The following is a 42064-nucleotide window of genomic DNA, read 5'->3' as shown; positions in this document are numbered from 1 at the left end:
CGCCGCGCGATGGCCGACAAAGGCGCGCAGTGGCACTTCATCTCGACGCTCGACGATCTCGCGTGGCTGCTGAATCTGCGCGGCGCCGACGTCAGCTACAACCCGGTGTTCGTCGCGCATGCGCTGATCGGCACGGATCGCGTGTCGCTGTTCATCGCCGACGGCAAGGTTTCGCCGGCGCTCGCCGAGGTGCTCGCGCGCGACGGCATCGGCGTCGAGCCCTATGCGAATGCCGCGGCCGCGCTCGCCGTGCTGCCGGCCGGCAGCACGCTGCTGATCGACCCGCGCCGCATCACGTACGGCTCGCTGCAGGCGGTGCCGTCGTCGGTGACGGTGGTCGAGGCGGTCAACCCGTCCACGTTCCTGAAGTCGTGCAAGACCGCCGCCGATGCCGCCCACGTACGCGCGACGATGGAACAGGACGGCGCCGCGCTCGCCGAATTTTTCGCGTGGTTCGAAAGCGCATTGGGCCGCGAGCGCATCACCGAGCTGACCATCGACGAACGCCTGACGGCCGCCCGCGCGCGCCGTCCCGGTTTCGTGTCGCTGAGCTTTTCGACGATCGCCGGTTTCAACGCGAACGGCGCGATGCCGCACTATCGCGCGACCGAGGCGTCGCACGCGGTGATCGAGGGCGACGGCCTGCTGCTGATCGACTCGGGTGGCCAGTACCTGAGCGGCACGACCGACATCACGCGCGTGGTGCCGATCGGCACGCCGAGCGAGGCACAGCGGCGCGATTTCACGATCGTGCTCAAAGGCATGATCGCGTTGTCGCGCGCACAATTCCCGCGCGGCATCCGCTCGCCGATGCTCGACGCGATCGCGCGCGCGCCGATCTGGGAAGCGGGTGCGGACTACGGCCACGGCACCGGCCACGGCGTCGGCTATTTCCTGAACGTGCACGAAGGTCCGCAGGTGATCTCGCACTACGCGCCCGCCGAGCCGTGGACCGCGATGGAAGAGGGCATGATTACGTCGAACGAGCCGGGTCTCTACCGGTCGGGCAAGTGGGGCGTGCGGATCGAAAATCTTGTGCTGAACGTGGCCGCCGAAAAAACCGAATTCGGCGATTTCCTCAAGTTCGAAACGCTGACGCTGTGCCCGATCGACACGCGCTGCATCGAACTCGCGCTGCTGCGCGACGACGAGCGCGCGTGGCTCAACGCGTATCACGAGACGGTGCGCGCGCGCCTGTCGCCGCATGTGACGGGCGACGCGAAAGCGTGGCTCGAACTGCGCACGCAGCCGATCTGAACGTAGCGAGACCCGAGCAAGACTCAAGCAAGACCCGAGCGAGGAGCCTGCATGGCGATCAAGGCAGTGGTGTTCGATTTTGGCGGTGTGCTGATCGACTGGAGTCCCGAGTATCTGTACCGCGAACTGATTCCCGACGAAGCCGAGCGCCGCTGGTTTCTCACGCACGTCTGCTCGATGGACTGGGTGATTCGCCAGGACGGCGGCCAGCCGATCGCCGAGGCGACGGCTGAACTGATCGCCAGGTTTCCCGGTCACGCGCCGCTGATCCGCGCGTTCTACGAGCGCTGGCACGAGATGGTGGCGGGCGTGCTCGCAGACGGCGTCGCGCTGATGGAAACGCTCGAAGCCGCCAACGTGCCGCTCTTCGGCCTCACCAACTGGTCGGCCGAGACTTTTCCGTACGCATGGGAGCACTACCCGGTGCTGCGGCGGTTTCGCGACATCGTCGTGTCGGGGCGGGTGAAGCTCGTGAAGCCCGACCCGGCAATCTTCGCGGAAATGCGCCGGCGCATCGACGCGCAACTGCCCGGCATCGAACCCGCCGAACTGGTCTTTATCGACGACAACCTCAAGAACGCCCAAGCCGCGAGCGCGCTCGGCTGGCACGGCGTGCATCACACGAGCGCCGCGCAAACCGGCGCGAAGCTGCGCGGGCTGGGGCTGCCGGTCTGAGCCGGACGTGCGGGCCTACTGCCCCAACAGGTTCTTCAACGCATTCCCGAGCCCCTTCACGGTCTCGCCCGCGCCCTTCGCGACACCCTCGACGCTCACGCCGAGGGCCTGCGCGAACCCGGCGCCGATGCGCGCGAGCAGGCCTTCGCGCACCGAGAACTTCGGATCGCGCAAATCGCCATCGAGCACGAAATGCAGCGAGACGTCGCCGTTGTGCGACTTCAGCGCGGCGACGGCGGCGCGCGTCGGAATCGACATGAAGGTGTCGAGCGGATTGTCGCTTTCCGCGAGTTGCAGATTGCGCACCGTCACGCTGCCGGGCGCATGCAGGCGATAGTCGCGCACCGTCGATTCCACCGTCAGGTCGATCGTGCCGCCCGTCACCTGGGCACGCGCGCCGGCCTTCTTCAGCAGATACGGATCGAGCAGCGCGATATCGACGCCTTGCAGCCTGCTCGTGGTCTGCGAATCGCGGCTTGCGATCCTGATCCAGCCGTCGAACGTGACCGTGCCCGTATGCACCGGACCTTTGAGCGAGCCCCGCACGCTCACGCTGGTCGGCTCGTTGAGCGACGGCAGATGCAGATTGTCGACGCTCGCATGGGCGTTGCTGACCGTCACCCTGAACGGTGGCGGCCCGACGGTCATGTCGTAGAAATGGAAGTTGCCCTGCTCGAAGCGGATGTGATCGACCTGCTTCTCGCGCGGAGTCGACGGCCCGGCGCCGTTGCCGGGTGGATTGCCACGGTTCAGCGATTCGCGCAGATTCGGCAGTAGCCTGAGCGAGCCGTCCTTCGTGCGCAGCACGGCGAGGTCGAAGCCGCGCACGACCACTTCGCGGATATGCATGCGCCGCGCGAGCAGATCGCGCAGATCGGGCGTGATGGTGATGTCGTCGGCGCGCAGCGGCTCGCCGGCGGGCCAGCCGGGCGGTGCCTTCAGCAGAACGTGGGAGAGGTGAACCGAGGTGAGGCCGACGTCGATGCGTTCGACGCTGCCGAGCGGGCCGAGCGCCGCGTTGATGCGAGTTCTGACTTCCTGTTGCGCGAACAGCAGCACGCCGATTGCGACGAGCATCAATGCCAGCAGCGTGCCGCCCACGATGACGATCCAGCGCTTGCCCTTCGACATCGCCATGCTTGTCTCCTCGTCACCGCGCGGCGCGGTATGGCTGTGAACGGTCCATGCGCACGCTGGGCGCATGGACCGGGGCGCGGGCAACTGGCGTGGTGCCGGCGTGGTGCTGGCGTCATGCGGCATGAGCCCCGCATGAACCGGCGTGATGCCGGTATGACGCCGACTTGGCGAACGATCGCCGTCACCGCACCTGTGCCAGCAATGCCCGTTCCGCGCCGGCAACCCTATCCGGCGTTCGCCGGACGGGCCATGCCACGCCACGTCACCTCACGTCACGTCACTCACCCGCCGTCCGCTCAGCGCGAGATCGGCTTGTAACGCAGACGCTTCGGCCGCGCGGCTTCTTCGCCGAGGCGCGCGCGCTTGTCCGCTTCGTACTCCTGGTAGTTGCCGTCGAAGAAGGTGATTTGCGAATCGCCTTCGAACGCGAGGATGTGCGTCGCGATGCGGTCGAGGAACCAGCGGTCGTGCGAGATCACGAGCACCGAGCCCGCGAATTCGAGCAGCGCGTCTTCGAGCGCGCGCAGCGTTTCGACGTCGAGGTCGTTCGACGGTTCGTCGAGCAGCAGCACGTTGCCGCCCGCGATCAGCGTCTTCGCCAGATGCAGACGGCCGCGCTCGCCGCCCGACAGATTGCCGACGACCTTCTGCTGGTCGCCGCCCTTGAAGTTGAAGCGGCCGATATACGCGCGCGACGGCGTTTCGTAGCGGCCGACCGTCAGCACGTCGGCGCCGCCCGAGATTTCCTCGAACACGGTCTTCGAGCCGTCGAGCGCGTCGCGGCTCTGGTCTACGTAGGCGAGCTTGACGGTCGGGCCCTGGACGATCTCGCCCGAATCCGGCTGCTCACGGCCCGTCAGCATGCGGAACAGCGTCGACTTGCCGGCGCCGTTCGGCCCGATGATGCCGACGATCGCGCCGGCCGGAATCTTGAAGCTGACGTTATCGAGCAGCAGTCGGTCGCCATACGACTTGCTGACGTTCTTGAACTCGATCACTTCATTGCCGAGACGGTCGCCGACCGGAATGAAGATTTCCTGCGTCTCGTTGCGCTTCTGGTATTCCTGGCTGTTCAGTTCCTCGAAGCGGGCAATACGCGCCTTCGACTTCGCCTGACGGCCCTTCGGGTTCTGGCGCACCCATTCGAGTTCCTTCTTGATCGCCTTCTGACGCGCCGATTCCGACGCTTCTTCCTGCTTCAGGCGCGCTTCCTTCTGATCGAGCCAACTGCTGTAGTTGCCCTTCCACGGAATGCCGTGGCCGCGGTCGAGTTCGAGAATCCACTCGGCGGCATTGTCGAGGAAGTAGCGGTCGTGGGTGACGGCGACCACGGTGCCCGGGAAACGCGTGAGGAACTGCTCGAGCCATTCGACCGATTCCGCGTCGAGGTGGTTGGTCGGCTCGTCGAGCAGCAGCATGTCCGGCTTTTCGAGCAGCAGCTTGCACAGCGCGACGCGGCGCTTTTCGCCGCCCGACAGATGTTCGATCTTCGCGTCCCACGCGGGCAGGCGCAGCGCGTCGGCGGCGATTTCGATCTGCTGCTCGGCGCTGCCGTCGCTCGTCGCGAGAATCGCCTCGTACTTCGCCTGCTCGGCGGCGAGCGCGTCGAAGTCGGCATCCGGCTCGGCGTAGGCCGCGTAGATTTCGTCGAGCTTCTTCTGCGCGTTGAAGACGTCGCCGAGACCTTCCTCGACCGCTTCACGCACGGTCTTCTGCGGATCGAGCTGCGGCTCCTGCGGCAGGTAGCCGATGTTCAGGTTCGGCATCGGCGTGGCTTCGCCCTCGATCTCGGTGTCGACGCCGGCCATGATGCGGATCAGCGTCGACTTGCCCGAGCCGTTCAGGCCGAGCAGGCCGATCTTCGCGCCGGGAAAGAACGACAGCGAGATGTCCTTGAGGATCTGGCGCTTGGGCGGCACGATCTTGCCGACCCGGTTCATGGTGAAAACGTATTGGGCCATTTGCTTGCAGTAGACGTTGACGACGCCGGCCGCGCGAGGGGCGGGCAGTCGAGGGTGGATGGGTAATCGGTGTGAGGGCCGGGCGGAACACCCGGCGCCGGCCGGCGCGGCGCCGGACTCGGACGACGCTGCCGCGCGCGGCGTGTGGTTCAGGTGGCATTGTACTTCGCGGCGGGGCTGGCAAGGCAGCGGGAATTCCAGTGGCAGACCGGTTCGCGCGGCGGGCCGGGCAGCGTCTTGTACACCCTCTCGCGCGCCGTTCCGCCGATTCTCAGAGCCATTGCGCGACGCCGCCGTGCCGCGAGCAGGTGCCTCTGCGATGCTGGCTGAAACTGTAGCTGCCGTCGCGGCAACGCGCGGTCGCGCCTTCGGGCGCCCTGCCCGATAGCGAACGGGCCGGCGCATGCACGGTGTTGCCGTCGCGATTCGTATAGGTGTGGTGGTTGCTGAGGTTCGATTCGTCGGGATTCGTGCCCGGCGCGACGTAGGCGAATGCCTGCGCTGCGCTCAACAGCAGCGCAGCGGCAATCACCGCATACGGGCGGAGGGCCCGGAGGGCGAGGCTTTTCATGATTCCCCGAAGCGTGGTGATGCGTTGTTGTTCGTTCTTTGTTCCGGCGGCGGCGCGAGCCGCTGGACGCCGTCATGGCATCCCGACATCGCTCAGTTCGCGCGCCGTCCGGTCTGCGGATCGAAGAAGTGCAGATGCTGCGCGGGCAGCACGACCTGCAGCGTCTCGCCCGCTGCCGGACGATGCGCATGCGGCAGCCGCGCAGTCACGTCGTGCTTGCCCCAACGGCCGTGCGCGAGATTGTCCGCGCCGAGCAGTTCGCAGGATTCGACCGTGAGCGGCGCGGTCGGCGCGTCGGCCGTGCCTGGGCTCATGTGCTCGGGGCGAATGCCGAGCGTCCATTCGCGGCCCGCCGCGACTTCGCGGCCGATCGACGGCACGCCCGCGAGCGGCAGCTTCGGACCGTTGCCGGCGACCTCGAAGGTCGCGCCGTCGTCGGAGACGCGGCCGTCGAGCAGGTTCATCCCCGGCGAGCCGATGAAGCTCGCGACGAACACCGTGGCCGGCCGCTCGTAGACCTCGGTCGGCGCGCCGATCTGCTCGGCGTGGCCCTTGTTCATCACGATCACGCGCTGCGCCAGCGTCATCGCTTCGATCTGATCGTGCGTCACGTACAGGCTCGTGGTCTTGAGCCGCGCATGCAGACGCTGGATTTCGAGGCGCATCTGCACACGCAGACGCGCGTCGAGATTCGACAGCGGCTCGTCGAACAGAAACACGGCCGGCTCGCGCACGATCGCGCGGCCCATCGCGACGCGCTGCCGCTGCCCGCCCGACAGCTCGCGCGGCTTGCGCTGCAGCAGCGCGCCGAGTTCGAGAATCTGCGCGGCGGCTTCCACGCGCTTCGCGATCTGCGCACGATCGACGCCGGCGATCTTCAGCGCGTAGCCCATGTTTTCGGCCACGCTCATATGCGGATACAGCGCGTAGTTCTGGAACACCATCGCGATGTTGCGGTCCTTCGGCTCCAGTTCGTTGACGACCTTGCCGGCGATCGAAATGCGGCCGTCGGAGATGCGCTCGAGCCCCGCGACCATGCGCAGCAACGTCGATTTGCCGCAGCCGGACGGGCCGACCATCACGACGAATTCGCCGTCGGCCACGTCGACGTCGATGCCGTGCAACACGAACTGTTTGCCGTCGTAGGTTTTCTTCACGCCTTGCAGAGTCAGTGCAGCCATGCTGTTCCAGCCTTTGAGTTGCTTGCCGCGCGTTGCCTTTCTGCGCCGTTCGACGGGCGGCGCGCGGGGGTTTTTCTATGCGGCGCATAACGACGCCTCGCGGCGCGGCCCGCCGTGCCGCGCCGTGTCGATCACTTCTCCGAATCGACGAGGCCGCGCACGAACCAGCGCTGCATCGTCAGCACGACGACGAGCGGCGGCAGCATCGCGAGCAGCGTGGCCGTCATCACCAGATGCCATTCGGTCGCGGTATCGCCCGAGGCGATCATGCCCTTGATGCCGATCACGGCGGTCATCAGCGACTGCTGGCTCGTGATCAGGATCGGCCACAGATACTGGTTCCAGCCGTAGATGAAGGTGATCACGAAGAGCGCGGCCATCGTGGTGCGCGACAGCGGCAGCACGACGTCCCAGAAGAAGCGCAGCGCACCCGCGCCGTCGATGCGCGCGGCTTCCATCAGCTCGTCCGGCAACGTCTTGAAGAACTGGCGGAACAGGAACGTCGCGGTCGCCGAGGCGATCAGCGGCAGCGTCAAGCCGGTGTACGTATTGCTCAGATGCATCGACGAGACGACCTGCACGGTCGGGAAAATGCGCACTTCGACCGGCAGCATCAGCGTGACGAAAATCAGCCAGAACGCGGCAGTGCGAAACGGAAAGCGGAAATAGACGATCGCGTACGCGGAGATCATCGACACGGCGATCTTGCCGATCGCGATCACGAGCGCCATCACGAGGCTGTTAAGCAGCATGCGGTTGAACGGCGCGGCCGCGTTGCCGGTGCCCTGCGTCCAGATCGTGACGATGTTCTCGAACAGATGCGTGCCCGGCACGAGCGATAGCGGCACCGTGAACACTTCGTGCTCGCTCATGGTCGCCGCGCAGAACGCGACGTAGACCGGAAACACCACCAGCACGACGCCGACGATCAGCACCGCGTGGCAGAACAGGTCGAAACCGCGGCGGTTCTCGATCATGAGTATTGAACCCTGCGTTCGATGAAGCGGAATTGCACGACGGTCAGCGCCACGACGATGACCATCAGCACGACCGACTGCGCGCCCGAGCTGCCGATGTCGAGCCCCTGGAAGCCTTCGGCGAAGATCTTGTAGATCAGCGTGCGAGTCGCCTGGCCGGGGCCGCCGCCGGTCGCCGCGTCGATCACGGGGAAAGTGTCGAAGAACGCGTAGGTGATGTTGATGACGAGCAGAAAGAACGTGGTCGGCGACAGCAGCGGCAACGCGATGCCGAAGAAGCGCCGCACGGGACCGGCGCCGTCGATCGCGGCCGCTTCGATCAGCGAGCGCGGAATCGCCTGCAGGCCCGCGTAGAAGAACAGGAAGTTATAACTGACCTGCTGCCACACCGAGGCGAGCACGACGAGGAACATCGCCTGGCCGGGATTGAGCGCGTGATTCCACACGACGCCGTATTTCGCGAGCGCATAGGTGACGAGGCCGATGCTCGGGTTGAACAGGAACGACCACAGCACCGCGGCGATCGCGGGCGCGACCGCGTACGGCCAGATCAGCAGCGTCTGATAGGCCTTTTTGCCGCGCGTCACGCGATCGGCGCAGACCGCGAGCAGCAGCGAGATCACGAGGCCCGACACGGTGACGAGCGTGCAGAACACGATCGTCGTGTTGAACGAGGCCAGATACAGCGGATCGGCGAAAAGCTGTTTGAAGTTCGCGAGGCCGACGAACTCGCTCGACGTGCCGAACGCGTCCTGGCTTTGCGTCGATTGCCAGAGCGCAACGCCTGCGGGCCACAGGAAGAACACCAGCGTGATGAGCAGCTGCGGCGCGACGAGCAGGTAGGGCAGCGCGCTGGTGCCGAAGTAAGAGCGCTTTTCCATCGGGATTCCCAAGGGGGCTGCAATGGCGGCGGGTTGCGGCGCAGCGGCATCGCAACCCGCCCGCGGGCGATGCCCGGTCTAGTTGCCGGCCTTTTCGAAGCGGCGCAGCAGATCGTCGCCGCGCGCGACGGACGAGTCGAGCGCCTGTTGCGGCGTCTTCTTGCCTGCCCACACCTGTTCGAGTTCCTCGTCGATCACGGTGCGGATCTGCGGCATGTTGCCCAGACGCAGGCCCTTCGTGAACGGCAGCGGCGGCTTGTTCATCATCTGGCGGATCGCGGTGTCGCTGCCGGGGTTCTTCTCGTAGAAGCCCTGCTGGCGCGTCAGATCGTAGGCGGCGGTGGTGATCGGCAGATAGCCGGTGTCCTGATGCCACTTCGCGGCGACTTGCGGCGTGGCCAGGTACGCGAGGAACTTCGCGACGCCCTTGTAGACGGCCGGGTCCTTGCCCGACAGCACCCACAGGCTCGCCCCGCCGATGATCGCGTTCTGCGGCGCGCCCTTCACGCTCTCGTCGTACGGCATCATGCCGGTGCCGAAGTTGAACTTCGCGTATTTCTTGATCGTGGCGAGCGAGCCCGACGAGTTCGTAATGATGCCGCAGTCGCCGCTATAGAACTTCGACACGGGTTCGTCCTTGCGGCCGACATAGGTGAACGAGCCGTCCTTCGCCATGTTCTGCAGGAACTGGATGTGCGCGACCTGCAGCGGCTTGTTGAATTCGAGCTGCGCGTCCATGCCGTCGAAGCCGTTGTTCTTCGACGCGAACGGCGCCGCATGCCACGCGCTGTAGTTCTCGAGCTGAATCCAGCTTTGCCAGCCCGACGAATAGCCGCACGACATGCCCGAGGCCTTCAGCTTCTGCGCGTCGGCGTGCAGTTCGGTCCAGGTCTTCGGCGGCTGGTTCGGATCGAGCCCGGCCTTCTTGAACGCATCCTTGTTGTAGTAGAGCACTGGCGTCGAGCTGTTGAACGGCATCGAGATCAGCTCGCCGGTTTTCGAGTCGCTGTAATAGCTCGCGATGGTCGGCACGAAGGCTTTCTGGTCGAGCGGCACGCCGGCGTCCTTGAAGACCTGCGTGACCGGGACGATGGCTTTCTTCGCCTGCATCATCGTCGCGGTGCCGACTTCGTAGACCTGCAGGATGGCCGGCGCGTTGCCGCTGCGATAGGCGGCGATGCCGGCGGCGAGGGTCTGGTCGTAGGAGCCCTTGAAGACGGGCACGATCTTGTAGTCGCTCTGCGATTTGTTGAAGTCGTTCGCGATGTCGTTCAGACGTTCGCCCAGCGCGGCTTCCATGGCATGCCAGAACTGGATTTCGGTCGCGGCGTGGGCCGCCTGGCTGAGGCCGACGCTTAACACGGCGGCGACGGAAAGTGAACGGAGCAACGGCTTGCAATTCATCGATTTGTCTCCTGTGTCGATCGGGGGCAGCGCTTTGACGCTGACTTCGATTCCATGACGGTATGCGGACGGGCGCGGACGCGAATCGCGCGATTCTATTTGGCTTCGATGACATTCCGGCGTCGGCGGCCAGGCGGCGTGGAAGCGCTTCTGGCGGAGGCCGGAAGCCGCAATGTAACACCGGCTGTCAGGAAACGGAAACAGGCGGGGCGAGGTGGTGGGCGGGGGATGGGGGATGCGGCGAAAGGCGGCGGCAATGAAAAAGCCCGCTTGGGGCGGGCTTTGGAGCAGGCTTTTCGGAAAGCTCATGCCGCGATGGAAAAGCGCGCGTGCTTTGCGCGCTCGCATTCTAGCTATTGCCAGGAAGCAGTTTTAGCAGGTGTGCGACAGGCTCTGCCAGTTGCAACATGCCGGTGGCGATTGTCACGGAGTTCGCCACATTGGCCAACGCGCTCGCGACTTTCTGCCCCAGTGCGGTGTCTTGCAGGACTCGACCGTAGGCCTCATCAAATGCAACGTTGCCGATGGCGGTGTTCGTTGCGTCAAGCACAGGAAATATACCCGTGATGAAATATTCGTCCAGGCACTCAATCAAGCGGCCCAGGTAACGGACGATAGTGAGCTTGACGTCGTCCGGTAGTTCATTGGACGAGACAATTTCCTTGCGGAGCTCCACCAGCTTGTCTCGCTGATCGCTAAGGCTGCTGATGTCAACTGCCTGAAGCTTCTCCCGCTCCTCCAGCAACGATGCGGTGAATCCGAGAGACACTATCGAATGGTCGTGTACGTGCGAAATGAAGCTGGCCCACTGCCCGTTCAGATTCTGCTGGGTGATGCCCGTCTTCAGTTGCAGGTGAAGCGTCTGGATGGATTGCAGATGCTTCGAAAACGAATCGTTGACGATATCAACGACCTCTCGCGAGAGGTAGAGTAGTTTCGCGATGCGAGCAAGCAGTTCGCCTTCATCCTCGGTCCTGAGAATTCTTCGCCACACTGACCGGCAATTTTCCCCGGCCGCGGTTTCTTTGCACTGTTTCAGAATCTCGTGCAGCCTATGCGCCGGGTTGTCTGCAATATTCTTGGTCATGGAAAGCGAGGATCGAACGAACGATTTCTTAGCGGCTGGTGATCTCGCCCTCGCTTTATATGTGATGCCCTGCGACTGTTAGGGGCGACTGTTCCGAGATTCGACACGGACCTGATTGCAGTCGCAGGTGCTTATGCTGCGCGTGAAGTGGCTTAGACGTTGAACAAAAAGTTCATCACGTCCCCATCATGCACGACGTACTCCTTGCCTTCCGCGCGCATCTTGCCGGCTTCCTTCGCGCCTTGCTCGCCCTTGTAGGCGATGTAGTCGTCGAAGCCGATCGTCTGCGCGCGGATGAAGCCGCGTTCGAAGTCAGTGTGGATCGCGCCGGCCGCCTTCGGCGCCGTATCGCCGATATGGATTGTCCACGCGCGCACTTCCTTCACGCCGGCCGTGAAGTAGGTTTGCAGGCCGAGCAGCTTGAAGCCCGCGCGGATCACGCGGTTCAGGCCCGGCTCTTCCATGCCCATGTCGGCGAGGAACACTTCCATGTCGGCTTCGTCGAGGTCGGCGATTTCCGCTTCGACCGCCGCGCACACGGCCACGACCGGCGCGCCTTCGGCCGCGGCGAACTTCGTGACCGCGTCGAGGTGCGGATTGTTCTCGAAGCCGTTTTCCTTCACGTTGGCAACGTACATGGTCGGCTTCGCGGTGATCAGGCAGAACGGCTTGAGCGTGGCCTGTTCCTCGTCGGTCAGGGCGAGCGCGCGGACCGGCTTGGCCTGGTCGAGCTGCACGCGGACCTTCTCGAGCACCGCGGCGAGCTTGACCGCTTCCTTGTCGTTGCCCGACTTGGCCGCCTTCGAGTAGCGCGCGAGCGCCTTTTCGACGGTGCCGAGGTCGGCGAGCGCGAGTTCGGTGTTGATGACTTCGATGTCCGACAGCGGATCGACCTTGTTCGCGACGTGAATCACGTTGTCGTCCTCGAAGCAGCGCACCACGTGCGTGATCGCGTCGGTTTCGCGGATGTTCGCGAGGAACTGGTTGCCGAGCCCTTCGCCCTTGCTCGCACCGGCCACGAGACCGGCGATGTCGACGAATTCGACCACGGCCGGCAGAATGCGCTCGGGCTTGACGATTTCGGCGAGCGCCTTCAGGCGCGCGTCCGGCACTTCGACCACGCCGACGTTCGGCTCGATCGTGCAGAACGGATAGTTTTCGGCGGCGATGCCTGCCTTGGTCAGCGCGTTGAACAGGGTGGACTTGCCGACGTTAGGCAAGCCGACGATGCCGCATTTGAGGCTCATGGAAATCCTTCAGTGAATCAGTAGGTTGCGTGAGGCGCTCGACGCTGTGCGCGGATTCGGCAAGCCTTCGCGCGGGGCGTGGCGCGGCAGGCTCAGCGGAGCGGACAAGTCACCGAATCGGGGCGTTGGCTCGACGATTGGGTGCGAGTTTTCACGGAAAGCGCAATTGTAACCCGTCCGGATGGGCTTTCCGCTGTGATGCATTTCGTCATATCCACTGTAAAATCGTTAAATCAGGGCCGTCAGAGCCCACTTTTCGGGGGAAGAACGTGCGAATCATCGGATGGGTCGGAACCGGCGTCGTCGTGGCGCTGATCGTGGGCGGGGTCGCGACATGGGTCTCGCCGAATTTCGACGAAGCCCAGGCCACCACGGACCGGCAGACGATCGAATGCCTGACGGGCCGCCTGAGTCAGGAAGATCGGGCAAGCATCGCGCAGTTCGCCGACAGGAATGACTTCGATTCGCTCTGGCACGTGTACGACCGCGTGTTCCCCGACTGCGCGGTGCGCGGCGATCAACGCGATCGCAAGGCCCAGCTCGAAGCGGCCGCGTGGCGCATCCTGTCGTCCGATCCGGATTTCATGCGCATCCGCGAGGCCAACGCGGCGCTTGCGGCGAGCGCGCCGCACTAGGGCCGAGCGGGTCCGATGGGGGCGGAAGGCCCGCAACCCCGCGGCTATAATGCGCGCATGAACGCACACCACCAGACCTTTGATGCCGCCGTGATCGGCGGCGGGCTCGTCGGCAAGACCGCGGCGCTCGCGCTCACGCAAGGCGGGCTGCGCGTCGCGCTGCTCGCGCAGCCTTGCGCGGCGCCACCTGCCGGCGCGGCCTTCGACTCGCGGGTCTACGCGTTGTCGTCGAGTTCGCAGGCCCTGCTCGAACGGCTGCGGGTCTGGCAGGCGCTCGACCCGGCGCGGCTCGGGCCCGTCTACGACATGCGCGTGTACGGCGACGCGCACGCCGAGCTGCACTTCTCCGCGTTCCAGGCTTCGGTGCCGCAACTGGCGTGGATCGTCGAGTCGTCGGTGATCGAGCGCGCGCTCGATGCCGCGCTGCGCTTCCAGCCCAATCTCACGTGGATCGACACGCGCGCGCAGGCGCTCGATTTCAGCGCTGACAGCGCGAGCGTCGGCCTCGCCAACGGCAGCGTGCTCGAAGCGGACCTCGTGGTCGGCGCGGACGGCGCGCATTCGTGGGTGCGCGCGCAGATCGGCTCGAAGATGGTGCGGCGCGACTACAAGCAGACCGGCGTGGTCGCCAATTTCAAGGCCGCGAAGCCGCACGGCGAAACCGCCTACCAATGGTTCCGTGACGGCGAGATCATCGCGCTGCTGCCGATGCCGGACGGCCATGTGTCGCTGGTCTGGTCGGCGCGCACCGGGCACGCGGAGCAGCTGCTTGCGCTCGATCCCGAGCGGCTCGCCGCCGAAGTGGAGCAGGTGAGCGGCGGCCAGTTCGGCGCGCTCGACTGCGTGACGCCCGCGCAAGGCTTCCCGCTCGCGCTGCAAACCGTGGACCGGCTCGTCGCGCCGCGCGTCGCGCTGGTCGGCGATGCCGCGCATCTGATCCACCCGCTCGCGGGGCAGGGCATGAACCTCGGCCTGCGCGACGTCGCGGCGCTCGCGAGCACGGTTGCCGGCAAGGAGGCGTTTCGCGACCTCGGCGACATGGTGCTGCTGCGCCGCTACGAACGTTCGCGCCGCGAAGACATCCGCGCGCTGATGATCGCCACCGACGGTCTGCAAAAACTCTTCTCGATACCGGGCCCGCTCGCGCGGGTCGTGCGCAATACGGGCATGGCGTTCGTCGGTGCCCAGCCGTTCGTCAAGCGCTGGCTCGTGTCGGCCGCGCTCGGATGAGGCACGGCGCGCGGGGCCGCCGCCGTGCGGAGAACCGATGGCCGATGGCCGATAAGCGGCGGTCGGGGCGGGTATCATGAGCGGATCGCCGCCTTGCGGTCTGACCCAATGTGCGCCTGAAAAGCGCAGCCGGAACGTGAAAAAATGCGCTCGATGCGCGACTGAACTCAGGACTCCAGCATGAAAACGACCTTCCGCATGGCCGCCGCCGCACTCGCGATCGCCGCCGCCACGCTCGGCTGCTCGGCCCAGGCCGACCAGACCACCGACAGGCTCAAGGCGACGCTGCAAACGCGCCTGAACGACGTGACGATCAAGAGCATCACGAAGTCGCCGATCGCCGGGCTGTACGAAGTCAACCTCGGCACGCAGATCATCTATAGCGACGCCAACGGCGACTACCTGATGCTCGGCGACATGGTCGACGCGAAGACCCGCAAGAATCTGACCGAAGCGCGGCTGTCGGAAACCAACCGCATCGACTTCGCGAGCCTGCCGTTCGCGAATGCCGTGAAGGTCGTGCGCGGCAACGGCTCGCGCAAGATGGCCGTGTTCTCCGATCCGAACTGCCCGTACTGCAAGCAGCTCGAAACCTCGCTGAAGTCGATCGATAACGTTACGGTCTACACGTTCCTGTACCCGGTGCTGTCGCCGGACTCGGCCGTCAAGTCGAAGTCGATCTGGTGCTCGGCCGATCGCGCGAAGGCCTGGGAGTCGTGGATGCAGAACCATCAGGCGCCGACCGCCGCCGGCACCTGCGACACCGCCGCGATCGACAAGAACCTCGCGCTCGGTCATGCCATGAACGTGGACGGCACGCCCACGGTGTTCCTCGCCGACGGTCGCCGCCTGCCCGGCGCCGTGCCGGCCGACCGGCTCGACCGGGAACTCTCCGCGGTGCACTGAGCCCCGCACAATCATCGGAAAGAAGGCGCGGGAAGCGCCTTCTTTCGCATCAAGGGGCGCCATCTCGGGTTATCCCAGGCCGCCCCGTTTTCGACTCCCCCATTCCAATTTGCCCACCGCTGCCGATGAAGCCGATCCGCTACACCATCGTTCCGAGTCACCCCGCCGCCCATCTGTTCGAAGTTACCGTGACCGTTGCCGACCCCGATCCGGCCGGGCAGCGTTTCATGCTGCCGGTATGGATTCCGGGCAGCTACATGGTGCGCGAGTTCGCGCGCAACATCGTCACGCTGCGCGCGGTGAACGAGGCGGGCCGCAAGGTGCGCATCGACAAGATCGACAAGCACACGTGGCAGGCCGCGCCGGTAAAGGGCGCGCTGACGCTGCGCTACGAGGTGTACGCATGGGACCTGTCGGTGCGCGCCGCGCATCTGGACGATACGACCGGCTTTTTCAACGGCACGAGCGTGTTCCTCTCGCCGCTCGGCCATGAGGACGCGCCATGCGTGGTCGAGATTCAGAAGCCCCAAGGCGAGGCGTACCGTAACTGGCGCGTCGCGACCGCGCTGCCGGAAGCGCGCGCCACGAAGCGCTACGGCTTCGGCGAGTACCGCGCGCAGAACTATGACGAACTGATCGACCATCCCGTGACACTTGGCACGTTCGCGCTCGCGACGTTCAAGGCGCATGGCGTGCCGCACGACGTCGTGATCGGCGGGCGCGTGATCGGGCTCGACATGGAGCGGCTGTGCGCGGACCTGAAGCGCATCTGCGAGGCGCAGATCGCGCTGTTCGAACCGAAGTCGAAGAAGGCGCCGGTCGAGCGCTACGTGTTCATGACGCAGGCCGTGACCGACGGCTACGGCGGGCTCGAACATCGTGCCTCGACGGCGCTGATCTGCAATCGCACCGATCTGCCGGTGCAGGGCCGCGAGGCGATGAGCGAGGGCTACCGGACCTACCTCGGCCTGTGCAGCCACGAGTATTTCCACACCTGGAACGTGAAGCGCATCAAGCCGGCCGCATTCGCACCGTACGACCTGAGCGTCGAAAACTACACCTCGCTGCTGTGGCTGTTCGAGGGCTTCACCTCGTACTACGACGATCTGATCCTCGTGCGCAGCGGCGTGATTTCGCAGGACGACTATTTCGGGCTGCTCGGCAAGGTGATCGGCGGCGTGCAGCGCGGCAGCGGCCGTCTGAAGCAGAGCGTCGCCGAAAGTTCGTTCGACTCGTGGGTCAAGTACTACCGGCAGGACGAGAACGCGCCGAACGCGATCGTCAGCTATTACACGAAGGGCTCGCTCGTCGCGCTCTCGTTCGATCTTGCGATCCGCGCGCAAACGGGCAACCGCAAATCGCTCGATGACGTGATGCGTCTCCTGTGGCAGCGCTTCGGCCGCGACTTCTATCGCGGCAAGCCGGCCGGCGTCGCGGAAGACGAGATCGAGGCGATTTTCGCGGAAGCGACCGGCGTGCAGCTCGGCGGGCTGTTCGCCGAGGCCGTGTACGGCACGCGCGATTTGCCGCTTCCCGAATTGCTCGCGCCGTTCGGCGTGGCGCTCGCGCCTGACTTCGACCGCAATGGCAAGCCGTCGCTCGGCGTGCGTCTGCGCGGCGGCGCAGATTGCACGCTGGCGGCCGTGCACGAGGGCAGCGCCGCGCAGAAGGCTGGGCTTTCCGCCGGCGACGTGCTGATCGCGCTCGACGGCCTGCGCGTGACCGGCGGCAATATCGACGCGCTGCTCGCGCGCTATCAGCCGGGCGCGAAGGTCGAGCTCCACGCATTCCGCCGCGACGAGCTGCGCGTCACGCAGGTGCGGCTCGACGGTCCCGAAGTGGCACGCTACAAGCTCGCGGTCACCGACAAGCGGGCCGCCACGCGCCGCGCTCGCGAACGCTGGCTTGCAAGCTGAGCGTCATGCCTAACGTTATTGATTGACGGCTGAGGGCGGGGATTGTTCTATCAATGCAACAATCCTTCGCTGCCGGATAGCTTTTTCGCGGACCGGTAAAAAAACACAATGGCTCCACTCGCGCAACACAGCGCGCCCCCTACTGGAGTCAACCATGACCACGATCCTGCAAATCAACTCGGCAGCCCGCTCGCAAGGCGCGAACTCGACGATGCTCGTCAACGAGCTGACCGCGAAGCTGCAACAATCGAACCCGGGCGCGCAAGTCGTCGTCCGTAACCTGCAAGCCGAACCGCTGCCGCACCTCGACGACGCCGTGCTTGGCGCGTTCTTCACGCCGGCCGAGCAGCGCACGCCGGAGCAAGCTGAGATCGCCGCGCGCAGCGAAGCGCTGATCGCCGAACTGCAAGCCGCCGACATCGTCGTGATCGGCGCACCGATGTACAACTTCGGCATCTCGTCGCAACTGAAGACGTACTTCGACTTCATCGCCCGCGCCGGCATCACGTTCCGCTACACCGAGAACGGCCCGGTCGGCCTCGTGACGGGCAAGAAGGTGCACGTCGTGTCGGCACGCGGCGGCAAGTACATCGGCACGCCGAACGACAGCCAAACGCCGTACCTGAAGAGCTTCCTCGGCTTCCTCGGCATGACCGACGTGAACTTCATCTACGCCGAAGGTCTGAACCTGGGCCCGGACGCAGCCAGCGCCGCGCTGAGCAACGCGCGCGAAGCGATCGCCGCAGTCTGAGTCATCTCGTTGCGCCGTGTGGTGCCGCTTGATCGCGGCGCCGGTGGTGAAACGAAAAAACGCCACGGATGGAGTTCTCCATCCGTGGCGTTTTTATTTTCTGGCAGTGCGACCGGTTCTGCGCGCCGGTTACCGCGTGTTCAGTCAGGCAAGCATCTGCGCTTCGTCCGGCAGGCGCCAGTCGATCGGTTCGCGGCCGTGCTTCACGAGATACTCGTTCGCCGTCGCGAAGTGCCCGCAGCCGAGAAAGCCGCGATGCGCCGACAGCGGCGACGGATGCGGCGCCTCGAGCACGCAATGCGACTTGCCGCCGAGCAGCGCGCGCTTGGCCTGCGCATGCGCGCCCCACAGCATGAACACGAGGCCATCGTGGCGTGTCGCGAGTTCGTGGATCAGCGTGTCGGTGCATTTCTCCCAGCCGCGTTTCGCATGGCTCGCGGCGCTGTCGCGCTCGACGGTCAGCACGGTGTTCAGCAGCAGCACGCCCTGTTTGGCCCAACTGTCGAGACAGCCGTGCCGCGGCGTTTCATGGCCGAGATTCGCGGCGATTTCCTTGAAGATGTTGCGCAGCGACGGCGGCGGGCGCACGTGCGGCGCGACCGAGAACGCGAGCCCGTGCGCCTGCGGCGTGCCACGGTCTTCGCCGTGATACGGGTCCTGGCCGAGGATCACGACTTTGACGTCATCGGGGCTCGTCAGGCGCAGCGCGCGAAACACGTCGGCCGGGTAGATCGTTTTACCGGCGGCGCGCTCGCCGTCGACGAAACGGCACAATGGCGCGTAGGCGTTGCTGTCGATGAACGGCTTCAGATGCGCGTGCCACGCGGCGGGCAGGACATCGAATTGGGCTTCGAGCGTGGGCGGGGCGGTGGGGTCGGCCGGCTGTTGCGGTGCGGTGGCGGGCATGGCCGGCGTCGGGGACGCGGCCTCAGCATCGCCGAACAGCGAAGCCTGCGATGGATTGGAGCGGGTACGGGAAGCGGATGTCATGGCGGGGAAGTGTCGCAGCAAACGGTGGCTAGCTCAAGGTGCGGCGGAGCGGGGATTGCGTGGCCGGGAATCCGGTTGCCGGGGCTGGCCGTGATTGCCATGAGTGCAAGGCGTTCGACCGCGAGCAGCGCCTAAAGCGCCTAAAGCACTGACTCGCGCCGCCGCGTCGGCGTCATTCAGCCGGCCCGCAACTGGTAGCCGCGCTGCGCCTTGCTGATATCGTCCGGCGCGAGGCCGGCAATGTGTTGACCGAGTTCCGCCGCGAGCGTGTGAAGCGCCGCTTCGTCGCCGGATTTCAGTTCGAGTTCGATTTCGGAGATCGGCGCGCGACGCGTCTCACCGCCGACTTCCGCGAGCACGTCGCCCTGATCGATCGCCGCCTCGATCCGCGCGCCGTCCACTTCGAGCAGCCACAGCGTGCGCGTGAAATTGGTGCGGAACAACTCGATCAGCGACGGCGCCGCCTGCTGCAACGCCGCCGCAGCAGCCGGCTCGTCGCAGACGCGCAGCAACGCGTCGATGTCGAGCTTCGCATCGGCCACCGGCAATTCCCATTCGTGCCGGCTATGCAAACCGTTCGTCGCGTGGCCGACCGTCTTGAAGGTTTGCAGCCAGCCGTCCGGCGTCTGCCGCAAACGCAGCGCGCTCTTCGACGACGCCAGCGTCAACTGCGGCGTGTCGAAGTAAAGGTTCACGAGCCTGATCGCCTGACCGTCCTTGCCGGCGCGTGCGACAAACCACTGCGTCGCCGCCTGCACCTGCGCGGGCGGCAGCGCCAGCTTGATTTCGCGTTCCATGCCCATGATGCGTGCCCTCGTGGCGAGCGTTTATGCGCGGCCGATACGTTGATACGTCGACGTCGATACTTCGAGACGGCAACGCTCAGGAAAACATCTGCTCAAGCGCCACGCCAGGCTCGTCCGCGCGCATGAACGCCTCGCCGACGAGGAACGTATGCACGTCCCGCGCGCGCATGCGCTCCACGTCCTCGCGCGACAGGATGCCCGATTCGGTCACGACGATGCGGTCGTCCGGAATCGCGTCGAGCATGCCGAGCGTCGTGTCGAGCGAGGTTTCGAACGTGCGCAGATTGCGGTTGTTGATGCCGATCAGCGGCGTCTTCAGCGTGAGCGCTTCCTTCAGTTCGTGGTTGTCGTGCACTTCGACGAGCACCGCGAGGCCGAGCGAATGCGCGAGCGCTTCGAAGTCCTGCATCTGCGCGGTGTCGAGCGCGGCGGCGATCAGCAGGATCGCGTCGGCGCCCATCGCGCGCGCTTCGACGATCTGGTACGGATCGACGATGAAGTCCTTGCGCAGCACCGGCAGATTGCATGCCGCGCGCGCCTGCTGCAGATACGCGGCGCTGCCCTGGAAGAACTGCACGTCGGTCAGCACCGACAGACACGCCGCGCCGTGCTTCTCGTACGAGCGCGCGATGTCGGCCGGCACGAAGTGCTCGCGCAGCACGCCCTTCGACGGGCTGGCTTTCTTGACCTCGGAGATCACCGCGGCGAGACCCGCCGCGTGCTTGGCACGCAACGCGCCGACGAAGTCGCGGACGTCGCGCGACGAGGCTTCGAGCCGCAGTGCTTCGAGCGGCGCACTTTGTTCGGCCGCCCGAATTTCTTCGCGTTTGACCGCGATGATACGGTTGAGGATGTCACTCATCAATATTTCCCTACGTGATTACTGCCTGAATTGCTGGGTAAAGCGCACGAGTTCGTCGACCTTCGCGCGCGCCTTGCCGCTCGCGATCGCCTCGCGCGCAAGCTGGATGCCGTCTGCGATCGATGCCGCCACATTCGCTGAATAGAGCGCCGTGCCCGCGTTCAGCGTGACGATTTCGCGCGCGACGCCGGGCTTGTTGTCGAGCGCTTCGAGCAGCATGACTTTCGATTCGCTCGCGTCGGCGACCTTGAGCGTGCGGTTCGACACCATCTGCATGCCGAAGTCTTCCGGATGGATCTCGTATTCGCGGACCTCGCCGTCGCGCAACTCGCCGACCAGCGTGGCCCCGCCGAGCGAGACTTCGTCCATGCCGTCCATACCATACACGACCAGCACATGTTTTGCGCCGAGACGCTCCATCACGCGCACCTGAATGCCGACGAGGTCCGCGTGAAACACGCCCATCAACTGGTTCGGCGCGCCGGCCGGATTGGTGAGCGGGCCGAGAATGTTGAAGATCGTGCGCACGCCGAGTTCGCGGCGCACCGGCGCGACGTTCTTCATCGCCGGATGATGGTTCGGCGCGAACATGAAGCCCATGCCCGTTTCGGCGATCGACGCCGCGACCTGTTCCGGTTGCAGATCGATGTTGACGCCGAGCGCTTCGAGCACGTCGGCGCTGCCCGACTTGCTCGACACGCCGCGATTGCCGTGCTTCGCGACCTTTGCGCCGGCCGCGGCCGAGACGAACATCGTCGCGGTGGAAATGTTGAACGTATGCGCGCCGTCGCCGCCGGTGCCGACGATATCGACGAAGTTCGAGTTGTCCTGCACCTCGACGTGCCGGGCAAATTCACGCATCACCGTGGCGGCCGCGGTGATTTCGCCGATGGTCTCTTTTTTGACGCGCAGGCCGGTGATGATCGCCGCCGACATCACGGGCGAGAGTTCGCCGCGCATGATGAGGCGCATCAGGTGCAGCATTTCGTCGTGAAAAATTTCGCGGTGCTCGATGGTCCGCTGCAAGGCTTCCTGGGGCGTAATAGACATGGTCTCCTCTCTTTGTGTGTCAGGCGTGACCGGACGCGGCGTGACCCGGTGTCTTGCCGGCGGCGGCGAGCTTCGACTGCTTGACGAAGTTTTCGAGCAGCGCGTGGCCGTGTTCGGAGAGGATCGACTCCGGGTGGAACTGCACGCCTTCCACGGCGAGTTCCTTGTGGCGCACACCCATGATTTCGCCGTCTTCGGTCCATGCCGATACTTCGAGGCAGTCGGGCAGCGATTCGCGCTCGATTGCGAGCGAGTGGTAGCGCGTCACCGTGAAGTGCTTCGGCAGGTCTGCGAATACGCCCCTGCAGTCGGTTTCGATCGTGCTGACCTTGCCGTGCATGATGGTCTGCGCGCGCACGACGCGCCCGCCGAACGCCTCGCCGATCGCCTGATGGCCGAGGCACACGCCGAGAATCGGCGTCTTGCCGGCGAATTCGCGCAGTACGTCGAGGGTGATGCCCGCGTGTTGCGGATTGCTCGGTCCCGGCGACAGGCAGATGCGCTCGGGGTTGAGTTGCGCGATGTCGTCGAGCGTGATTTCGTCGTTGCGGTAGGTGCGCACGTCTTCGCCGAGTTCGCCGAAGTACTGCACCAGGTTGTAGGTAAACGAGTCGTAGTTGTCGATCATGAGCAGCATGATTGCTCCTGGATTCCTGAGAGAACCGGGGTTTTCCCCTGTGGATTGGGGGCCTGGATAAATTTGCCGCGCTGTCGCCCCGGTCGCACGGGGTTACGCGGATGCCCGCGGTGGGGCCGCAAAGGAAGGTTGGCTGGCTTAACGCCAACCAAAGAGCAGGAGAACGGAGGGGAATCGAGCGCTGTGTCGCATGAGCAGCATTCTAACAGCAGGAATACGGGCGCTGCGCAATGCCGTCTACGGAAGAAAGAACTGAGGAAAGATCTGTAGGAAGAAGCGACGGGAAAACGGTGTGACCAAGGGCTTGCCACGAATGCCCGAGCCGGGGGCTTGGGCATTCGCTCGTTTCGGTGCCGCTCTCAGAAGTAATGGACGACGCCCATCATCACGCCGGTCTGGTTGTGGCCCGCGACGACGTCGGTGTCGTAGCCGTTCAGGCCGAGGTTCGAGCCATGGCTGTTTTTCACGTAGCCGAGTTCGGAATACAGTGCCGTGCGTTTCGACAACTGATATTTCGCGGTCGCGGCCAGATACAGCGGCCGCTGTCCCGCCGAAGTAATGTCGGTCCAGAAGACGGCGCCGGCAAGCGTGAGCGGGCCGGACACGCGATATTCGAGGCCGGTCCAGAACTCGTTCGCATGACCCTGCGTGCTCGCATCGAGCGGTAAGGTGCTGCTCAACCACCGGTAGCCGACAAAACCCTTGGCCTTGCCGATCCGGTAGGTCGCGGCCGCCGCGAGATGTTGCTCCTTGCCGGATTGTGTGGCGATAGAAGTGCCGTTGCGCAGGTCGTAGACCACCATCGCCGCGAATGGGCCGGCCGCATATTCGACGGCGGCGCCGATTTCCCGCCCGACCTTGAATTCGCCCGGCACCTGGCTGCCGTTCGCAATCGTCGAGTCGTATCCGGTGCTATACAGCGCCTCATAGTGGATCGAGCCGAAACTGCCCTGGTATTTGACCGAGTTGTCGGCTCTGCCCGCGAATTGCGCGTCGGTCTGCTTCAGGCCGTAGACGGTGTAGTTGAGCGGGTCGTAACGTACCGAGAAGTCATACATCGGCACCTTCTGCCGGCCGAAGGTGAGCGCCCCGTAGCGGCTGCTCAGGCCGACGAACGCCTGCCGGCCGAACAGCCGTCCGCCTTGCTGCGACTTGCCCGTGGTAATGTCGATGCCGCCCTCGAGCGTGAAGATGGCCTTCAGACCGCCGCCGAGATCTTCTACGCCCCTGAGTCCGATCCGGCTGCTTTTGACGCCGCCCGACTCCATGTGCAGCAGATTCGACGCTTTGCCCGAGCTATTGGGGACACCGGTGAGAAATTCCAGACCGGCGTCCGCGATGCCATACAGCGTCACGCTCGACTGCGCGTGGGCACCCGCGCTCAACGATGCCAGAAGCGCTCCCAGAAAAAGCGGTTTTATTCCGGTGAAGATCCCTTGATGACGCATTCTTGTTCTCCTTATGGGGTCGATAGCCGGCTCGCCCGAGCTGATGGCGGGACGGATCGATTTTCGGTGGATAGATAGTTGTACCTGGCACTACCGAAACGGCGATACACCGTTTCGGTAGTGCGGTGCGGCGCGTGCCGTTCGCTGCCGGTTCGGGCCCGCGCCGTGTGGAATCAGCGAACCCGGCGGGTGGTGTTCGCGTTGAGGATTCCCGTGCTGCGCGTTAGCGCGACGCGGCGTGCGAAACGTCCGGCCGGGATGTCATGGCCTGAATGTCGGCGTGGTCGGTGGCCGCGGAGGGTTCGTCGTCGAGCTTGATCCAGAACGTGAAAAGCGGACCGAGCAGCAGCACGACGATCGAGGCGGCGAAGGCAACGACCCATCTGCCGTGCGACACGTCGAGCAGCAGGCCGACGACGATGGGCGAGACGGCACCGGCCAACGCCATGCCGGTGAACGTGCATGCGCTCGACGTGGCCGAGTGTTCGCGAGAAACCTCGGTGCCGACCACCCACAGCGGCGAATCGGCGAGTTCCGAGCAGAAGAAGGCGAGCCCGAGGCAGATCGAACTGACGGTGATATCGCGGGTGAGCAGAAGCGGAATCAGGCAAACGATCGACGAGAGAAAGCCGAAAATGATGACTTCGCGGCGTGCGCGCAGCCGGTTGCCGGTGCGCTTGAGGCGCCAGTCGGTCATCATCCCGCCGACCGCCGTGCCGAGCGAGCCGCCGAGCAGCACGAGCGTGGAGAAGATCGCGTTGTGCGAGAGCTTCATGCCGTAGCGTTGCGAGAAGAGCGTCGGAATCCAGTTGAGGAAGAACCACAAGACCCAGCCATGGCAGAAGCACGCGGCAGTCGCGGGCCATACGCGGCGGATCATGTCCGGCCAGTTGATCGGCTTGCGCGCCGGAGCCGCAGTCGCGGCCGCGGTGTCGCCCGGGGTTGCGCCATGCCGCTTCGCCTCGTTGAGCCCGATATACATCACGATCATGTAAACGAGCGTAACCGCACCGAGAATGATGAACGTGAGCCGCCACGAGAACGTGACGATCAGGCCGGTGACGATCAGCGGAGCAAGCGCGTTCGCGATGCGGCCGGTCGCGTGCATGAGGCCTTGCGCGGCGCCGCGGCGCTCTTCCGGAATCACGCGGGCGATCATCCGCGCGGCGGTCGGGTAAATCGGCGCTTCGCCCACGCCGACGAAGAAGCGCGCGGCGACCAGCGCGTACAGACTGCCGACGACCCCGGTGGCGATCGTCGCGATTGCCCACAGCGAGCCGTACAGCAACAGGCCTTTGCGGGAGCCGATACGGTCGCTGTGCCAGCCGCCCGGAATCATGAAGCAGCTGTAGGCGAGGGCGAAGGCGGAGAAGATGAAGCCGAGATGGGTGTTGCTAAAACCGAGTTCCTTGCTCATCACGGGGGCGGCGACCGACATATTGGTGCGGTCGACGTACATGATGAACGCCATGATGCAAAGCAGGACGAACGTGATCCTTGCCCTGCTTCGCGTAGGCTGCGAAGGGGACATGTCTTCCTCCATTCATTGTTTTACGGCGCGATCGCGCCGCGCGCGGCTCTCTGACCAGCGGAGCCCGCGCGCGCGGCGGTCATGGCACGGGATTTACTGGCGGAAGAAGCTGCTCAGCTCTTCGTAGGTCTCGTCGGGGCATTCTTCCTGCAGATAGTGGCCCGACGGCACGGTTGCGGTTCGCACGATGTTCGTCGCGTAGCGGCTCCACACTTCGGCCGCGTTGTGATTGCGTCCGACGCCGCCTTTCGCGCCCCACAGGATCATCGACGGCGTGGTGACACGGCGCCCCGCGTCGAAGTCGGCGGTATCCATGTCGAGGTCGATGCCGAAGGTCGCGCGGTAGTCCTCGCACATCGCGTGGATCACGTCCGGATTCCTGATGCAGCGGATGTAGTCCGCGAGCGCTTCCGGGCCGAAGAAGCTCGTGCCCTGGTCGGTCTTCGACAGCTTGCGGCGGATGAAGAATTCGGGGTCCGCGCCCATCATCTTTTCCGGCGTCGGATAGTCCTGAATCATGAAGAACCAGTGCCACGAGAACTTGCCCCACTGGCGCGTCACGTTGTTGAGCAGATGGTGTTGCGGCAGCATGTCCACGAAGGCCGCCTTGAGCACCGTCGATTCATGGTCGAGACACATGCGGTGCAGCACGCGCGCGCCGCGGTCGTGGCCCGCCGCATAGAACTTGTCGAAGCCGAGCGCCGCCATCACTTCGACCTGGTCCTGCGCCATCGCGCGGAACGAGTAGTCCGAGTGATCGCCGCCGCCGGGCGGCTTCGAGCTGTCGCCGTAGCCGCGCAGGTCGGTGCAGACCACCGTGAACTCTTTCGCGAGGCGCGGCGCGATCTTGTGCCAGGACAGGTGATTGAACGGGTTGCCGTGCATCAGCAGCAGCGGCGGGCCTTCACCGCCCTTGACCGTCACAATCTCGGCGCCGCTCGTTTTGATCGTCGTTTTGGTGAAATTCTCAAACATGGGCATGACTGACCTCTATGGCAATGCGTAAGCAGGTTATTGCGGGTCCGCCGCGCGCGCCGTCTCCAGGCGGCGCGGCGGGCTTTCGATGCGATCGTGGTGCGTGTGCTTCAGTGCGCGAGCGCCGCGCGTGCGCTCTTGCGGGCGACCGCGGTGCGCGTCGCGACGTCGAATGCGGCGGCGGTCGCGCCGACATCCGCGGTGCCGGTGCCGACGATGTCGTACGCCACGCCATGCGCCGGCGTCGCATAAACGGTCTTCAGGCCGCCCGTCAGCGTGACGCCTTGCGAGAAGCCGAGCAGCTTCGTCGCGATCTGCCCCTGGTCGTGATACATGATCACCACCGCGTCGAAATCGCCGCGGCGCGCCTTGATGAACACGGTGTCGGACGGGAACGGACCTTCGCTCGCGAGACCTTTCGCGCGCAGCGCTTCGAGGGTCGGGCGAATGATCGTGATTTCCTCGTCGCCGAACAGGCCGTTTTCGCCGCCGTGCGGATTGAGCGCCGCGACGCCGATGCGCGGTGCCGTCTTGCCGAACGCGCGCATCGTGTCGTGCGCGAGCGTGAGCGCGCCTTCGATGCGGTCGGGCTTCACCATGTCGACGGCCTTGCGCAGCGCGACGTGCGAGGTTACGCGGAAGGTCGAGAACTGCGGAATGATGTTGACTTCGCCGAAGTAGCCTTCGTGCTTCGTCCAGGCGGCGAACATCTGATGTTCGTCGTGATAGTTCCAGCCGCCGCGATGCAGGGCCGCCTTGTTGAGCGGCGCGAAGCAGATGCCGTCGAGTTCGCCCGCGAGCGCGAGGTCCGTCATGTACTTGAGCGTCTCGCCGGTGAGGCGGCCCGATTCGGCATTCAACTCGCCGCGCGGGTACAGCGCCGGGTCGACGTTGTGCAGATCGATCAGCGGAATCTCCGCCGCGTCGTGCACCGCGTCCTTCACGTTCGCGATCTTCACGTACGGAATGCGCTGACCGGCGTCTTTCATGCCGAGTTCGAGCACACGCTCGTCGCCGATGATCACGACGTTCGCTTTTTCACGGGTTTCGGGAAGCGACAGCAGTTTGACGACCAGTTCCGGGCCGATCCCGGTGACGTCGCCGAGCATCAGGCCGATCAGCGGTTTCATGTGGGGGTTCTCCATATCAGCGGTTTCATGTGGGGGTTCTCCATATCGGTTGTAGTTGAGAGAAGTGGGCAATGCGGCAGCGCTGCGCGGGCTCGATCAGGCCGCGCCGGCAGGCAGCGGCAGCACGCGCGCCCAGGGGTTTTCCGCGCGATGCCGCGCTTCGAATGCTTCGATGTGCGGCAGCATCTTCAGCGATGCGCCGAGCACGTCAAGACCTTCAAGGAACATCTGCCGGTGCCGCTCGTCCATCCGGAACGAATACGTGCGGCCCGACGCGGTGCGCACCGTTTGCGCGGCAACGTCGATCGACAGACGGTTCGCCGCCGGGTTCGAAATTTCAGCGCTGATCTCGTCGATCTCTTCCGGCTTCAGGATGATCGCGAGCAGCCGGTTGTTCGCCGCGTTGTAGTAGAAGATTTCACCGTAGCTCGGCGCGAGCACCGCTTCGATGCCGCTTTGCAGCAGCCCCCATACCGCGTGCTCGCGGCTCGATCCGCAGCCGAAGTTGGCGCCGCCGACCAGCACTTTCGCGCCCGCATAGGCCGGCGTGTTCAGCACGAAGTCGTCGCGCCGGCTGCCGTCCGGCAGGAAGCGCAGGTCGTACAGCAGGCCGGCGGCGAGGCCGGACTTGTCGGTGCCGAGCAGGAACTGCTTCGGCATGATCTGATCGGTGTCGAGATTGGCGATCGGCAGCGGTGCGGCCACGCCTTCCATGCGCGAGAAATCAGGCATCGTGGTGCTCCCATTTGCGGATGTCGGTGATGCGTCCGGTGATCGCGGCGGCGGCGGCCATTGCCGGGCTCATCAGATGCGTGCGGCTGTCGCGTCCCTGACGGCCTTCGAAATTGCGATTGGTGGTCGAAGCGCAGCGCTCGCCGGGGCGCAGCACGTCGTCGTTCATCGCGAGGCACATCGAGCAGCCGGGTTGGCGCCATTCGAAGCCGGCCTTGATGAAGGTATCCGACAGCCCTTCCTGTTCCGCTTGCGCGCGCACGGCGCCGGAGCCCGGCACGATCATCGCGCGCACGGTGGGGGCGACGTGCATGCCGTCGCGCAGCATCGCCGCGACCGCGCGCAGGTCTTCGATGCGGCCGTTGGTGCACGAGCCGATGAACACGCGATCGATCGGCGTGCCCTCGATGCTCGAACCCGGCGCGAGGCCGATGTAGTCCAGTGCGCGCGCGGTCGCCGCGCTCACGACGTGATCGGCGCTGTCTTCGGGCGCGGGAATCAGGCCATCGACGGGGATCGCCTGGTCGGGGCTCGTGCCCCAGGTGACGTAGGGCGCGACGTCGGCGGCGTCGATGGCGAGGTCGGCGTCGAACTGCGCGCGGGGGTCCGTGCGCAGCGTGCGCCATGCCGCGATCGCCGCTTCCATTTGCGCTTCGCCCAGATTGCCGCGATGCGCGCGCAGATACGCGAAGGTCGTGTCGTCCGGTTCGATCAGCACGGCGCGCGCGCCGGCCTCGACGGTCATGTTGCACAGGGTCATGCGCGCTTCGATCGACAGCGCGCGGATCGCCTCGCCGGTGTATTCGACCGCATAGCCGCGCGCTCCTTGCGCGCTGATCTTCGCGATCACGCACAGCACGAGGTCCTTCGCGGTCGTGCCGGCCGGCAGGCTGCCGTTGATCTGGATGCGCATCGTGCTCGCGAGACGGTACGACAGCGTTTGTGTCGCCAGTACATGCTCGATTTCCGACGTGCCGATGCCGAAGCCCAGCGCGCCGAATGCGCCGTAAGTGGTCGTGTGGCTATCGCCGCACAGCACGACCATGCCGGGGCGGATCAGGCCCGATTCGGGCGCGACGACGTGCTCGATGCCTTGCAGCGGATCGTTGACGTCGAACAGCTTGATGCCGTATTTCGTGCAGTTGCGCGTGAAATTCGCGGCCTGGCGCGCGGCGGCGTCGATCGCGATCACGCGTTTGCCGACCGGGTCGGGGCGCGTCGGAATCACATGATCGACCACGCCCATCTGCTGCTCCGGCCGCAGGACGCCGATGCCGCGCTCGACGAGGCCGTTGAAAGCCTGCGGGCTGGTGTATTCGTTCATGATGTGCAGGTCCGCATAAAGCAGGACGTGCTGGGCGTCGAGTTTCGCGACCGTGTGCGACTCGACGAGCTTCTGATACAGCGTGCTCGGCACATCTCCTCCGATGGTGTGAGGGCCCGATGACGCGTCCGCGAAGGGCGGTGAAAACGGGCAACGTTTCTATGCGAAACAGTCTACAGAGATGGTTAATGCATATAATGCGTTTTTCTTTAATCTATTTTTAAGTTAAATTTATAAATAGGCCCGCCAGTGGATTCCATTTCGGATCTTGCGTTTTTCGTGCAGCTGGTCAAACACGGCAATCTGTCGGCGCTGGCTCGCGAACTCGGCGTCACGCCGCCCGCGGTTACCGCGCGGCTCGCGCGGATGGAAGCGCGCCTCGGCGTGCGGCTTCTGAATCGCACTACCCGGCGCATCAGCGTGACTCAGGAAGGCGAACTGTATCTGTCGCATGGCGCGCGGCTGCTGGTCGAGCTCGAAGAACTCGACCGGATGGTGTCGAGCGCACGGGCGATTCCGAAAGGCCTGTTGCGCGTGAACGCGACATTCGGTTTCGGGCGGCGCCATATCGCGCCAGCGGTCTCCGAGTTCGCGCGGCGCTATGCGGAAGTGGAAGTGCAGTTGACGCTGACCGATCGCTCGATCCGCCTCGCGGACGAAGCCTATGACGTCGGCATCTGGTTCGGCGAGATTCCCGATTCGCGGCTCGTCGCGCGCAAGATCGCGCCGAACCGGCGTTTGCTGTGCGCGTCGCCGGCCTATATCGAGAGTGCCGGTGTGCCGGATACGCCGCGTGATCTGCAGGCGCACAAGTGCATCGTGCTACGCGAGAACGACGCGGCTTACGGCACATGGCATCTGAGTCGCGGCCGCAAGCAGGAGACGGTCAAGGTGCGCGGCGCGTTGAGCACCAATGACGGCGAGACCGCGCTCGTCTGGGCGCTGGACGGTCACGGGATATTGATGCGCTCCGAGTGGGACGTGTACCCGCATTTGCGCTCGGGCGCGTTGAGTGTCGTGTTGCCGGAATGGTCGTTGCCGGTCGCGGACGTGTACGCGGTGTATGGCGAACGGCTCAACGTATCGGCGAAGGTGGTGGCGTTTATCGACTTTCTCGCCGAATGGTTCGGCAATGCGCTGGGACGCGCGGACAGCGAATACGGCCAATGGGGGGCATGAGCGAGGGCACCGGGAGATGGCGGGTGGCGGTGGTCCGTTGTTGTCGTTGTTGCTGTTGCGCCAGGCTCACGAGCGAGCGCTATGTGCCATAACCCGGGCACGATAAGGGGCGCACGCCATTTCCGAGGGCCGGCCCAATGGAGCGCGACGCGTACGAGTGCGCGCACGATGGCCCGCAAAAGGAGCTTCTGATAGCCCGATCACGCTCATGATCGGCGCCATCGCATTGCGCGCGTTGTCGATCATGAGCCGCATCGCGTGCCTGGCTCAGAGGTCGCTATCGAGGCCGTCCTGCACCTGCTCGGCCGCGCGCATCACCGCGCGCGCCTTGTTCTCGGTCTCCTGCCATTCGGATTCGGGCACCGAATCGGCGACCACGCCCGCGGCCGCCTGCACGTACAGATTGCCGTTCGCGATCACGCCGGTGCGGATCGTGATGGCGAGATCCATCTCGCCCGTGAACGACAGATAGCCGACCGCACCGCCGTACAGGCCGCGCTTGATGGGTTCGAGCTCGTCGATCAGCTCCATCGCGCGGACCTTCGGCGCGCCCGACAGCGTGCCGGCCGGGAACGTGGCGCGCAGCACGTCGAAATTGGTCATGTCGGGCTTGAGCTTGCCTTCGACCGAACTGACGATGTGCTGCACGTGCGAGTACTTTTCGATCACCATCTTGTCGGTCACGACGACCGAGCCGATCTGCGCGATGCGGCCCACGTCGTTGCGCGCGAGGTCGATCAGCATCACGTGTTCGGCGATTTCCTTCGGATCGTTGAGCAGCTCGGTCGCGAGTTGCGCATCGCGCTCGGGCGTGTTGCCGCGCGGCCGCGTGCCGGCGAGCGGGCGGATCGTGACGAGGCGGTCCTCGCCGCGCTTTTCCTGGCGCACGAGAATTTCCGGCGACGCGCCGACCACGTGGAAGTCGCCGAAGTTGTAGTAATACATGTACGGCGACGGATTCAGCGAGCGCAGCGCGCGATACAGCGACAGCGGGTTGTCGCGGTACGGCTTGGTCAGGCGCTGGCCGACCTGCACCTGCATCAGTTCGCCGGCGGCGATGTATTCCTTCGCCTTGCGCACCGCGGCGAGGTAGTCGTCCTTGGCGAATTCGCGATAGATCTCGGTGCGCACGCTCGACGAAATGACGGGCGGCTGCACGCTCGCGCGCAGACGCTGGCGCAACTCGCGCAGACGGTGCTTCGCTTTCGTGTACGCCTCGGCCTGCGTCGGATCGGCGTAGACCACGAGGTAGAGCTTGCCCGCGAGGTTGTCGATCACCGCGACTTCCTCGGTCAGCAGCAACTGGATATCGGGCAGATTGAGGTCGTCTTTCGGTGCGCTGTGCGCGAGCTTTTTCTCGATGTAGCGCACGGCGTCATAACCGAAATAGCCGGCCAGACCGCCCGTGAAGCGCGGCAGCCCCGGGCGTTGCGCGACCTTGAAGCGCGCCTGGAACTGCTGGATGAAGGCGAGCGGATCGCCGTCGTGCGTCTCGATCACCTTGCCGTCGCGCACCACTTCCGTGACGCCGTTGCGCGTGCGCAGCAACGTGCGCGCCGGCAGTCCGATGAACGAATAGCGGCCGAAGCGTTCGCCGCCCACCACCGATTCGAGCAGGAACGAGTTCGCGCCGTTGCGCTCGCTCTGCGCGAGCTTCAGGTAGAGCGAGAGCGGTGTTTCGAGGTCGGCGAGCGCTTCGGCGATCAGCGGAATGCGGTTGAAACCCTCGTTGGCGAGGGACTGGAATTCGAGTTCGGTCATGTTCCGATCCTGTACGGTGATCCGGCGGCAGCGAGTGTCGGGCAAAGCGAGGCCAGGCGCTTCTGGCCGGGACGCGAGTCGACGGTTTCGACCCGATGATACCGACCGGCGCGAGTTTCCCATCGACGCATGCGAACGTTGACCGGTCCGTCGCGGTACTTTGCGGGTACGCGCGGGCCGAATCAGCCGATGCAGCAGCGAAACAGAGCGATGGAAAAAGCGCGTGAGCGCAGCGAAGTAAAAAACGGTTGCCGAAGACGATCTTCAGCGTACCTCAGGCGAGGTTAGCGCGACCAGCGACGCCAGGGCCAGGCTCCCCGGTCGATACTAATCAGACTCCGTTTTTTATTCAGAAACATGAGGATGAAGGACTGTTCAAGTCGTGGATTGGTGTGCTGCGATTGCCTTGGCGGCGTCGAGCAGCGAGGCAACTATACCATCGGATTTTATCGTTTGTATAGCTTGGCCATGGTTGTAGCCGTAGGGCACGGTGAGCGTGGCCATGCCGGCCGCACGGCCCGCCAGCGCGTCGTTTTCCGAGTCGCCGATCGCGACGGTGGCTTGCGGCTCGACACCGAGTTGCGCGGCGGCGGTGAGCATCGGCAGCGGGTCGGGCTTCTTTTTCGCGAGACTGTCGCCGCCGAGCACGACGCTGAAATACGGCGCGAGCCCGTACTGTTGCAGCAGTTCGAGCGCGAAGCGGTGCGGCTTGTTCGTCACGCACGCGAGCTTGAGGCCGGCCTCGCGCATGGCATGCAGGCCGGCTTCGACGTCGGGATAAAGCCGCGTGTGCAGGCCGTTGATCTTCGCGTATTCGGCCTGATAGATCGCGAGCGCCTCTTCGAAGCGCTCCTGCGCGTGGTTCGCCTCGAAGCGCGGCGCGAGCACGCTGCGGATCAGATGCTCCGAACCCTTGCCGACATAGCCGGCCACTTCCTCGCGCGAGGTTTCCGCTGCGTCGAGTTGGGCGAGCATGCCGTTCAGGCCGGCGGTGAAGTCGTCGGCGGTATCGATCATCGTGCCGTCGAGGTCGATGATCGCGGCTGCGAGGCGCGGGCCGGTGAAAGTCGGGGCGGGGAACGGAGCGGTCATGGGGCGCGGGTCCGGATGTCGGGTGTTAAGGCTGGGCGTTAGTGCTGCACGGCGGCGAGGGCCGCGCGCATCTTGTCGATCACCACCTTGTGATCGGGCTGGCCGAAGATCGCCGAGCCGGCCACGAACGTGTCCGCGCCGGCCGCCGCGATTTCCGCGATGTTGTCGACCTTCACGCCGCCGTCCACTTCGAGATGAATCTCGCGGCCGGTGCGCTCCTCGTATGCGTCGATGCGCCTGCGCGCCTCGCGCAGCTTGTTGAGCGCCTCGGGAATGAACGCCTGGCCGCCGAAGCCCGGGTTCACCGACATGATCAGCACGAGGTCGACCTTGTCCATGACGTGATCGAGATAGCTCAGCGACGTGGCCGGGTTGAACACGAGGCCGGCCTTGCAGCCGTGGTCGCGGATCAGCGAGAGCGTGCGGTCGATGTGGTCCGAGCCTTCCGGGTGGAAGCTGATCAGGTTCGCGCCGGCTTTCGCGAAGTCCGGCACGATGCGGTCGACGGGACGCACCATCAGGTGCACGTCGATCGGCACGTCGACGTGCGGGCGGATCGCTTCGCAGACGAGTGGGCCGATGGTCAGGTTCGGCACGTAGTGGTTGTCCATCACGTCGAAGTGAATCCAGTCGGCGCCGGCCGCGACGACGTTGCGGACTTCTTCGCCGAGGCGGGCGAAATCGGCGGACAGAATGCTGGGGGCGATGCGGAATTGCGTCATGGCAAGGGGCGGATGCAAGCGGGAAAGCGCCATTTTACCGTTTTGCGTGGTGGTGCCGGGGCGTGGGCCTCGGCGGGTCGTGCCGGTTTGTTCGGGGCTTGGCGGAAGAGGTGGACTGTGACCGTGGACCGCGCCGGGAGCGGGAAGAAACGGAGCGGCGAAGAAGCGATGAAGAAGCGGTGGGAAAGAGCCGTGCGGCATAAGCGCTTTGAAAGCTATGGCGGAAAAACCTGGCGGCAGGAAACTGGACGTCGGAAAGCGGGCCCCGAAGTGAGGTTCTGAATGAAGTGAGGCTCCGAAGCGTGCCACGCCCCAACGTCTTGAACACTCCTGGCCAAAGGGTGTACCCGGTTGCGGGCGTGTCGCGCATCAAGCAGAATGCCAATCCATGAGCGCCGCATCGCCGATGCCCCCGCAAACCATTGGCGTTCGGGCCTTCCCGCGTTTTTCACAGCCGTTTATCAGACCGGAATCAGGATGAGCCAGTATGAATTCAGCGTCTCGGCGCAGGTGCAATACCTGCCCGAAGAATCCGACCCGGAGCGCCGCCAGTACGCATTTGCCTACACGCTGACTATCCGTAATACCGGCCAGGTACCCGCGCAACTGATCGCGCGTCATTGGGTGATTACCGACAGCGACAACACCGTGCAGGAAGTCAAAGGCTTGGGCGTGGTCGGCCATCAGCCGTTGCTCAAGCCGGGCGAGCATTTCGAGTACACGAGTTGGGCCGTTATTGCGACGCCGGTCGGTACCATGCGCGGAGATTACTTCTGCGTGGCCGAGGACGGCGAGCGCTTCGATGCGCCTGTGCCGGAGTTCGTGTTGCGCATGCCGCGTACCTTGCATTGAACCGCTGCCAAGGCGCGCTGTCTTTACTGACTTCGTGCGGGCGCGAAGTGGCGTGCGTGGCGGGATGAAGAGTGAAGCGGGTGAGGCGTTGTGACCGGCGGCAGGCGAGTGGCCGATGCGTGCTTCAGCGCGCGGCCGGCTGGATAACCCCACGACGGTTACTGCGCGTCACTGCGGTTTTTGCTGCTTGGGTTGTTCCGCTGACCTGGCGCGCGTCGCTTTCTTTTTGCCGGACGACGTCCATACAACGATAAAGATGAGCAGGAAAAGCGCGACAAGCGATTCCAGCGCGAAGATGAGCATCGGGTATTCGTCGAACAGATCAGACATGGCGGTTTCCATCAAGAACGAACATTGTATGCGTTTTGTCCGCCGCGCCGGCGCCTGGCTCGGTGCGCTTTCAGTCGCGGTATTGCTCGCGTCCTGCGGTGGCGGCGGCGCGATCCGGCCATCGCCGCCGAGCGGTGCGGCGATCATTCCCGGTCAGATTGCTTCCGCGCGATTGACCGCGGTCGCGTGGCAGCAGGTGCCGGGCTGGCAGGATGACTCGCTGATCGGCGCGACCGCCGCGTTGCGGCAAAACTGCGTGCGGCTCGCACGTCAGCCGAGCTGGTCCCGTGCATGCGCGGCCGCCTCGCAGATCGACGACCTCGACGTCACGAGCGCGCGGGCTTTCTTCGAAGCCTATTTCACGCCGTTCCAGCTCGCCAATAACGACGGCACGCTCGACGGTCTCGTCACCGGCTATTACGAGCCCTTGCTGCGCGGTTCGCGCACGCGGCACGGCGTGTATCAGACCGCACTGTACCGCTGGCCCGCCGGCTATCGCGCGGGCGCGCCGTTGCCGGCGCGCGCGCAGCTCGAGCGCTCGGGCGTGCTCAACGGCAATGAGCTTGTCTGGGTCGACGACCCGATCGAAGCATTCTTCCTGCAGGTGCAGGGCTCCGGACGCGTCGTGATGGAAGACGGCAGCGTGATGCGCGTCGGTTTCGGCGGCACTAACAACCAGCCGTACAAGTCGATCGGGCGTTGGCTGCTCGATCATGGCGAGGTCACGCCGGCGCAGGCGACGATGCAGGGCATCAAGGCATGGGCGCGCGCGAACCCGACGCGCGTCGAGGCCTTGCTCGATACGAACCCGCGCTTCGTGTTTTTCCGCGAGATGCCGTCTGCGGAAAGCGCGCCGAGCGGCGGTGCCGATGGTCCGATCGGCGCGCTCGGCGTGCCGTTGACGCCGGAGCGCTCGATCGCGGTGGATCCGAGCGCGATTCCGTTGGGTACGCCCGTGTTTCTGCAAACCACGCGTCCGCTCACGAACTCGCCGATGAACCGCCTCGTGTTCGCGCAGGACACGGGCAGCGCGATCAAGGGCGGCGTGCGCGCCGATTACTTCTGGGGGCTCGGCGACGACGCAGGCGATCTGGCCGGCAAGATGAAGCAGGGCGGCCGGATGTGGCTGTTGCTGCCGAATTCGTGAGGTGGCGCGGGCGGTCCTCGCCCCGCGCAGGGATCAAAGCCCCGCTTTGCGTTTATCCACCACGCGCCGTGCCTTGCCGACCGAACGCTCGATCCCGTTCACGGCAAGCACATTCACTACCGCGCTGACGCCGATCAAGGCCTTGATGTCATAAGCGAGCGCGTTTTTCGCCGTGGTTAGCGCGGTGGTGTCTGGCGCGCTTTCCGGGCACGGCTCGACATTCAGCGTCAATACGTCGAGCGGACCTTCCTTCGTGAGCACGATCTGGTAGTGCGGCGCGAGCGCGTGCTGGCGGAGCAGCAGTTCTTCGATTTGCGTCGGGAATACGTTCACGCCGCGCACGATCATCATGTCGTCAGAGCGGCCGGTGATCTTCTCCATGCGCCGCATCGTGCGTGCGCTGCCCGGCAGCAGGCGCGTGAGATCGCGCGTGCGATAGCGGATGATCGGCAGCGCTTCCTTCGTGAGCGAGGTAAACACGAGTTCGCCGAGTTCGCCGTCGGGCAGCACTGCGCCGGTTTCGGGATCGATAATTTCCGGGTAGAAATGATCTTCCCAGATGGTCGGGCCGTCTTTGGTTTCGACGCACTCCGACGCGACGCCCGGGCCCATCACTTCGGACAGCCCGTAAATATCGACCGCGTCGATGCCCATGCGTTTTTCGATGGCCTGGCGCATGTCGTTGGTCCACGGTTCCGCGCCGAAGATGCCGAGGCGCAGCGAGCAGTTGGCCGGATCGATGCCCTGACGTTCGAGTTCGTCCGCAATCGAGAGCATGTAGCTCGGTGTCACCATGATGATGTCGGGCCGGAAGTCCTGGATCAACTGCACCTGTTTCTCGGTTTGACCGCCGCCGAACGGGATCACGGTGAGCCCGGCGCGCTCGGCGCCGTAGTGCGCGCCGAGGCCGCCTGTGAAAAGGCCATAGCCGTAGCTTATGTGTACTTTGTCTCCGCGCTTCGCGCCGGCGGCGCGGATCGATCGTGCGACGAGATTGGCCCATGTATCGATGTCGCGCGCGGTATAGCCCACCACGGTCGGCTTGCCCGTCGTGCCCGACGACGCGTGGATGCGCGAAATCCGCTCCTGCGGCACGGCGAACATCCCGAACGGATAGCTGTCGCGCAGATCCTGCTTCGTCGTGAACGGAAAGCGGGCGAGGTCAGCGAGGGATGTCACTTCGCCCGGATGAACACCGGCTTCGTCGAACTTGCGCCGATAGACCGGCGAGTTCTCGTACGCATGGTTCAGCGACCATTTGAGCCGTTCAAGTTGAAGCGCGACGAGTTCGTCGCGGCTGGCGGTCTCGATCGGATCGATCGGAAGAGCGGTGGTCATCGAATGTCTCCTTGCTGCCTCAATGCCTGAGTCTGATGTGCGGCGCGTTTGCGCGCCAGAAATCCGCGGCGATCTGTTGTCTTTGGGAGGGCGTCGCCTGAGGTACTGCCTGGGCCTGCGGTTCGTGTGCTTGTCTAGTCGCCGGTCGGAATCAGATTGCCTTTGATTTGCGCCGACTTGCCGCGAAACATCGCGACGGTTTCGCCGGCTCGATTCGTCACGCGGATGTCGTAGATACCGGTGCGCCCGCTCAGTGTCTGCTCGACAGCTTCCGCCACTAGCGCGTCGCCGCCGTACACCGGCCGCAGAAACTCGATCGAGCAGCCAGCCGCGACCGTATTGATGTTGTACGTGTTGCAGGCGAACGCGAACGTCGAATCGGCAAGTGTGAAGATCAGGCCGCCATGGCAGATCTGATGGCCGTTCAAGAAATCGTCGCGTATGGCCATGCGCAGCCGCGCATAGCCTGGACGGACTTCGAGAATTTCGAGCCCGAGCGCGCGGCTGCAGGCATCGTTCTCGTACATCGCGGCGGCGGTCGCGCGGGCAAGTTCGTCGGGTGTCATCTGGTCGGGGCGGCGGGTTTGATGAGCGGTCATGTCAGCGCCCCTCGAAGCGCGGCGCGCGCTTTTCGATGAACGCCTGCACACCTTCCGCGTAATCGTGCGAGGCGCCGAGTTCGCGTTGCAGATCGCGTTCGAGGTCGAGCTGCTGGTCGAGCGTTTGCGTCGTGCTTGCTCGCATGGCCTGTTTGATTGCGGCGATTGCGCGCGTCGGTTGCTGAGCGAGCTGCGACGCGAGTTTCGCCGCGGTGCTGGCGAGATCCGCGTCGTCGACCGCTTGCCAGATCAAGCCCCAGCTCTCGGCTTTCTCGGCGCCGAGTTTGTCGCTGGTGAGAGCGAGCCCCAACGCGCGTGCCATGCCGACGCGCTGCGGCAGAAACCATGTACCGCCCGAGTCGGGCACGAGGCCGATCTTCACGAACGCCTGGATGAAGCTCGCGGAGCGCGCCGCGAGCACGAGGTCGCAGGCGAGCGCGAGGTTGGCACCCGCGCCGGCGGCTGTGCCGTTGACCGCCGCGACGACCGGAATCGGCAACGCCTGCAGACGGCGAATCAGCGGGTTGAAATGTTCGTCGATCAGGTCGCCCAGGTCGGTCATGGCGCCTGGCGTGAAGTCGAGATCGGCGAGATCCTGGCCGGCGCAGAAGCCGCGGCCCGCCCCGGTCAGCACGAGCGCCCGGGCGCCTGACGTTGCGACACGATCGAGCGCGTCGCTCAGTTCCCGATGCATCGCGCGCGTAAAGCTGTTGAGCTTGTCCGGGCGGTTCAGCGTAATGGTGGCTACGTGGCTCGATGTGTCGACGTCCAGCCGGATCGCTTCATATGACATTGGGTATCTCCTCGAAATCTCATTGACCGATGGGCGCAGCACGCGGTTAGCGAGAGCCGGGCAATGCGGCGGCGCGCAATGCCGGCCTGCTGTCTCATGTTAGTGAGCGCGCGCGACCCGGTCCATTCGGCCAGAAGGCATAGGAATCGTGCGTTGTCCTACGCCATTCAGCCAGCTACCGCCGGCGCCGTTTTCGGTTCAACATGGGCACGGCTTTGAACGACGCGAAAGCGATTGGCGACAAACGCCGCATCGGCCAGCGCGGCATTGGCGGCCGGGTTGGCGCCGGTGCCGTGGAAATCGGAGAAGGCCGCGGATTGATTGACGAACACGCCGCCGGTCAGATTGATCGAGAGCGCGACGCCGCCACGAATCGACGCTTCGTGTGCGCGGTCGAGTACGGCTGCGTCCGTGCTGTAGACCGATAGTGTCAGTGCGCCGTGTTCGGCGGCGATGGCACCGGCGAGATCGAGCGACTGCGCGGTCGAATCCGTTGCGATCACGAACGAGATCGGTCCGAACCATTCACGGGTGAACTGCGCGTGGTCGGTCGCGGCGTCGAGTTGCAGCACGAGCGGGGTACGCACGCGAGCGCCCGGGAAGGACGGATGCTCGAGCGTCTGGCTCTCGACGAGAATGCGGCCGAGTTTCGCGGCTTCGTCAATGCGCTGCGCGACGCCATCGTTCTGGATCGATCCGAGCAGTTCGACAGCACGGGCAGGGTCGGCAACGAGCTTTTGCACGGCGCCGGCAAGCGCCTGGGCGACGTCGTCGAAACCGAGCGCGCCGTCGGCCGTGCGGATGCCGTTGCGCGGCACATAGATGTTTTGCGGCGCGGTGCACATCTGGCCCGAGTACAGCGCGAGAGAAAAGGCGATGTTGCGCGCGGCGGCCTTGATGTCGTCGACCGAGTCGATCACGATCTGGTTGACGCCGGCTTTTTCGGTGTAGACCTGAGCCTGATGCGCGTTGCGCTCGAGCCAGGTGCCGTTCTGGGTGCTGCCGGTGAAGTCGATCAGCTTGATTTCCGGACGCAGGGCGAGGTTCTGGACGAGGGAGCCGTCGTTCGGGTCAGTGGCAAGCAGTGTGACAACGTTCGGATCGAAGCCTGCCTCGCGCAAAACCTCACGCGCGATGCGCACGGTCAATGCGAGCGGCAGAATCGCGCCCGGATGCGGCTTGACGATGACGGTGTTGCCGGTGGCCAGATCGGCGAAAAGGCCCGGGTAGCCGTTCCAGGTCGGGAATGTGCAGCACCCCAGCACGAGACCGGTGCCGCGCGGCACGACGGTATAGCGCTTGTGCATGGCGAGCGGCGGGTTCTTGCCTTGCGGTTTTTCCCAGTGCGCGTCGGCGGGAACGCGGCGCAACTGGTCCCATGCGTAAGCCACGGCTTCGAGCGCGCGATCCTGCGCATGCGGGCCGCCGGCCTGAAACGCCATCATGAACGCCTGGCCGGTGGTGTGCATCACGCTATAGCCAATCTCGAAGCTGGCGCGATTCAGGCGCGCGAGGATTTCGAGGCATACGCCGACCCACGCTTGCGGGCCGGCCGTGCGCCAGTCGCGCTGCGCAGCGGCGGCCACTGCGATCAACGCGTCCGGGGTGGCTTTGGGATAACGCATGCCTAGCGGAAAACCAAACGGTGAGACTTCGGCGCCGACCGTTTCTCCGGTCGACGGCTGGTCCAGCGCGAAAGTCGTATTGAGCAGCGCTTTGAACGCGGCTTCGCCGTCCGCGTTCGCTGTTTCCCCGTACACTTTCGGACTGGGAATCTCGACGAACGGGCTCCAGTAGCCACGCGTTTCGAGTGCGGCGAGCGCCTTGTGCAGCGTGTCTTCGTGCTTTGCAAATAGCGGATGTTTCATGGCAGGGAGGGCTTGGCTATACGTTGGGGGAAAACCCGTCGAATAATTGACCGACCGGTTGGTTGGTGAATGGTAGCATTATTAAGAGAGCCGCGCGAAGCGTTTTTCGCGTGCAAATTAACCCTCTGGAGGCGGCATGGCTTACGAAAACATTCTGGTTGAGGCGCGAGGACGGGTCGGGTTGATCACATTGAATCGTCCGAAGGCACTGAACGCGCTAAACGATGCGTTGATGGACGAACTGGGCACCGCGTTGCGCGAGTTCGATGCCGATGAGGCGATCGGCGCGATTGTCGTGACCGGTAGCGAGAAGGCGTTCGCGGCGGGGGCCGACATCGGCATGATGGCGACCTATACCTATATGGACGTCTACAAAGGCGACTACATCACGCGCAACTGGGAAGCGGTGCGTTCGATCCGTAAGCCGATCATTGCTGCGGTGGCGGGCTTCGCGCTAGGCGGCGGCTGCGAGCTCGCGATGATGTGCGACATCATTTTTGCTGCCGACACGGCGAAGTTCGGTCAGCCGGAAATCAAGCTCGGCATCATGCCGGGCGCGGGCGGCACGCAGCGATTGCCGCGCGCGGTGTCGAAAGCAAAGGCGATGGACCTCTGCTTGACGGCCCGTTTTATGGACGCAGCCGAGGCCGAGCGTGCCGGACTGGTTTCGCGCGTGATTCCGGCCGCGTCGCTGCTTGACGAAGCGGTTGCTGCAGCCGCGACTATTGCCGAATTCCCGTTACCGGCAGTGATGATGGTCAAGGAGTCGGTCAACCGCGCCTATGAAACGACGCTCGCGGAGGGCGTGCATTTCGAGCGTCGCTTGTTCCATTCGCTCTTCGCTACCGAAGATCAGAAGGAGGGAATGGCCGCATTCGTGGAGAAGCGCAAACCGGTTTTCAAGCACCGTTAATACGCTTGTCAAAATATTGCTTGCAAGTCCTGATGGCGGCGACTAGAATTCCGCTCTTTCGTGTTCCGCCCAGCGGGGCACGGGGAAGCGGGAGGCCCTGGATGGCAGGGGTTTTCGCGGCGCAGGCAGGTTGGGCAGTGTGTTAAAACCTGTTGACGGCGTGCCGGAA

At 64.8% G+C, this 42064-nt stretch carries 39 protein-coding genes; 11 read left to right on the top strand and 28 right to left on the bottom strand.

Annotated features, from left to right (window positions below; translation table 11 throughout):
• A partial coding sequence (locus tag GXB81_RS18700) for an aminopeptidase family protein P (RefSeq protein ID WP_205990008.1) occupies positions 1–1257 on the top strand: 1257 nt, incomplete at its 5' end.
• A gap of 51 nt (positions 1258–1308) precedes the next feature.
• Positions 1309–1932 (top strand): HAD family phosphatase, encoded by a 624-nt coding sequence (locus GXB81_RS18695; RefSeq protein WP_167045737.1) that lies wholly within the window; start codon positions 1309–1311, stop codon positions 1930–1932.
• Between the two features lie 15 nt (positions 1933–1947).
• Here GXB81_RS18695 and GXB81_RS18690 read toward each other — a convergent pair whose 3' ends face one another.
• The 9 genes from GXB81_RS18690 to ychF form a co-directional block, all read right to left on the bottom strand.
• Positions 1948–3069 (bottom strand): DUF748 domain-containing protein, encoded by a 1122-nt coding sequence (locus GXB81_RS18690; RefSeq protein ID WP_167045740.1) that lies wholly within the window; start codon positions 3067–3069, stop codon positions 1948–1950.
• A 296-nt stretch (positions 3070–3365) separates the two neighbouring features.
• Positions 3366–5030 (bottom strand): energy-dependent translational throttle protein EttA, encoded by a 1665-nt coding sequence (gene ettA, locus GXB81_RS18685; protein WP_167045743.1) that lies wholly within the window; start codon positions 5028–5030, stop codon positions 3366–3368.
• Between the two features lie 271 nt (positions 5031–5301).
• Positions 5302–5601: a DUF3761 domain-containing protein gene (locus GXB81_RS18680; protein ID WP_167284158.1), complete on the bottom strand. Its 300-nt coding sequence runs from the start codon at positions 5599–5601 to the stop codon at positions 5302–5304.
• A gap of 92 nt (positions 5602–5693) precedes the next feature.
• Entirely contained in the window at positions 5694–6782 is a 1089-nt protein-coding gene (locus GXB81_RS18675) for a sn-glycerol-3-phosphate import ATP-binding protein UgpC (protein WP_205990007.1), read from the bottom strand.
• Positions 6783–6913: 131 nt separating this feature from the next.
• The gene (gene ugpE / locus GXB81_RS18670) at positions 6914–7759 is read right to left on the bottom strand and encodes a sn-glycerol-3-phosphate ABC transporter permease UgpE (protein ID WP_167045752.1); all 846 of its coding nucleotides are present in this window, start codon (positions 7757–7759) and stop codon (positions 6914–6916) included.
• Positions 7756–8640: a sn-glycerol-3-phosphate ABC transporter permease UgpA gene (ugpA, locus tag GXB81_RS18665; RefSeq protein ID WP_167045755.1), complete on the bottom strand. Its 885-nt coding sequence runs from the start codon at positions 8638–8640 to the stop codon at positions 7756–7758. The genes ugpE and ugpA overlap by 4 nt, the downstream gene beginning before the upstream one ends.
• 78 nt (positions 8641–8718) lie before the next feature.
• The gene (gene ugpB, locus GXB81_RS18660; RefSeq protein WP_205990006.1) at positions 8719–10044 is read right to left on the bottom strand and encodes a sn-glycerol-3-phosphate ABC transporter substrate-binding protein UgpB; all 1326 of its coding nucleotides are present in this window, start codon (positions 10042–10044) and stop codon (positions 8719–8721) included.
• A gap of 349 nt (positions 10045–10393) precedes the next feature.
• On the bottom strand, positions 10394–11131 hold the full coding sequence (locus GXB81_RS18655; protein ID WP_167045761.1) for a hypothetical protein: 738 nt from the start codon (positions 11129–11131) through the stop codon (positions 10394–10396).
• A gap of 152 nt (positions 11132–11283) precedes the next feature.
• Entirely contained in the window at positions 11284–12378 is a 1095-nt protein-coding gene (gene ychF, locus GXB81_RS18650; protein WP_167284162.1) for a redox-regulated ATPase YchF, read from the bottom strand.
• A gap of 269 nt (positions 12379–12647) precedes the next feature.
• Here ychF and GXB81_RS18645 point away from each other — a divergent pair, with 269 nt between their 5' ends.
• From GXB81_RS18645 to GXB81_RS18625, 5 genes are all read left to right on the top strand, one after another.
• On the top strand, positions 12648–13013 hold the full coding sequence (locus GXB81_RS18645) for a hypothetical protein (RefSeq protein ID WP_345889900.1): 366 nt from the start codon (positions 12648–12650) through the stop codon (positions 13011–13013).
• Positions 13014–13070: 57 nt separating this feature from the next.
• Positions 13071–14243 carry a UbiH/UbiF family hydroxylase gene (locus GXB81_RS18640; RefSeq protein WP_167284163.1) on the top strand — a complete coding sequence of 391 codons (1173 nt, stop codon included), beginning with the start codon at positions 13071–13073 and terminating at the stop codon, positions 14241–14243.
• Positions 14244–14423: 180 nt separating this feature from the next.
• Positions 14424–15149, top strand: a complete 726-nt coding sequence (locus GXB81_RS18635; RefSeq protein WP_205990005.1) for a DsbC family protein — start codon at positions 14424–14426, stop codon at positions 15147–15149.
• A 125-nt stretch (positions 15150–15274) separates the two neighbouring features.
• Positions 15275–17065, top strand: coding sequence for a PDZ domain-containing protein (locus GXB81_RS18630; RefSeq protein ID WP_205990004.1), 1791 nt, complete (start codon positions 15275–15277; stop codon positions 17063–17065).
• A gap of 154 nt (positions 17066–17219) precedes the next feature.
• Positions 17220–17816, top strand: a complete 597-nt coding sequence (locus GXB81_RS18625) for an NAD(P)H-dependent oxidoreductase (RefSeq protein ID WP_167045775.1) — start codon at positions 17220–17222, stop codon at positions 17814–17816.
• A 144-nt stretch (positions 17817–17960) separates the two neighbouring features.
• Here the strand turns inward: GXB81_RS18625 and GXB81_RS18620 are convergent, their stop codons facing one another.
• The 11 genes from GXB81_RS18620 to leuC all read right to left on the bottom strand — a co-directional run bounded on the left by GXB81_RS18620 (position 17961) and on the right by leuC (position 29394).
• Entirely contained in the window at positions 17961–18806 is an 846-nt protein-coding gene (locus tag GXB81_RS18620) for a uracil-DNA glycosylase (RefSeq protein ID WP_205990003.1), read from the bottom strand.
• A 176-nt stretch (positions 18807–18982) separates the two neighbouring features.
• Positions 18983–19609, bottom strand: a complete 627-nt coding sequence (locus GXB81_RS18615; protein ID WP_167284166.1) for a CYTH domain-containing protein — start codon at positions 19607–19609, stop codon at positions 18983–18985.
• 79 nt (positions 19610–19688) lie between these two features.
• Entirely contained in the window at positions 19689–20474 is a 786-nt protein-coding gene (gene trpC / locus GXB81_RS18610) for an indole-3-glycerol phosphate synthase TrpC (RefSeq protein ID WP_167045784.1), read from the bottom strand.
• A gap of 18 nt (positions 20475–20492) precedes the next feature.
• Positions 20493–21524 (bottom strand): anthranilate phosphoribosyltransferase, encoded by a 1032-nt coding sequence (gene trpD / locus GXB81_RS18605; RefSeq protein ID WP_205990002.1) that lies wholly within the window; start codon positions 21522–21524, stop codon positions 20493–20495.
• Positions 21525–21543: 19 nt separating this feature from the next.
• Positions 21544–22161 carry an aminodeoxychorismate/anthranilate synthase component II gene (locus GXB81_RS18600; protein ID WP_205990001.1) on the bottom strand — a complete coding sequence of 206 codons (618 nt, stop codon included), beginning with the start codon at positions 22159–22161 and terminating at the stop codon, positions 21544–21546.
• A gap of 359 nt (positions 22162–22520) precedes the next feature.
• Positions 22521–23609, bottom strand: coding sequence for a porin (locus tag GXB81_RS18595; RefSeq protein ID WP_205990000.1), 1089 nt, complete (start codon positions 23607–23609; stop codon positions 22521–22523).
• A gap of 223 nt (positions 23610–23832) precedes the next feature.
• Positions 23833–25140: an MFS transporter gene (locus GXB81_RS18590; protein WP_205989999.1), complete on the bottom strand. Its 1308-nt coding sequence runs from the start codon at positions 25138–25140 to the stop codon at positions 23833–23835.
• Positions 25141–25233: 93 nt separating this feature from the next.
• Positions 25234–26121, bottom strand: a complete 888-nt coding sequence (locus GXB81_RS18585) for an alpha/beta hydrolase (protein ID WP_205989998.1) — start codon at positions 26119–26121, stop codon at positions 25234–25236.
• A 104-nt stretch (positions 26122–26225) separates the two neighbouring features.
• Positions 26226–27245 (bottom strand): 4-hydroxythreonine-4-phosphate dehydrogenase PdxA, encoded by a 1020-nt coding sequence (locus GXB81_RS18580; protein WP_167045802.1) that lies wholly within the window; start codon positions 27243–27245, stop codon positions 26226–26228.
• Between the two features lie 96 nt (positions 27246–27341).
• Positions 27342–27977, bottom strand: a complete 636-nt coding sequence (gene leuD / locus GXB81_RS18575; protein ID WP_205989997.1) for a 3-isopropylmalate dehydratase small subunit — start codon at positions 27975–27977, stop codon at positions 27342–27344.
• The gene (leuC, locus tag GXB81_RS18570) at positions 27970–29394 is read right to left on the bottom strand and encodes a 3-isopropylmalate dehydratase large subunit (protein WP_205989996.1); all 1425 of its coding nucleotides are present in this window, start codon (positions 29392–29394) and stop codon (positions 27970–27972) included. Before leuC ends, leuD begins: the two co-directional genes overlap by 8 nt.
• A gap of 156 nt (positions 29395–29550) precedes the next feature.
• On the opposite strand from leuC, the gene GXB81_RS18565 reads away from it, so the two are divergent.
• Entirely contained in the window at positions 29551–30480 is a 930-nt protein-coding gene (locus tag GXB81_RS18565) for a LysR family transcriptional regulator (RefSeq protein ID WP_205989995.1), read from the top strand.
• A 267-nt stretch (positions 30481–30747) separates the two neighbouring features.
• On the opposite strand, the gene trpE is transcribed toward GXB81_RS18565, so the two are convergent.
• The 3 genes from trpE to rpe all read right to left on the bottom strand — a co-directional run bounded on the left by trpE (position 30748) and on the right by rpe (position 34055).
• A complete protein-coding gene (gene trpE, locus GXB81_RS18560; RefSeq protein WP_167045814.1) occupies positions 30748–32241 on the bottom strand; it encodes an anthranilate synthase component I in 1494 nt (497 codons plus the stop codon).
• Between the two features lie 375 nt (positions 32242–32616).
• Positions 32617–33333: a phosphoglycolate phosphatase gene (locus GXB81_RS18555; protein WP_205989994.1), complete on the bottom strand. Its 717-nt coding sequence runs from the start codon at positions 33331–33333 to the stop codon at positions 32617–32619.
• A 38-nt stretch (positions 33334–33371) separates the two neighbouring features.
• Positions 33372–34055: a ribulose-phosphate 3-epimerase gene (rpe, locus tag GXB81_RS18550; RefSeq protein ID WP_167045881.1), complete on the bottom strand. Its 684-nt coding sequence runs from the start codon at positions 34053–34055 to the stop codon at positions 33372–33374.
• Positions 34056–34532: 477 nt separating this feature from the next.
• Between rpe and apaG the strand changes: the two genes are divergently transcribed.
• Complete coding sequence (gene apaG, locus GXB81_RS18545) at positions 34533–34907, top strand: Co2+/Mg2+ efflux protein ApaG (protein ID WP_167045820.1); 375 nt, start codon at positions 34533–34535, stop codon at positions 34905–34907.
• Between the two features lie 168 nt (positions 34908–35075).
• Here the strand turns inward: apaG and GXB81_RS18540 are convergent, their stop codons facing one another.
• Positions 35076–35237: a hypothetical protein gene (locus GXB81_RS18540; RefSeq protein ID WP_205989993.1), complete on the bottom strand. Its 162-nt coding sequence runs from the start codon at positions 35235–35237 to the stop codon at positions 35076–35078.
• A 28-nt stretch (positions 35238–35265) separates the two neighbouring features.
• Here GXB81_RS18540 and GXB81_RS18535 point away from each other — a divergent pair, with 28 nt between their 5' ends.
• Positions 35266–36384: an MltA domain-containing protein gene (locus GXB81_RS18535; RefSeq protein WP_167045826.1), complete on the top strand. Its 1119-nt coding sequence runs from the start codon at positions 35266–35268 to the stop codon at positions 36382–36384.
• A gap of 33 nt (positions 36385–36417) precedes the next feature.
• On the opposite strand, the gene paaK is transcribed toward GXB81_RS18535, so the two are convergent.
• From paaK to paaN, 4 genes are all read right to left on the bottom strand, one after another.
• Positions 36418–37722 (bottom strand): phenylacetate--CoA ligase PaaK, encoded by a 1305-nt coding sequence (gene paaK, locus GXB81_RS18530; protein WP_167284172.1) that lies wholly within the window; start codon positions 37720–37722, stop codon positions 36418–36420.
• A 134-nt stretch (positions 37723–37856) separates the two neighbouring features.
• Complete coding sequence (paaI, locus tag GXB81_RS18525; RefSeq protein WP_167045845.1) at positions 37857–38321, bottom strand: hydroxyphenylacetyl-CoA thioesterase PaaI; 465 nt, start codon at positions 38319–38321, stop codon at positions 37857–37859.
• Between the two features lies 1 nt (position 38322).
• Positions 38323–39114: a 2-(1,2-epoxy-1,2-dihydrophenyl)acetyl-CoA isomerase PaaG gene (gene paaG / locus GXB81_RS18520; RefSeq protein WP_167045848.1), complete on the bottom strand. Its 792-nt coding sequence runs from the start codon at positions 39112–39114 to the stop codon at positions 38323–38325.
• Between the two features lie 167 nt (positions 39115–39281).
• A complete protein-coding gene (gene paaN, locus GXB81_RS18515) occupies positions 39282–40982 on the bottom strand; it encodes a phenylacetic acid degradation protein PaaN (RefSeq protein ID WP_205989992.1) in 1701 nt (566 codons plus the stop codon).
• A 136-nt stretch (positions 40983–41118) separates the two neighbouring features.
• Here paaN and GXB81_RS18510 point away from each other — a divergent pair, with 136 nt between their 5' ends.
• Complete coding sequence (locus tag GXB81_RS18510; protein ID WP_167045854.1) at positions 41119–41895, top strand: enoyl-CoA hydratase; 777 nt, start codon at positions 41119–41121, stop codon at positions 41893–41895.
• Positions 41896–42064 lie beyond the last annotated feature (169 nt).

It is taken from the genome of Paraburkholderia sp. Ac-20336 (assembly GCF_017105025.1).
In the GTDB taxonomy this organism is placed as follows: domain Bacteria; phylum Pseudomonadota; class Gammaproteobacteria; order Burkholderiales; family Burkholderiaceae; genus Paraburkholderia.
This window is presented reverse-complemented; position numbering and strand designations above follow the sequence as displayed.

Excerpts from the sequence above, each read along its gene's own strand:
- GXB81_RS18695 (WP_167045737.1), top strand. The coding sequence starts at position 1,309 with ATGGCGATCAAGGCAGTGGTGTTCGATTTTGGCGGTGTGCTGATCGAC.
- GXB81_RS18690 (WP_167045740.1), bottom strand. The coding sequence starts at position 3,069 with ATGGCGATGTCGAAGGGCAAGCGCTGGATCGTCATCGTGGGCGGCACG.
- ettA (WP_167045743.1), bottom strand. The coding sequence starts at position 5,030 with ATGGCCCAATACGTTTTCACCATGAACCGGGTCGGCAAGATCGTGCCG.
- GXB81_RS18680 (WP_167284158.1), bottom strand. The coding sequence starts at position 5,601 with ATGAAAAGCCTCGCCCTCCGGGCCCTCCGCCCGTATGCGGTGATTGCC.
- GXB81_RS18675 (WP_205990007.1), bottom strand. The coding sequence starts at position 6,782 with ATGGCTGCACTGACTCTGCAAGGCGTGAAGAAAACCTACGACGGCAAA.
- ugpE (WP_167045752.1), bottom strand. The coding sequence starts at position 7,759 with ATGATCGAGAACCGCCGCGGTTTCGACCTGTTCTGCCACGCGGTGCTG.
- ugpA (WP_167045755.1), bottom strand. The coding sequence starts at position 8,640 with ATGGAAAAGCGCTCTTACTTCGGCACCAGCGCGCTGCCCTACCTGCTC.
- ugpB (WP_205990006.1), bottom strand. The coding sequence starts at position 10,044 with ATGAATTGCAAGCCGTTGCTCCGTTCACTTTCCGTCGCCGCCGTGTTA.
- GXB81_RS18655 (WP_167045761.1), bottom strand. The coding sequence starts at position 11,131 with ATGACCAAGAATATTGCAGACAACCCGGCGCATAGGCTGCACGAGATT.
- ychF (WP_167284162.1), bottom strand. The coding sequence starts at position 12,378 with ATGAGCCTCAAATGCGGCATCGTCGGCTTGCCTAACGTCGGCAAGTCC.
- GXB81_RS18640 (WP_167284163.1), top strand. The coding sequence starts at position 13,071 with ATGAACGCACACCACCAGACCTTTGATGCCGCCGTGATCGGCGGCGGG.
- GXB81_RS18635 (WP_205990005.1), top strand. The coding sequence starts at position 14,424 with ATGAAAACGACCTTCCGCATGGCCGCCGCCGCACTCGCGATCGCCGCC.
- GXB81_RS18630 (WP_205990004.1), top strand. The coding sequence starts at position 15,275 with ATGAAGCCGATCCGCTACACCATCGTTCCGAGTCACCCCGCCGCCCAT.
- GXB81_RS18625 (WP_167045775.1), top strand. The coding sequence starts at position 17,220 with ATGACCACGATCCTGCAAATCAACTCGGCAGCCCGCTCGCAAGGCGCG.
- GXB81_RS18620 (WP_205990003.1), bottom strand. The coding sequence starts at position 18,806 with ATGACATCCGCTTCCCGTACCCGCTCCAATCCATCGCAGGCTTCGCTG.
- GXB81_RS18615 (WP_167284166.1), bottom strand. The coding sequence starts at position 19,609 with ATGGGCATGGAACGCGAAATCAAGCTGGCGCTGCCGCCCGCGCAGGTG.
- trpC (WP_167045784.1), bottom strand. The coding sequence starts at position 20,474 with ATGAGTGACATCCTCAACCGTATCATCGCGGTCAAACGCGAAGAAATT.
- trpD (WP_205990002.1), bottom strand. The coding sequence starts at position 21,524 with ATGTCTATTACGCCCCAGGAAGCCTTGCAGCGGACCATCGAGCACCGC.
- GXB81_RS18600 (WP_205990001.1), bottom strand. The coding sequence starts at position 22,161 with ATGCTGCTCATGATCGACAACTACGACTCGTTTACCTACAACCTGGTG.
- GXB81_RS18595 (WP_205990000.1), bottom strand. The coding sequence starts at position 23,609 with ATGCGTCATCAAGGGATCTTCACCGGAATAAAACCGCTTTTTCTGGGA.
- GXB81_RS18590 (WP_205989999.1), bottom strand. The coding sequence starts at position 25,140 with ATGTCCCCTTCGCAGCCTACGCGAAGCAGGGCAAGGATCACGTTCGTC.
- GXB81_RS18585 (WP_205989998.1), bottom strand. The coding sequence starts at position 26,121 with ATGCCCATGTTTGAGAATTTCACCAAAACGACGATCAAAACGAGCGGC.
- GXB81_RS18580 (WP_167045802.1), bottom strand. The coding sequence starts at position 27,245 with ATGAAACCGCTGATCGGCCTGATGCTCGGCGACGTCACCGGGATCGGC.
- leuD (WP_205989997.1), bottom strand. The coding sequence starts at position 27,977 with ATGCCTGATTTCTCGCGCATGGAAGGCGTGGCCGCACCGCTGCCGATC.
- trpE (WP_167045814.1), bottom strand. The coding sequence starts at position 32,241 with ATGACCGAACTCGAATTCCAGTCCCTCGCCAACGAGGGTTTCAACCGC.
- GXB81_RS18555 (WP_205989994.1), bottom strand. The coding sequence starts at position 33,333 with ATGACCGCTCCGTTCCCCGCCCCGACTTTCACCGGCCCGCGCCTCGCA.
- rpe (WP_167045881.1), bottom strand. The coding sequence starts at position 34,055 with ATGACGCAATTCCGCATCGCCCCCAGCATTCTGTCCGCCGATTTCGCC.
- apaG (WP_167045820.1), top strand. The coding sequence starts at position 34,533 with ATGAGCCAGTATGAATTCAGCGTCTCGGCGCAGGTGCAATACCTGCCC.
- GXB81_RS18540 (WP_205989993.1), bottom strand. The coding sequence starts at position 35,237 with ATGTCTGATCTGTTCGACGAATACCCGATGCTCATCTTCGCGCTGGAA.
- GXB81_RS18535 (WP_167045826.1), top strand. The coding sequence starts at position 35,266 with ATGCGTTTTGTCCGCCGCGCCGGCGCCTGGCTCGGTGCGCTTTCAGTC.
- paaK (WP_167284172.1), bottom strand. The coding sequence starts at position 37,722 with ATGACCACCGCTCTTCCGATCGATCCGATCGAGACCGCCAGCCGCGAC.
- paaI (WP_167045845.1), bottom strand. The coding sequence starts at position 38,321 with ATGACCGCTCATCAAACCCGCCGCCCCGACCAGATGACACCCGACGAA.
- paaG (WP_167045848.1), bottom strand. The coding sequence starts at position 39,114 with ATGTCATATGAAGCGATCCGGCTGGACGTCGACACATCGAGCCACGTA.
- paaN (WP_205989992.1), bottom strand. The coding sequence starts at position 40,982 with ATGAAACATCCGCTATTTGCAAAGCACGAAGACACGCTGCACAAGGCG.
- GXB81_RS18510 (WP_167045854.1), top strand. The coding sequence starts at position 41,119 with ATGGCTTACGAAAACATTCTGGTTGAGGCGCGAGGACGGGTCGGGTTG.